53 protein-coding genes (2 of these 53 only partly in view) are annotated in these 57187 nt (G+C 60.4%); 22 read left to right on the top strand and 31 right to left on the bottom strand.

The genetic code is table 11. The features are described from left to right. The 3 genes from K5R88_RS28695 to aceK all read right to left on the bottom strand — a co-directional run. Positions 1-576, bottom strand: the 5' portion of a protein-coding gene (locus K5R88_RS28695) for a beta-ketoacyl-ACP synthase III (protein ID WP_008029037.1). It extends 546 nt beyond the left edge of the window; only the first 576 of its 1122 coding nucleotides appear in the window; it begins with the start codon at positions 574-576; its stop codon lies off the left edge, out of view. Positions 577-914: 338 nt separating this feature from the next. Next, a complete protein-coding gene (gene hrpA, locus K5R88_RS28690; protein ID WP_226298791.1) occupies positions 915-4826 on the bottom strand; it encodes an ATP-dependent RNA helicase HrpA in 3912 nt (1303 codons plus the stop codon). 187 nt (positions 4827-5013) lie between these two features. Next, positions 5014-6732 carry a bifunctional isocitrate dehydrogenase kinase/phosphatase gene (aceK, locus tag K5R88_RS28685; protein ID WP_207286663.1) on the bottom strand — a complete coding sequence of 573 codons (1719 nt, stop codon included), beginning with the start codon at positions 6730-6732 and terminating at the stop codon, positions 5014-5016. Positions 6733-7143: 411 nt separating this feature from the next. Here aceK and K5R88_RS28680 point away from each other — a divergent pair, with 411 nt between their 5' ends. Then, positions 7144-8769 (top strand): methyl-accepting chemotaxis protein, encoded by a 1626-nt coding sequence (locus K5R88_RS28680; RefSeq protein WP_226298790.1) that lies wholly within the window; start codon positions 7144-7146, stop codon positions 8767-8769. Between the two features lie 71 nt (positions 8770-8840). Beyond that, entirely contained in the window at positions 8841-9749 is a 909-nt protein-coding gene (locus K5R88_RS28675; protein ID WP_008043472.1) for a DMT family transporter, read from the top strand. 121 nt (positions 9750-9870) lie between these two features. On the opposite strand, the gene K5R88_RS28670 is transcribed toward K5R88_RS28675, so the two are convergent. The 7 genes from K5R88_RS28670 to K5R88_RS28640 all read right to left on the bottom strand — a co-directional run bounded on the left by K5R88_RS28670 (position 9871) and on the right by K5R88_RS28640 (position 18957). Next, positions 9871-11451, bottom strand: coding sequence for an aldehyde dehydrogenase (NADP(+)) (locus K5R88_RS28670; RefSeq protein WP_226298789.1), 1581 nt, complete (start codon positions 11449-11451; stop codon positions 9871-9873). 134 nt (positions 11452-11585) lie between these two features. Then, positions 11586-12581 (bottom strand): AraD1 family protein, encoded by a 996-nt coding sequence (gene araD1 / locus K5R88_RS28665; RefSeq protein ID WP_226298788.1) that lies wholly within the window; start codon positions 12579-12581, stop codon positions 11586-11588. 53 nt (positions 12582-12634) lie between these two features. Beyond that, the gene (locus K5R88_RS28660; protein WP_226298787.1) at positions 12635-13810 is read right to left on the bottom strand and encodes an L-rhamnonate dehydratase; all 1176 of its coding nucleotides are present in this window, start codon (positions 13808-13810) and stop codon (positions 12635-12637) included. 33 nt (positions 13811-13843) lie between these two features. Then, positions 13844-15169: an MFS transporter gene (locus tag K5R88_RS28655; protein ID WP_226298786.1), complete on the bottom strand. Its 1326-nt coding sequence runs from the start codon at positions 15167-15169 to the stop codon at positions 13844-13846. Between the two features lie 515 nt (positions 15170-15684). Beyond that, complete coding sequence (locus tag K5R88_RS28650; protein WP_008029054.1) at positions 15685-16689, bottom strand: 4-hydroxythreonine-4-phosphate dehydrogenase PdxA; 1005 nt, start codon at positions 16687-16689, stop codon at positions 15685-15687. After that, positions 16686-17642: an amidohydrolase family protein gene (locus tag K5R88_RS28645; RefSeq protein WP_223449577.1), complete on the bottom strand. Its 957-nt coding sequence runs from the start codon at positions 17640-17642 to the stop codon at positions 16686-16688. The genes K5R88_RS28650 and K5R88_RS28645 overlap by 4 nt, the downstream gene beginning before the upstream one ends. Continuing rightward, positions 17635-18957, bottom strand: a complete 1323-nt coding sequence (locus tag K5R88_RS28640; protein ID WP_226298785.1) for an MFS transporter — start codon at positions 18955-18957, stop codon at positions 17635-17637. The genes K5R88_RS28645 and K5R88_RS28640 overlap by 8 nt, the downstream gene beginning before the upstream one ends. A gap of 489 nt (positions 18958-19446) precedes the next feature. Between K5R88_RS28640 and K5R88_RS28635 the strand changes: the two genes are divergently transcribed. The 4 genes from K5R88_RS28635 (at position 19447) to K5R88_RS28620 (ending at position 23586) form a co-directional block, all read left to right on the top strand. Continuing rightward, positions 19447-20463: a Bug family tripartite tricarboxylate transporter substrate binding protein gene (locus K5R88_RS28635; RefSeq protein ID WP_207286669.1), complete on the top strand. Its 1017-nt coding sequence runs from the start codon at positions 19447-19449 to the stop codon at positions 20461-20463. 52 nt (positions 20464-20515) lie between these two features. Continuing rightward, positions 20516-21049: a tripartite tricarboxylate transporter TctB family protein gene (locus K5R88_RS28630; RefSeq protein ID WP_008029063.1), complete on the top strand. Its 534-nt coding sequence runs from the start codon at positions 20516-20518 to the stop codon at positions 21047-21049. Next, positions 21046-22575, top strand: coding sequence for a tripartite tricarboxylate transporter permease (locus K5R88_RS28625; RefSeq protein WP_223449578.1), 1530 nt, complete (start codon positions 21046-21048; stop codon positions 22573-22575). The genes K5R88_RS28630 and K5R88_RS28625 overlap by 4 nt, the downstream gene beginning before the upstream one ends. A gap of 69 nt (positions 22576-22644) precedes the next feature. Continuing rightward, positions 22645-23586 (top strand): LysR family transcriptional regulator, encoded by a 942-nt coding sequence (locus K5R88_RS28620; RefSeq protein ID WP_008029067.1) that lies wholly within the window; start codon positions 22645-22647, stop codon positions 23584-23586. 907 nt (positions 23587-24493) lie between these two features. Here K5R88_RS28620 and K5R88_RS28615 read toward each other — a convergent pair. Both K5R88_RS28615 and K5R88_RS28610 read right to left on the bottom strand, forming a co-directional pair. After that, positions 24494-25357: a DMT family transporter gene (locus K5R88_RS28615; RefSeq protein WP_226298784.1), complete on the bottom strand. Its 864-nt coding sequence runs from the start codon at positions 25355-25357 to the stop codon at positions 24494-24496. 109 nt (positions 25358-25466) lie between these two features. Beyond that, positions 25467-25631 (bottom strand): hypothetical protein, encoded by a 165-nt coding sequence (locus K5R88_RS28610; protein ID WP_177318199.1) that lies wholly within the window; start codon positions 25629-25631, stop codon positions 25467-25469. Between the two features lie 183 nt (positions 25632-25814). Between K5R88_RS28610 and K5R88_RS28605 the strand changes: the two genes are divergently transcribed. Further along, positions 25815-26354 carry a hypothetical protein gene (locus K5R88_RS28605; protein WP_226298783.1) on the top strand — a complete coding sequence of 180 codons (540 nt, stop codon included), beginning with the start codon at positions 25815-25817 and terminating at the stop codon, positions 26352-26354. A 43-nt stretch (positions 26355-26397) separates the two neighbouring features. Continuing rightward, positions 26398-26577 carry a hypothetical protein gene (locus tag K5R88_RS28600; RefSeq protein WP_226298782.1) on the top strand — a complete coding sequence of 60 codons (180 nt, stop codon included), beginning with the start codon at positions 26398-26400 and terminating at the stop codon, positions 26575-26577. Between the two features lie 43 nt (positions 26578-26620). Here the strand turns inward: K5R88_RS28600 and K5R88_RS28595 are convergent, their stop codons facing one another. After that, positions 26621-27559: an aspartyl/asparaginyl beta-hydroxylase domain-containing protein gene (locus K5R88_RS28595; RefSeq protein ID WP_192228714.1), complete on the bottom strand. Its 939-nt coding sequence runs from the start codon at positions 27557-27559 to the stop codon at positions 26621-26623. Between the two features lie 230 nt (positions 27560-27789). Next, positions 27790-28764, bottom strand: coding sequence for a cysteine synthase A (cysK, locus tag K5R88_RS28590; RefSeq protein ID WP_008044885.1), 975 nt, complete (start codon positions 28762-28764; stop codon positions 27790-27792). 126 nt (positions 28765-28890) lie between these two features. On the opposite strand from cysK, the gene K5R88_RS28585 reads away from it, so the two are divergent. After that, a complete protein-coding gene (locus tag K5R88_RS28585) occupies positions 28891-29967 on the top strand; it encodes a DUF748 domain-containing protein (RefSeq protein WP_226298781.1) in 1077 nt (358 codons plus the stop codon). On the opposite strand, the gene K5R88_RS28580 is transcribed toward K5R88_RS28585, so the two are convergent. Next, positions 29964-30464, bottom strand: a complete 501-nt coding sequence (locus tag K5R88_RS28580) for a DUF2442 domain-containing protein (RefSeq protein ID WP_226298780.1) — start codon at positions 30462-30464, stop codon at positions 29964-29966. The genes K5R88_RS28585 and K5R88_RS28580 overlap by 4 nt on opposite strands. Positions 30465-30684: 220 nt before the next feature. On the opposite strand from K5R88_RS28580, the gene K5R88_RS28575 reads away from it, so the two are divergent. Then, on the top strand, positions 30685-31530 hold the full coding sequence (locus K5R88_RS28575) for an AAA family ATPase (RefSeq protein WP_008035065.1): 846 nt from the start codon (positions 30685-30687) through the stop codon (positions 31528-31530). A 26-nt stretch (positions 31531-31556) separates the two neighbouring features. Then, positions 31557-32735 carry a vWA domain-containing protein gene (locus K5R88_RS28570; RefSeq protein ID WP_008035063.1) on the top strand — a complete coding sequence of 393 codons (1179 nt, stop codon included), beginning with the start codon at positions 31557-31559 and terminating at the stop codon, positions 32733-32735. Between the two features lie 110 nt (positions 32736-32845). Here the strand turns inward: K5R88_RS28570 and K5R88_RS28565 are convergent, their stop codons facing one another. Genes K5R88_RS28565 through K5R88_RS28550 form a run of 4 tightly spaced genes read right to left on the bottom strand, consistent with a single transcriptional unit; the run spans position 32846 to position 36553 of the window. Next, positions 32846-33772 (bottom strand): biotin-dependent carboxyltransferase family protein, encoded by a 927-nt coding sequence (locus tag K5R88_RS28565; RefSeq protein ID WP_226298779.1) that lies wholly within the window; start codon positions 33770-33772, stop codon positions 32846-32848. Next, positions 33769-34473, bottom strand: a complete 705-nt coding sequence (locus tag K5R88_RS28560) for a 5-oxoprolinase subunit B family protein (RefSeq protein ID WP_008035061.1) — start codon at positions 34471-34473, stop codon at positions 33769-33771. Before K5R88_RS28560 ends, K5R88_RS28565 begins: the two co-directional genes overlap by 4 nt. Beyond that, on the bottom strand, positions 34470-35222 hold the full coding sequence (locus K5R88_RS28555; protein ID WP_226298778.1) for a 5-oxoprolinase subunit PxpA: 753 nt from the start codon (positions 35220-35222) through the stop codon (positions 34470-34472). Before K5R88_RS28555 ends, K5R88_RS28560 begins: the two co-directional genes overlap by 4 nt. 44 nt (positions 35223-35266) lie before the next feature. Continuing rightward, positions 35267-36553, bottom strand: coding sequence for an MFS transporter (locus K5R88_RS28550; protein ID WP_008035057.1), 1287 nt, complete (start codon positions 36551-36553; stop codon positions 35267-35269). Between the two features lie 158 nt (positions 36554-36711). Here K5R88_RS28550 and K5R88_RS28545 point away from each other — a divergent pair, with 158 nt between their 5' ends. Further along, positions 36712-37626, top strand: coding sequence for a LysR family transcriptional regulator (locus K5R88_RS28545; protein WP_008035056.1), 915 nt, complete (start codon positions 36712-36714; stop codon positions 37624-37626). A 4-nt stretch (positions 37627-37630) separates the two neighbouring features. Here the strand turns inward: K5R88_RS28545 and K5R88_RS28540 are convergent, their stop codons facing one another. The 3 genes from K5R88_RS28540 to K5R88_RS28530 are packed head-to-tail and all read right to left on the bottom strand — an operon-like array spanning position 37631 to position 39490. Continuing rightward, a complete protein-coding gene (locus K5R88_RS28540) occupies positions 37631-38173 on the bottom strand; it encodes a DUF2937 family protein (RefSeq protein WP_008035055.1) in 543 nt (180 codons plus the stop codon). 12 nt (positions 38174-38185) lie between these two features. Beyond that, positions 38186-38962, bottom strand: a complete 777-nt coding sequence (locus K5R88_RS28535) for a class II glutamine amidotransferase (protein ID WP_008035054.1) — start codon at positions 38960-38962, stop codon at positions 38186-38188. A 30-nt stretch (positions 38963-38992) separates the two neighbouring features. Then, a complete protein-coding gene (locus tag K5R88_RS28530; protein ID WP_008044875.1) occupies positions 38993-39490 on the bottom strand; it encodes a hypothetical protein in 498 nt (165 codons plus the stop codon). A gap of 225 nt (positions 39491-39715) precedes the next feature. Between K5R88_RS28530 and K5R88_RS28525 the strand changes: the two genes are divergently transcribed. Together K5R88_RS28525 and K5R88_RS28520 are read left to right on the top strand one after the other, a co-directional pair. Continuing rightward, the gene (locus K5R88_RS28525; protein WP_223481877.1) at positions 39716-41770 is read left to right on the top strand and encodes a S9 family peptidase; all 2055 of its coding nucleotides are present in this window, start codon (positions 39716-39718) and stop codon (positions 41768-41770) included. Between the two features lie 212 nt (positions 41771-41982). Beyond that, positions 41983-42456, top strand: a complete 474-nt coding sequence (locus tag K5R88_RS28520; protein ID WP_008035048.1) for a cyclic nucleotide-binding domain-containing protein — start codon at positions 41983-41985, stop codon at positions 42454-42456. Here the strand turns inward: K5R88_RS28520 and K5R88_RS28515 are convergent. Next, a complete protein-coding gene (locus K5R88_RS28515; RefSeq protein WP_192228708.1) occupies positions 42453-42743 on the bottom strand; it encodes a hypothetical protein in 291 nt (96 codons plus the stop codon). The genes K5R88_RS28520 and K5R88_RS28515 overlap by 4 nt on opposite strands. A 92-nt stretch (positions 42744-42835) precedes the next feature. Here K5R88_RS28515 and K5R88_RS28510 point away from each other — a divergent pair, with 92 nt between their 5' ends. The 4 genes from K5R88_RS28510 to K5R88_RS28495 all read left to right on the top strand — a co-directional run bounded on the left by K5R88_RS28510 (position 42836) and on the right by K5R88_RS28495 (position 45094). Then, the gene (locus K5R88_RS28510) at positions 42836-43522 is read left to right on the top strand and encodes a spermidine synthase (RefSeq protein WP_008034788.1); all 687 of its coding nucleotides are present in this window, start codon (positions 42836-42838) and stop codon (positions 43520-43522) included. Between the two features lie 48 nt (positions 43523-43570). Further along, positions 43571-43942 carry a YajD family HNH nuclease gene (locus K5R88_RS28505; protein ID WP_008034789.1) on the top strand — a complete coding sequence of 124 codons (372 nt, stop codon included), beginning with the start codon at positions 43571-43573 and terminating at the stop codon, positions 43940-43942. Positions 43943-44154: 212 nt separating this feature from the next. Beyond that, complete coding sequence (locus K5R88_RS28500; RefSeq protein WP_008034973.1) at positions 44155-44625, top strand: RNA methyltransferase; 471 nt, start codon at positions 44155-44157, stop codon at positions 44623-44625. A 91-nt stretch (positions 44626-44716) separates the two neighbouring features. Further along, the gene (locus tag K5R88_RS28495; RefSeq protein ID WP_226298777.1) at positions 44717-45094 is read left to right on the top strand and encodes a YgaP family membrane protein; all 378 of its coding nucleotides are present in this window, start codon (positions 44717-44719) and stop codon (positions 45092-45094) included. A 113-nt stretch (positions 45095-45207) separates the two neighbouring features. Here the strand turns inward: K5R88_RS28495 and K5R88_RS28490 are convergent, their stop codons facing one another. Together K5R88_RS28490 and K5R88_RS28485 are read right to left on the bottom strand one after the other, a co-directional pair. Beyond that, positions 45208-46437 (bottom strand): hypothetical protein, encoded by a 1230-nt coding sequence (locus K5R88_RS28490; RefSeq protein ID WP_192228706.1) that lies wholly within the window; start codon positions 46435-46437, stop codon positions 45208-45210. Between the two features lie 18 nt (positions 46438-46455). Beyond that, entirely contained in the window at positions 46456-46905 is a 450-nt protein-coding gene (locus K5R88_RS28485; protein ID WP_008034970.1) for a YcgN family cysteine cluster protein, read from the bottom strand. Between the two features lie 165 nt (positions 46906-47070). Here K5R88_RS28485 and K5R88_RS28480 point away from each other — a divergent pair, with 165 nt between their 5' ends. Continuing rightward, on the top strand, positions 47071-47664 hold the full coding sequence (locus K5R88_RS28480) for a nitroreductase family protein (protein WP_226298776.1): 594 nt from the start codon (positions 47071-47073) through the stop codon (positions 47662-47664). A gap of 148 nt (positions 47665-47812) precedes the next feature. Here the strand turns inward: K5R88_RS28480 and K5R88_RS28475 are convergent, their stop codons facing one another. The 6 genes from K5R88_RS28475 to K5R88_RS28450 form a co-directional block, all read right to left on the bottom strand. Beyond that, a complete protein-coding gene (locus K5R88_RS28475; RefSeq protein WP_008034968.1) occupies positions 47813-48745 on the bottom strand; it encodes a D-2-hydroxyacid dehydrogenase in 933 nt (310 codons plus the stop codon). 120 nt (positions 48746-48865) lie between these two features. Further along, positions 48866-49159, bottom strand: a complete 294-nt coding sequence (locus tag K5R88_RS28470; protein WP_192419483.1) for a YcgL domain-containing protein — start codon at positions 49157-49159, stop codon at positions 48866-48868. Beyond that, positions 49156-50289, bottom strand: a complete 1134-nt coding sequence (gene rnd, locus K5R88_RS28465; RefSeq protein WP_008034962.1) for a ribonuclease D — start codon at positions 50287-50289, stop codon at positions 49156-49158. Before rnd ends, K5R88_RS28470 begins: the two co-directional genes overlap by 4 nt. 123 nt (positions 50290-50412) lie before the next feature. Further along, positions 50413-51075, bottom strand: a complete 663-nt coding sequence (locus K5R88_RS28460; RefSeq protein WP_226298775.1) for a class I SAM-dependent methyltransferase — start codon at positions 51073-51075, stop codon at positions 50413-50415. A gap of 73 nt (positions 51076-51148) precedes the next feature. Then, the gene (locus K5R88_RS28455) at positions 51149-52798 is read right to left on the bottom strand and encodes a phosphoethanolamine transferase (protein ID WP_207286120.1); all 1650 of its coding nucleotides are present in this window, start codon (positions 52796-52798) and stop codon (positions 51149-51151) included. 168 nt (positions 52799-52966) lie between these two features. Beyond that, positions 52967-54349 carry a glutamine synthetase family protein gene (locus tag K5R88_RS28450; RefSeq protein WP_207286119.1) on the bottom strand — a complete coding sequence of 461 codons (1383 nt, stop codon included), beginning with the start codon at positions 54347-54349 and terminating at the stop codon, positions 52967-52969. A gap of 539 nt (positions 54350-54888) precedes the next feature. Between K5R88_RS28450 and K5R88_RS28445 the strand changes: the two genes are divergently transcribed. The 3 genes from K5R88_RS28445 to K5R88_RS28435 form a co-directional block, all read left to right on the top strand. After that, positions 54889-56073 (top strand): cyanate transporter, encoded by a 1185-nt coding sequence (locus K5R88_RS28445; RefSeq protein WP_226298774.1) that lies wholly within the window; start codon positions 54889-54891, stop codon positions 56071-56073. A gap of 15 nt (positions 56074-56088) precedes the next feature. Next, positions 56089-57009, top strand: coding sequence for a DMT family transporter (locus K5R88_RS28440; protein ID WP_223449587.1), 921 nt, complete (start codon positions 56089-56091; stop codon positions 57007-57009). A gap of 105 nt (positions 57010-57114) precedes the next feature. Further along, a protein-coding gene (locus K5R88_RS28435; RefSeq protein WP_226300294.1) for a LysR family transcriptional regulator crosses the window boundary here: on the top strand, positions 57115-57187 show its 5' end (the start). Its footprint extends 863 nt past the window's final position; only the first 73 of its 936 coding nucleotides appear in the window; it begins with the start codon at positions 57115-57117; the stop codon falls past the right edge of the window.

The following is a 57187-nucleotide window of genomic DNA, read 5'->3' as shown; positions in this document are numbered from 1 at the left end:
GAAGTTCAGGTGACCGGTGCAGACTTCCGGGTTGACCATCAGCACTGCCCGGGCCTGGCCCAGTTGCACGCTGTTGGCCGCAGCTTGAATGCCGAAGGTTGCCGAGGAGCAGGCCACGTTCATGTCGAAACCGAAACCCTGGATGCCCAGCGCTTCCTGGACTTCGATGGCGATGGCCGGGTAAGCGCGTTGCAGGTTGGAGCAAGCGACGATCACGCCGTCGATGTCCGCTGCGGTTTTGCCGGCGCGCTGCAAGGCTTGTTCGGCTGCGCCGATGGCCATCTGGCAAAGCACCGACCACTCGTCGTTCGAGCGCTCCGGCAGACGTGGCGCCATGCGTTGCGGGTCGAGAATGCCGTCCTTGTCCATGACGAAGCGGCTTTTGATACCGGAGGCTTTTTCGATAAACGCGGCGCTGGATTCGGTCAATGCCTCGACTTCGCCACGGGCGATGGCGTCGGCGTTGTCGGCGTTGAACTGCGCGACGTAAGCGTTGAAAGACTGCACCAGCTCTTCGTTGGAAATGCTGTTGGCCGGGGTGTACAGGCCGGTGCCGCTGATGACGACGTTATGCATGGTCGTTTCTCTAATCTGTTCAGGCAGAAAGCATTGGCACCGACGTACCAATACATAAAGGGTCTGTTCCCGTCACAGGAAGCAAACCTGGCATCGCTTTATTCCGAACCGCCCGAACCTTGAGAGGCTCAAAACCGCGGGGCCGGCGTTTATAGGCGCGAAGTTTGCCATAAACGTTGGGGTTTGGCGCCTTTTGCGAGTGCAACGGCACTACGTTTCAAGTAATGACAAATGGCAGATATCCAACCTGTAGGAGCACGGCTTGCCGGCGAAGGCGGCCTTGAACCTTGCATCGCACTCAAAGACGCCTTCGCCGGCAAGCCGTGCTCCTACAGGTTTTAGGGTTCGACCTGGGTCCATTGCTTGTTCAGGCGTTTGTCAGAGATCGGTACCTTGGTCCCCAACTGCTGGGCGAACAGCGAAACCCGGTACTCCTCCAGCCACCAGCGATAGAGCTCAAGCTGCGGATCGCGTTTGCCTTCCTGGGCGTGTTTGTTGGCGCGGGTCTGGTATTGAGTCCAGAGGCCGGACAGCTCACCGCTCCAGACCCGATCCTTCTGCACCTGCGCAGCCAGTTTCTCGAAGCGCTGCTCGATGGCTTTCAGGTAACGCGGCAGTTCCTTGAGCCATTGCATCGGCGTTTCGCGGACGAAACCCGGATACACCAGATGACTGAGTTGCTGCTTGATGTCATTCAACGCCACGGCCTGCGCCAGATCGATCTTGCCCTTGAAGCGTTTTTGCAGGCCGTGCCAGAGCTTGAGAATTTCCAGGGTCAGCTTCGCCAGACGCTCGGCATGCTCGGTCCAGCCGCCGCGTTTGCGTTCGGCCAGCGCCGCCAATCCGGCGCCATCACGCGGCAACGGGTCTTCGCCGTCGAGGATGCAGCTGTCGAGACTGGCCAGCAGAATGTCTTCCACCAGACTGTCGACGCGGCCCATGTCGCGGTACATCAGGCCCAGCTCGGTCAGGCCCGGCAACTTGCCGCGCAGGAACTTCGCCGGTTCCGCCAGTTGTTGCATCAGCAGGCGCTGCAACGCGCGGCGATGCTGGAACTCGGCTTCGGCCGGCGTCGAGAACCGCCCTTCCTTGACCGTGCCGGCCTCTTCGACGAGCGCCGGATACACCGTCATCGACAACCCGGCGATCTTCTGTTGGGTCTTTTCCGCCACGGCGGCGAAGACTTTCGCCTCCACCGGTTGCTGACTTTTTGCCGTTTGCGGGACGGCCAATGCCGCTTGGCTGGCTTCAGCGAATCGCGCGGTGAGCTCCGCCAGATCTCGTCCTTCGCCGAGGAACTTGCCCTGGCCATCGACGATTTCCAGGTTCATCCGCAGGTGATTTTCGACCTGCTGCGCCGCTTCGGCCCACGCCTCATCGCTGACCCGCGCACCGGTCATGCGCAGCAACTCGCGACCCAATGCCTGAGGCAACGAACCCTCGGCAAAGGTCATGCGCTGCAACGCGGCTTTGACGAAGTCCGGCACCGGCACGAAATTCTTGCGCAACGCCTTGGGCAGGTTGCGCACCAAGGCAATGCACTTGGCCTCGATCACGCCGGGCACCAGCCACTCCAGACGTTCCGGCGGCAGCATCGGCAACAGCGGCGCCGGCACGCGCAGGGTCACGCCGTCACGCGGGTGGTTCGGTTCGAAATGGTAACTGAGCGCCAGTTCCAGATCGCCGATGTGCAAGGTGTCCGGGTAATGCAGCGCGGTGACTTCACTGGCCTCGCGGGCCAGCACGTCTTCTTCGCGCATGATCAGCAGTTGCGGGTCTTTCTGGCTGTTAATCCGGTACCAGCTGTCGAAGGTCGCGGTCTGGTGAATCTCCGCCGGCAGTCGCGCATCGTAGAAGGCGAACAGGGTTTCTTCGTCGGCCAGAATGTCGCGACGGCGAGCCTTGGCTTCCAGCTCGTCGAGTTGTTCCAGCAGTTGCTGGTTGGCGGTCAGGCACTTGGCTTTGGACTGAATCTCGCCGCGCACCAAGCCTTCGCGAATGAAAAACTCACGGGACACTACCGGATCGATCGGCCCGTAATGCACCGGCCGGCGACCGACCACGATCAGCCCGAACAAGGTGATCTGCTCGAACGCCACGACCTGCCCGCGCTTCTTCTCCCAATGGGGTTCGAAGTGGTTTTTCTTGATCAGGTGCCCCGCGAGCGGCTCGATCCAGTCGGCATCGATCTTCGCGACCATGCGCGCGTAGAGCTTGGTGGTTTCCACCAGTTCGGCGGTCATCAGCCATTGCGGGCGCTTTTTACCAAGGCCCGATGACGGGTGAATCCAGAAGCGCCGCTGCCGGGCACCGAGGTAATCGCCTTCATCGGTTTTCTGCCCGATCTGGCTGAGCAGGCCCGAGAGCACGGCTTTGTGAAGTTTTGGGTAATCCGCCGGCTCTTTATTGAGGCTCAACTGCATGTCGCGGCAGATCAGGCTCAACTGACGGTGCGAGTCGCGCCACTCGCGCAGCCGCAGGTAGTTGAGGAAATTCTTGCGGCACCAGTTACGCAGCGGACTGGCCGTCAGCGCCTGGCGTTGCTCTTCAAAACCACGCCACAGATTGACCAGCCCGGCGAAGTCCGAGTCCACGTCTTTCCATTGCGCATGCGCCTGATCTGCCGCTTGCTGACGCTCTGGCGGACGCTCGCGCGGGTCTTGAATCGACATCGCGCTGGCGACGATCAGCACTTCCTGCAAGCTGCCGAGTTTCGCCGCTTCGAGCAGCATGCGGCCCATGCGCGGGTCCACCGGCAGGCGCGCCAATTGGCGCCCCAGCGGGGTCAACTGGCTGTTGCGGTCCACCGCCGACAGCTCTTGCAGCAGGTTGAAACCGTCGCTGATGGCCTTGCCATCGGGTGGCTCGATAAACGGGAAATCGGTGATCTCGCCGAGGCGCAGATGCAGCATCTGCAAAATCACCGCCGCGAGGTTGGTCCGCAGGATTTCCGGGTCGGTAAATTCCGGGCGACCGATGAAGTCTTCTTCGCTGAACAACCGTACGCAAATGCCTGGCTCAACCCGACCGCATCGACCTTTACGCTGGTTGGCGCTGGCCTGGGAAATCGCTTCGATGGGCAGGCGCTGGACCTTGGCGCGGTAGCTGTAGCGGCTGATGCGCGCAGTGCCGCTGTCGATCACGTAACGAATGCCCGGCACGGTCAGCGACGTTTCGGCGACGTTGGTCGCCAGCACTACGCGACGCCCCGGGTGCGACTGGAAAATCCGCTGTTGTTCGGCCGGCGACAAGCGTGCGTACAACGGCAGGATTTCGGTGTGTTTGAGTTGCGCCTTGCGCAGCATGTCGGCGGCGTCGCGAATCTCGCGCTCGCCGGGCAGGAACACCAGCACATCGCCGGGGCTCTTGCGCTCGCTGCGTTCGAACGCGGCGATTTCGTCGAGGGTGGCGAGGATCGCCTGATCCACGGTCAGGTCATCCTCGACGCGGTTGCCCTCTTCGTCCTGTTCCAGGGTCAGCGGGCGATACCAGGTTTCCACCGGGAAGGTGCGGCCGGAGACCTCAACGATGGGCGCATCGTCGAAGTGCTTGGAGAAACGCTCCAGGTCGATGGTCGCCGAGGTGATGATGACTTTCAGGTCCGGACGACGGGGCAGCAGGGTTTTCAGGTAACCGAGCAGGAAGTCGATGTTGAGGCTGCGTTCGTGGGCTTCGTCGACGATGATCGTGTCGTAGCGTTCGAGGTAGCGATCGTTCTGGGTTTCCGCCAGCAGGATGCCGTCGGTCATCAGTTTGATCAGGGTGTTGGAGTCGCTCTGATCCTCGAACCGCACCTGATAGCCGACCAGCGCGCCCAATGGCGTCGCCAGTTCTTCGGCAACCCGGCTCGCCACGCTGCGCGCCGCAATTCGACGCGGCTGGGTGTGGCCTATCAGGCCATGCTGGCCGCGACCGATTTCCAGGCAGATCTTCGGCAACTGGGTGGTTTTACCCGAGCCGGTTTCGCCGGCGATGATCAGCACCTGATGCTTGAGCAGCGCTTCCTTGATTTCATCGCGCTTGGCGGCGATGGGCAGGCTGTCGTCGTAACGAATCACCGGCAGGCTGGCACGTCGCGCCAACACCTGATCACAGGACGCCTGCATGCGCGCCACCCACTGGGCCAGCTTGGCTTCGTCGGGTTTCTTGCGCAGCTCAAGCAACTGCCGACGCAGCCGGTGGCGGTCGGCGAGCATGGCGTGATCGAGGTTTTTCAGCAGTTTGTCGAGTGAAGGCGATTCGTCAGTCATCAGGTACGCAATAAGTCGTCTAGTGGCGCAGGGGGCGGATTGTCGCAGATTTTACGGCCGCTGCGCGGCCGAATCGCGAGCAGGCTCGCTCCCACACTGGATCTGATGCGACCACAAAATCGGGGCACCGCGGTCAAATGTGGGAGCGAGCCTGCTCGCGATTCGATTGCGCAGCAATCGCAGAGAACTACTCGGTATCGAGGCCCTTGCGCCGATACGGGAACACGTCGATCACCTTGCCGGCACGAATCGCCTCTTGCAGGCTTTTCCAGTAATCGGCGTTGTACAGCTCGCCGTGCAACTGATCGAACAAGCGCCGCTGCGCGGAATCGGCAAACAGAAACGGCGGGAACTCCTCGGGGAACACGTCCAGCGGCCCGATCGAATACCACGGCTCGGACGCCATTTCGTCTTCCGGCGTACGCGGTTGCGGGATGTGGCGGAAGTTGGCTTCGGTCAGGAAGCAGATCTCGTCGTAGTCATAAAACACCACGCGACCGTGACGGGTGACGCCGAAGTTTTTCAGCAGCATGTCGCCGGGAAAAATGTTCGCCGCCGCCAGTTGCTTGATCGCCAGGCCGTAATCTTCCAGCGCGTCGTGCACCTGCGCCTCGTTGGCGTTTTCCAGGTACAGGTTCAACGGGGTCATCCGCCGCTCGGTCCAGCAGTGACGGATCAATACCGTGTCGCCTTCCACCGATACGGTGGACGCCGCCACGTCCAGCAATTCTTCCAGACACGCCGGTTCGAACTTGCTCAACGGAAAACGGAAATCGGCGAATTCCTGGGTATCGGCCATGCGCCCGACACGATCGACGCTTTTCACCAGCCGGTACTTCTCGATCACCGTCGCCCGGTCGACGTTTTTCGACGGCGAGAAACGGTCCTTGATGATTTTGAACACGGTGTTGAAACCCGGCAGCGTGAACACGCTCATCACCATGCCGCGCACGCCGGGGGCCATGATGAACTGGTCGTCGGTGCTGGCCAGGTGGTTGATCAGCGCCCGGTAGAACTCCGACTTGCCGTGCTTGTAGAAACCGATCGAGGTGTACAGCTCGGCGATGTGCTTGCCCGGCAGGATCCGCCGCAGGAAACCGATGAACTCCGCTGGCACCGGCACATCGACCATGAAGTAGGAACGGGTGAACGAGAAGATGATCGACACGTCGGCTTCGTCGGTAATCAACGCATCGATCTGGATGCCGCGACCCTCAAGGTGCAGCAGCGGAATCGCCAGCGGCCATTGCTCGTCGGTGGTGTAGATGCGCCCCACCAGGTAAGCGCCCTTGTTGCGGTACAACACCGAGGAGAACAGCTCGACGCTCAGCTCGGGATCCTTGCACACCCAGTCCGGCAGGTTCTCGCGCAGCTGTGCTTCGAGGCGACGCAGATCGCCCGCGAGGTCGGCGTAATCCTCGCTGAAACGGTAGTCGGCAAAAATGCTCGCCAACATGCCTGACAACTGCCCCTGAGGTTTGTAGGTGCGGGTTTGTGCGGCGCGCGCCCGGCGCAGGCTTGGCCGGGTGGTGTGGATGAACATGCAGCCGTCGCTGATCAGGTCATGGCTGAACAGCCCGCAGAAGATCGAGTTGTACCAGGTCTCGGACAGTTCATCGTCGAAGCGCAGGTCGATCAGGCTGATGTAGGCGCTTTTGACCAGTGGCCAGCAGCTGACATCCAGCGTATCGGCGTCAAACGCGATGCGCAGCCGGTCCACCGTTTCGCTGACTTTATCTTCGTAGAGGTTGATCCGCGCCGCCGAGGCGATTTGCGTTTCCTGCCATTGGGCTTGCTCGAAACGCGCCCGGGCGCCGTCGGTGATCTGCCGGAAATGCTCGCGGTAATCGTCAAAGCCATCGAGGATCATTCGGGCGATGTCGGCGGCTGGCCATTGCTGCGGCATGGTGAGACCTCTACGGGAATTCGGAAGGCCTGAGCTTAGCCAGTGAACCGGGTGCAGGAGAAGCCTAATTTCGGTCCGAAAACGAATGAATCGCTCATGGGCGCAGTTTTTTCAGACTTTTTTTAATCGACCGTTCGGTCAGTAAACGACCTCAAAAGTCACTCTCCATCCACTTAATCGATTCATCTACAACCCTCTGATTATCAGGCGTACGGATCCAATCCACGGTCAGGCAAATGTCAGCCGCCAGATTTTCTGCTTTTTCCTGAAAGCCTGCCCGCCTGAAAAGTGCTCTCGAACTGGTCTTACCAAGATAATGGCACTTTGATATACACCCCGCGTTCACCCGCCTAAAAACAAGATCCTCGGTCCACGAGGACTACCTCTCAAAATGCCCAAGGAGCACATAAGATGCCTATAAGGAACATGCGCATAGGTTTGCGCGCGAGCTTGAGTTTTGCTGTGCTGGCCAGCCTGCTGGTGCTGGTCGGGCTGTTCGGCCTGGGTCAGATGGCGACCCTGCGCGAGAGTGCATCGGTCATCGAGGAATCGTGGATGCCGAGCATCGAGAGCATCCATGACAGCGCGTCCAACATCGCCACCATCCGCTTGGAATCGTTGCGGTTGATCGCCAACAGCCAGAGCGCTGTGCGGGAAAGGAGCAAAGGCATCCTCAACGTGCAACGCCAGGAATTGCAAAAACGCCTCAACGACCACAAGACGCTGCTGTCCAGCGACCAGGAACGGGTCATGCTCGACAGCCTGAATGCCGCCGTCGCGAAGTACCTGGCCATCCTCGACCAGATCCTCGCGCAGATCGATGCCGGCCAGGATGAGCAGGCCTACGCCCGCCTCAACAGTGAACTGGCCCCGCAGGGCATCGTGCTGGATAAATCCCTGGAATCGATGATCAGTTTCAATCAGCAAGGCGCCGATACCGCTGCGGACGCCGCCGCGTTGATGTACCAGCGCGCGCAATGGATCGTCGGCACGATCATCGTGATTGCGCTGCTTGCCACGCTGCTGTTGGCCTGGTTGCTGACGCGCAGCATCACCACGCCGATCAATCAGGCGCTGCAGGTCGCACGCCGGATTGCCGCGGGCGACCTCAGCGGACAGATTGCCAGCCACGGCAAGGACGAAGCCGCGCAATTGCTCAACGCCCTCGCCGACATGCAAGGCAACCTGCGCACGACCATTCGCGGCATCAGCGACTCGGCGCGCCAGCTGGCGTCGGCAGCCGAGGAAATGAGTTCGGTGATGGAGGAAAGCACTCGCGGCCTGCAGCAGCAGAACGACCAGATCGAGATGGCCGCCACCGCCGTCACCGAGATGAGCACTGCGGTGGACGAAGTCGCCGCGAATGCCGTGTCCAGCGCCGAGGCCTCCCAGGCGTCGAACGAGGACAGCAAGCACGGCCACGTGCAGGTCACTGAAACCATCACCGCGATTCAGGGGCTGGTCAGCGAAGTGCTCGGCGCCTCGGAAAGGGCCGAGGGCCTGGCGGTTCAGGCGCAGGACATCAGCAAAGTACTGGAAGTGATTCGCGGCATCGCCGGGCAGACCAACCTGCTGGCGCTCAATGCGGCCATCGAAGCCGCACGCGCCGGTGAGGCCGGACGCGGGTTTGCCGTGGTGGCCGATGAAGTGCGTTCGCTGGCGCAACGCACCCAGAACTCCACCGAAGAAATCGAGCTGATGATCAACAACATCCAGCACGGCACCGGGGCCACGGTGAGCGCGCTGCAAAGCAGTGCCGAACACGCCAGCCAGACCTTGCGCCGGGCCAACAGTGCCGGCAGCGCGCTGGAAAAAATCACCGCATCGATCTCGCAGATCAACGAACGCAACCTGGTCATCGCCAGCGCCGCCGAACAGCAAGCGCTGGTGGCCCGGGAAGTCGATCAGAACCTGGTGACCATTCGCGATCTCTCGACCCAGACCGCCGCCGGCGCCACCCAGACTTCAGCCGCCAGTCAGGAACTGTCGCGGCTGGCAATCGACCTCAACGGTCTGGTGACACGTTTCATAATTTGATGCCGGTTTTTCGGTTGCCATAGGCAAGGCTCTCGGCAACACTCTCGTCCCCATCAAGGAAGGAGTGCACCGTGAGCCCTGTCGATATCGTTCGTTTACTGTCGCTGGCGGCCATCTGGGGCGCGAGTTTCCTGTTCATGCGCATCATCGCCCCAGTGATTGGCAGCATCCCCACGGCATTTTTCCGCGTGTCGATTGCGGCGGTCGGGTTGCTGGTGATTGTCGGGCTGATGCGCATCAGCTGGGATTTCAAGGGCAAGCTCAAAACCGTGATGCTGCTCGGGGTGATCAACTCCGGGATACCAGCGACCCTCTATTCAGTGGCGGCCCAGGTGCTGCCCGCCGGTTACTCGGCAATCTTCAACGCCACCACGCCACTGATGGGCGTGTTGATCGGCGGCCTGTTCTTCAGTGAGCGGCTCACTGCCGCCAAGCTCGGTGGGGTGTTTCTCGGTTTGTTCGGTGTTGGCGTGCTGACCCGTGCCGGCCCGGTGGCCTTCGACCTGCAACTGCTGATGGGCGCCCTCGCCTGCCTGCTCGCCACCACCTGTTATGGTTTTGCCGGGTTCCTCGCCCGCCGCTGGCTCGATCAGGCCGGCGGGCTCGACAGTCGTCTTTCGGCACTGGGCAGCATGCTCGGGGCGACCTTGTTCCTGCTGCCGCTGTTCGGCTACAGCGTGATCAGCCAGCCACCGGCGAGCTGGGGCGGCTGGAGCGTGTGGCTGTCGTTGCTGGGGCTGGGCCTGGGGTGCACGGCGTTTGCGTACATCATTTACTTCCGTCTGCTCAGCTCGATCGGGCCTTTGAAATCGATGACAACGACGTTCCTGATTCCGCCGTTCGGGGTGTTGTGGGGGGCGTTGCTGCTGGATGAGCCGTTGTCGATGGCGCATGTGTATGGCGGGGTGTTGATTGCGGCGGCGTTGTGGTTGGTGTTGAAGCCTTCGGTGATGAAGGTCGCCGAGGTGACCGCCAAATAGAGTTGTGGTGCCGCTGATGACGCCTTCGCGGGCAAGTCGGATCGCCGCACCGCTCGCTCCTACGGGTTTTGTGCAGGACCTGTAGGAGCGAGGCTTGCCCGCGAAGGCGATCGCCAGTGCACTACAAGGCTAACTGACTCACTTCGCCATCCACCAACCGCCGAATCCCCAGCGGATTCGCGTTCTGCAACGCCTCGGGCAACAACGCATCCGGGTAATTCTGGAAGCACACCGGCCGCAGGAATCGATCAATCGCCAGCGTCCCCACCGACGTCCCGCGAGAATCCGACGTCGCCGGATACGGCCCGCCATGCACCATCGCCTCGCAGACTTCGACCCCGGTCGGATAGCCGTTGAGCAAGATCCGCCCGACTTTTTCCTGTAGCAATTGCGCCAGCCAGCGGTATTCCAGCAGCTCTTCGGCCTCGCCGATCAGCGTCGCCGTCAATTGCCCGCGCAGGCCGTGCAGCGCCGCCGCGAGCTGCGCCCGATCTTCGACTTCGATGACGATGGTGGTCGGCCCGAACACTTCCTCCTGAAGCAACTCATCGCCCTTGAGCAGCAGGCTGACATCGGCCTTGAACACCTGCGGTTGCGCCTGATTGCCCTGCTGCGGTTTGCCCGCCAGGTGCGTCAGCCCCGGATGTTCGTGCAATTCCCCAAGGCCTTGGCTGTAGCTGACCAGCGCGCCGGCATTGAGCATGGTTTGTGCCGGCTGCTCGTTCATGTTGGCGCAGAACTGTTGAAGGAAAGCGCTGAACTGTGGCGAACGCAAACCGATGACCAAACCCGGATTGGTGCAGAACTGCCCGCAGCCCAAGGTCACCGAACCGGCCAGTTGCGCCGCGATCTGCTCGCCCCGCACGGCGAGGGCTTCGGGCAACAGGAACACCGGGTTGATGCTCGACATTTCGGCGAACACCGGGATCGGTTGCGGCCGGGTCGCGGCCATGTGGCTCAGGGCATTGCCGCCCTTGAGCGAACCGGTGAAGCCCACGGCCTGAATAGCCGGGTGCTTGACCAGCCACTCACCAACGCCACCGCCATAAATCATGTTGAACACACCGGCCGGCATCCCGGTGCGTTCGGCGGCGCGGATGATGGCATCCGCGACCCGTTCGGCGGTCGCCATGTGTCCACTGTGCGCCTTGAACACCACCGGGCAACCGGCGGCCAGTGCCGAAGCGGTATCGCCGCCCGCCGTGGAAAAAGCGAGCGGAAAGTTGCTGGCGCCAAACACCGCCACCGGACCGATGGCGATGCGGTACTGGCGCAGATCCGGGCGTGGCAACGGCTGGCGATCCGGCAAGGCCCGATCGATCCGCGCACCGTAGAAATCACCGCGCCGCAGGACCTTGGCGAACAGACGCATCTGGCCGCTGGTGCGCCCGCGCTCGCCCTGGATACGCCCGGCCGGCAGTGCCGTTTCCCGGCAGACCGTGGCGACGAAGTCATCGCCCAGCGCATCGATTTCATCGGCGATGGCATCGAGGAACGCCGCGCGTTTTTCCGCGCTCAGGTTGCGGTAGATCGGGTAAGCCGCAGCGGCGGCTTTGGCGGCGGCATCCACCTCGGCTTCAGTCGCCTGGAAGAAGGTGCCGGGCAGCGGCTCGCCGGTGGAGGCGTCGAGGCTTTGCAGTTGCAACGTGCCGTTGGCGCTGCGCTGTCCGCCGATGTAGTTGTGTCCAGAGAGCGTGGTCATAATTTATTCCTGATCGATTGGCACAGACCTGTAGGAGCCGGCTTGCCGGCGATTGGCCTTCAAGCCTTGCATCGATCTCTCGGACGCAATCGCCGGCAAGCCGGCTCCTACAAGGGCGGATGTTCCGCCGGCTTTTAGAGCGAACGCACGTGGCCGATGGCCAACGGCTGGGCGCTTTCGCCGATGCCGTTTTCCAACGGTGCGCCAAACGCGTCGAGGCTGATCTGAAAGCGATCACCCGGCCGGGTTTTCACGCCGTCGGCAAACGACAGCGTCGCAGTGCCGAAGTAATGCACGTGGACATCGCCCGGACGCAAAAACTGCGCGTATTTGAAGTGATGGAATTCGAGGTTGGCGAGGCTGTGGCACATGTTGTCTTCGCCGCTGAGAAACTCTTTTTCCCAGAGGGTTTCGCCGTTGCGGATGATGCGGCTGGTGCCCGCCAGGTGTTTAGGCAATTCACCGACACGCAGCTCCGGACCATAGGCGCAGAAACGCAGTTTCGAGTGCGCGAGGTACAGGTAATTGCGGCGCTCCATGACATGGTCGGAGAACTCGTTACCCAAGGCATAACCGACACGATACGGCTGACCATCGTCGCCAATCACATAGAGGCCGGTCAGCTCCGGTTCTTCACCGGCATCTTCGGCAAACGGCGGCACCGGGAAATCCGCGCCGGGGCGCACGACGATGCTGCCGTCGCCTTTGTAGAACCATTCCGGCTGCGCGCCAACCTGTCCGGCTGCGGGTTTGCCACCTTCCAGGCCCCACTTGAAAATGCGCATGGTGTCGGTCATGCCGGCTTCAACGGCGCCATCCTGCTGGTGCATTTTGTCCCGCGCCGAGGCGCTGCCCAGATGGGTCAGGCCGGTGCCGCTGATCAGGCAGTGCGCCGGGTCTTCGTGATCCAGCGGCGGCAGGACTTTGCCCTGCTGCAACAGTTGCGCGTAATCCGGGCCAGGTTCAGTGCCGCGTTGGGCCACTTCTTCTTGCAGGCTGCGTTGGGCGCGGATCGCCGCGAGAGCCAGTTCACGGGTGCTGCGGGTGCCTTTGAGCACCTGGACCTGCGAGCCCTCGACGACGCCGACCTGGCGCTCGCCGGCAGTGTTTTCAAATTGAATCAGGCGCATGACGGCCCTCCATAAAGTCGGGGATGGCGCCGCCCAAAAGCGGCGCCTCAAGGTCACTCGATGATGTTGAAGTCGCTCAGGTACTCATCGGAGATTTCCAGGCCCAGGCCCGGCTTGTTGTCGTCGAGCTGGATGTAGCCGTTGACCGGTTGTGGCTCGCCCTTGAACACGTAGTAGAAGAGTTCGTTGCCGACCTCGACATCGAAGACTGGGAAGAACTCGGCCATCGGTGAGGCGGTGGTGGACATGGTCAGGTGGTAGTTATGCATCTGCCCGGCATGGGGGATCACCGGCACCGACCAGGCTTCGGCCATCGCGTTGATCTTGCGCGCAGCGGTGATGCCGCCCACACGGTTGGTGTCGTACTGGATCACGTCGACGGCGCGGCGTTCCAGCAGGTCTTTGAAGCCGTAGGAAGTGAACTCGTGCTCGCCGCCGGAGATCGGCATGATCCCCATTTTTTTCAGCTCGATGTAGCCCTCGATGTCGTCGGCGATCACCGGTTCTTCGAGCCAGCGCGGTTCGAATTCGGCGAGTTTCGGCAACATGCGCCGTGCGTATTCCAGGGTCCAGCCCATGTAGCATTCGAGCATGATGTCGATGTCCGGGCCGGCCAGCTCACGCAGTGCGCGCACTTGTTCGATGTTTTTGCGCATGCCCGCCGGGCCATCTTTCGGGCCGTAGCCGAAACGCATTTTCAGCGCGGTGAAACCCTGGTTCAGATAACCCTGGGCCTCTTCGAGGAACAGCTCGAGGTTGTCGTTGGCGTAGAGTTTGGAGGCGTAGGTCCAGATCTTTTCCTTGGTGCGACCGCCCAGCAGTTTGAACACCGGTTTGTTGACCGCTTTGCCCATGATGTCCCAGATCGCGATGTCGATCGCCGAGATCGCCGCCATGCCGATGCCTTTACGGCCCCAGGCGTGGCTCTGGCGGTACATCTTCTGCCAGATGTATTCGTTGTCGAACGGGTCTTCGCCAATCGCAATCGGCGCCAGGTAGGTGTCGATGATCTCCTTGGCCACACGCGGCGCCAGGGCGCAGTTACCGATGCCGACAAGACCGGTGTCGGTCTCGACTTCCACCACCAGCCAGCCGTGGAAACGGAACGAACCCATGGCGTCGCCGCGCTCGAACAGGATGTCGCTGGCGTTGGTGCAGAAGTGCGCTTGTGGTGGGACGACTTTGCCTTTCCACTCGAAAACGCGGGTACGGATTGCTTTGATTTTCATGAATTCAATTCCTTGCTAACGCTTGGGTAGTGATCAGCCAACCTGAGCCGGTGTGAGCTGCGAGGGGGATTTAGGGGTGTGGGTGCTGCGAAGTCGGGACAACAGGACGGCGCCGACAATGCCGACCAGGGCCAGGGCGAACATGCCGGCGCGGGGGTCGGCGAAGCTGGTTTCCATCACGGTTTTCAGGTTCGGCGCGACGAAGCCGCCGAGGTTGCCGATGGAGTTGATCAGGGCGATCCCGCCGGCTGCGGCGGCACCGCTGAGGTAGCTGGTGGGAATGGTCCAGAACAATGGCTGCACCGAGACGAAACCGGCGGCGGCGAAACAGAAGGCGATGACCACCGGAACCATGCTGGTGCCCAGCGCCGAGGCGGCGATCCCGAGCGCGGCCATGGTCAGCATGCACACGGCGAGGCGACGATGTTGCCCGGTGCGGTCGGCGTAGCGAGTGACGAGGCGAGTCACGACCAGGGCGCAGACCCACGGAATCGCGGTGATCAGGCCGACGTTGAGTCCGACGTGGCCGTCAAGCAGCCCGGCGATGCGCGTCGGCAGGTAAAACACCACGCCGTACACGCTCATCTGAATGGTGAAATACGCCAGGCAGAATTGCAGCACCCGAGGGTTGCGCAGCGCACTGAGAAAACCATGGGGGCTGCTGTCTTTTTTCTTCGCGTCTTCTTCGCTGAGTGCGGTTTGCAGCGCCTGCTTTTCATCGACGCTCAACCACGTGGCATCGGCCGGGCGGTTGACCAGATAGAAGTACGCAGCGATGCCGACCACCGATGCCATCAAGCCTTCGACGACGAACAACCATTGCCAGTTGGTCAGGCCGAACACGCCGTGGAAGTCCAGCAACCAGCCCGACAGCGGGCTGCCCAGCACCAGCGCCAGGGGCAAGCCGAAGTAGAACAGACCGAGCGCCTGGCCACGGCTTTGTGCCGGGAACCAGTAGGTGAGGTAAAGGATGATCCCCGGGAAGAAGCCGGCTTCGGCGACACCCAGCAGGAAGCGCAGTACGTAAAAGGTTTCGGCGTTGTGGGCAAACATCATCGCCGCCGACACCAGGCCCCAGGTGACCATGATCCGGCACAGCCAGACCTTCGCGCCGAGGCGGTGCAGCATGTAGTTGCTCGGCACTTCGAAGAACGCGTAGCCGATGAAGAAGATGCTCGCGCCGAACGCAAACGCGGCATCGCCCAAACCGGTGTCGGCCTGCAGCGCGGCTTTGGCGAAGCCGACGTTGGAGCGATCGATGAAGGCGAGGATGTACATCAGGATCAGAAACGGCAGCAGACGCAGCCGGCTTTTGGAGATGGCACTGGACAGAGCCAGGGCGAAATCTGGACGAGTCATGTGAAGGTTCCTTTGCTGCCGGTATGTGCCTTGCGGAAGTGACAAGACGGGCTTTTTGTAGTTGTTGAATCGTGCGATCGAGGCAGCTCGGGTGGCCGGCTCTGGTCATTCGATGGAGCGACTTTAGCCAGCGCACAGGGCGGCGGATAATCACTTATGCACATCCATCGATAACCTGGGGTGATAGGTAAGCGCGGTTATTGCCTAGATCGAGTTATCAGGCGTCCCCTAAAACAACTGTGGGAGCGAGCCTGCTCGCGAAGGCGATCTGACAGGCACATTGCAGTGACTGATAGAGCGCTATCGCGAGCAGGCTCGCTCCCACATGGGGTTTTGCGTTGATTGAACAACCTGGCAGCACCACGCATTACTGTAGGAGCCGGCTTGCTGGCGATTGAGGTCTGACAGGCACTTCATCTGTGTCTGTCAGGACCTCATCGCCAGCAAGCCGGCTCCTACAGGGAGTTGCGGTGTGTCAGTTAGCTTTGCGGTGTGTTGGTGAGTTTTGTGGGGGGTCAGTAGTGGTTGGTGCCCATGCGGCAGGCGATTTCGAACGCCTGGCGGATCGCGCCGGGGTTGGCTTTGCCCTGGCCGGCGATATCAAACGCGGTGCCATGGGCCGGTGTGGTGATGGGGATCGGCAAGCCGCCCTGCACCGTCACCCCACGGGAGAAGCCCATCAACTTGATCGCGATCTGTCCCTGGTCGTGGTACATCGTCACCACCGCGTCAAAGGCGCTCGCATCGCCCTGCACCTTGAGGAAAATCGTGTCGCCCGGGTACGGACCTTCGGCCGCAATCCCCAACGCCTGCGCCGAACGTACGGCCGGGCCGATGATGTCCAGTTCTTCGCGACCGAACGAGCCGTTGTCGCCGTTGTGCGGATTCAGGCCGCACACGCCGATGCGCGGTTTCGCCAGGCCGTTGCGTTTGAGCGCGGTGTCGATCAGCTGGATCGCTTCCACCACCCGCGCTTGCGTCAGCATGCCCGGCACCTCCGCCAAAGCCACATGCGAGGTCACCCGCGATGTCCAGAGGTTGTCGAGCACATTGAATTCGCAGAATGGCCCGTGGAAATCCAGCAGCTCGGCGAACCAGTGCAACTCGTCGTTGTGGGCCATGCCGGCCATGTGCAGCGAGGTCTTGTTCAGCGGCCCGAACAGCACCGCGCCAGTGGTGCCGGCCTCGGTGAGACGCAGGGCTTTTTCCAGAGTGTCGAGGCTGTAGCGGCCACCAATGACGCTGGCTTCACTGCGCGGGAATTCGCCAATGGTGTCGCCGCGAAAGTCATAGAACAACGGCGTGTCATCGACAAATGACAGCTGATCCAGCGACTCGACGCGACGGTATGGAAATTCCACCCCGGCGATGCGCATGCCGCGGCGCATTTCCGCTTCGTCGGCGATCAGGATCACGTTGGCCTGGCTGCGAACCTGAGGCTCGGCGAGCAGGCGTGCGATCAGTTCCGGGCCGATGCCCGCCGGGTCGCCCAGGACCATGGCGATGGTTGTCTTGCTCATGCTTCACTCCTCAAGGGTTCGGGCCATGTACGGTCAATGGCGCTAGGCTCGCAGCGATAAACCCGCTGCGCGTTGCTGTAGAACAGGCGCTCCTGATCCGCCCATGGCAGGTCAGCAACGATGGATTTGAAACCGCTGTAGATGTCGTCGAACGAGCCGCACAGGCTGTCCACCGGAAAGTTGCTGGCGAACATCACGCGGTCGGTGCCGAACATGGCGATCACTTCGCGCACGATCCAGGCATTGTCTTTGGCGCGCCACGCCTGCCCTTTCAGGCCCAGGCCGGAAACCTTCACCTGCACGTTCGGCCATTCGGCCAGTCGTGCCATCGCCAGACGCCACCCCGCCAGGCCTTCGGCGCTGCGGTCATTGGGCAACCCGGCGTGGTTGAGAATCAGCGTGGTGCCGGGAAAGTCCCGGGCCAGCCGTTCGGCTTCGTAGAGGTTCCACCAGGGTGTCTGCAAATCGAAATGCAGCCCCAGCCCTTGCAGCGCGGCGTAACTGCGGCGCCAGTGTTCATCGCTCATCAGGCTGCGCAGATGGCCCACCTGCGCCGTCGAAGTCGGGCCACCGGGTTTGTGGCGCACGCTGCGTACGCACTTGAAACTCGCCTGCTCGGTGAGCACCGCGATGGCGTCCGGATGATCGAGCCAGGCCTGCGCGACGATTGCATTCGGTACGCCGTAACGCGCCGCCAAACCTTCAATGAATCGGGTTTCGCCAATCGGGTCTTGCGGGTCCCATTCGGTCTCGATGTACACCGTTTGCACGACGTTATGCGGCCCGGCATCGGCGAAGTAATCGTCTGGAAAATAGCGCCGTTTGATCGCGCTGTAGTCGCCGTAGCGAAACGGGATCCTGGCTTCAGGCGCGAGCCACGGATGGTGATTGATCGTCGGGTCCCAGAAGTGGTGATGGGCGTCGATGATCGGCCCCGTATACAACTCAGTCATGGCACACCTCGTCGAGGCTGATGAACAGCGTGGCGAAAACAAAGACCGCCGAACACGCCGCAAAGAAACCCAGCACCGGCGCGAATCCACCGGCCATTTGCAGGATCACGCCGACCAGGATCGGCACCGCAATCCCGCCCGTGCTGCCGGCCATGTTCATCACGCCGCCGATCAGGCCGACCCGCGCCGGCGCCGCCAGCAATGCCGGGAAGCTCCAGTAGAGGCTGCCCCACATCAGGAAAAACGCAGTCATGGCCAACAACGCCACGGCGGCAAAAGGGTTAGTCAGGGTCGGCAACAACAGAAACGCGCCGAGAGCCACCAGACCGGAAAACGCCAGCAGGCTCTTGACCGCCACACCGCGACTGACGCCTTTGCGGATCAGCCCGTCGCAGAGGAAACCACCGGTCAACGAGCCGAGCGCACCGCAGACAAAAATCACGAACGTCGCCGCACCAATGCCCTTGATATCGAAGCCGCGAGCCTGCGCCAGATAACTCGGGCCCCAGGTCAGCAAGCCGAAATACACCATCGCCCAACTGGCGCGGCCGACCAGCAAACCGCTCAGGGAACGGGCCGCAATGCCCAGGCCTTTGACCGGCACTCGCGCCGCTTCGGCTGCCGGCGTGGCGCGCCCGGCGTTGATCTTCTCGAGCTCTTCGGCATTCACTTGCGGGTGGCTGGCCGGGTCATCGCGCAGATACCGCCGCGCCAGCCAGGCCAGTACCAGCGTCGCGATACCGGCAATCACGAACGCCAGGCGCCATGAGTCCAGCGACGCGATCAGATAAGCAATGATTAGCCCGCCCAACGCCACGCCCAACGGGCTGCCGCTGTCCATCAGCACCGCGCCGCGACTGCGCTCGCTTGGCGCCAGCCACAACGAAATCAATTTGCCGCCCGACGGGAACAAGGGAGCCTCGGCAGCACCGAGTGCAACGCGGGCGAACAACAATGACAAGCCGCCCGTGGCAAATGCCGCCAACACTTGAAACGTCCCCCACAACCCGGTGGACCAACTGATGACCCGGTGCGGGCCGAAGCGGTCGATCATCCAGCCGCCGGGAATCTGCAACAGCGCATAGGCCCAGAAGAAGCTGCTGAGGATCAGGCCTTGCATGCTCGGCGACAGGGAAAACTCATGGGCGATGGTCGGCATCGCAATGGACAGCGACACCCGGTCGATGAGGTTGACCATGGTCAGCGCGAAGATGATCGCGAAGATCCGCCAGCGCACATTGCTGGCCTTGGTCGTGCCGGTCAGCGGTGTGGCCGCTGCGGCGGGTAATTGCAGGGAAGCACTGGAACGAGCCATGGTGCGCACCTCGAATTTATTATTTTTGTGAAGTTGCAAACACCGACCTGTAGGAGCCGGCTTGCTGGCGATTGCGGTGGGTCAGGCGCTATCAATGTTGACTGATACACCGCTATCGCCAGCAAGCCGGCTCCTACAGGGTTCGCGTTTTGCCGCGTTTTCACGGCATTGGTGAGCACTATCGAAGGCTCACTGATAACCGTCTAATCAAAACTTGAAATAAGGCGATAGCCTCGGGTTATGTCATGCCCTGCTTTCAGGGGGCTTTCAATGAATAAGGCCTGCACACACTTTCCACTCAAACTGCTCTGGCGCAAGGCCTGCGGCGATCTTCACGATTTTCCCCCTCCCGAGCTATAACCCCAGGCTATCGGTGTATGTATTGTTTTGACTAGACGCGACGCCTGCGGCTTCCCACACTCGGGCCAGGCTTGCAGCTTTACCGCTCAGACAAGTCACTCATAACAACTACAAAAACGAGGCCCTTCCATGCGAAATGCATTCGTCCGTCGCACATCCCGTCTGTTTCTTGGCTGCACGCTGGTCGCCGCCGGCGCCCTTCCCGCTCTCGCTCATGCAGCCTGGCAACCAGACAAGAACGTCGAAATTGTCGTCGCTGGCGGTCCCGGTGGCGGCACCGACCAGCTCGGCCGTTTGATCCAGTCGATCATCACCACCCACAAGCTGCTCGACGTGAATACCATCGTCCTCAACAAGGGTGGCGGCAATGGCGCCGAAGCTTTCCTCGACCTGAAAATGAACAAGGGCGATCCGGAAAAACTGGTGATCGGCACCAACAACATCTACCTCTTGCCGCTGGTGTCCAAGCTCGGCTACCAATGGCAGGAACTGACCCCCATCGCCGCCGTGGCCGAGGACGATTTCATTCTCTGGAGCTACAAAGACGCACCGTGGAAGGACGCCAAGGGCTTCTACGAAGCGGTCAAGGCTGACCCGTCGAACCTGCGCATGGGCGGCAGCCAGTCCAAGGACGTGGACCAGACCCTCACCCTGCTGTTGAACCAGACAACTAACAGCAAACTGGTGTACATCCCGTTCAAGAGCGGCAGCGAAGCCGCGACCCAACTGGCCGGCAAACACATCGCCGCCAACGTCAACAACCCCAGCGAAAGCATCAGCCAATGGCGCGGTGATCAGGTCGAGCCGCTGTGCGTGTTCAGTAAAGAGCGCATGAGCTACACCGAGAAAGTCGCCGGCGACAAATCCTGGGCCGACGTGCCGACTTGCCACGAACAGGGCCTGGGCATCGATCAGTACCGCTTCCCGCGCACCGTGTTCATGCCCGGCGAAGTCACCGCCGAGCAACGGGCGTTCTATGTCGAGCTGATGCGCAAAGTCACCGAAACCCCGGAGTTCAAGGCCTACGTCAAACAGAACGCACTGGTGCCCACCTTCCTCGAAGGCGAGCCGCTGACCGCCTACATTGAGAAAGACACCGCCCGCGTCACCCCGGTGTTCAAAGAAGCCGGCTGGCTGAAAAACTGAGTTGCCGACGGCCGTCCGCCTGCGCACGGCCGTCACCTCTGGAGGTGTCTTCATGTCCCATTCTTCGGATTCACCGGCGCTGGTCGGTACCCGCTGGGTCGAACTCGGCCTGACTGTCTTCACTGCGCTGATCGGCGTGGTGGTGATGTTCGGCAGTGTCGAACAAGGTATCGGCTGGGGCGATTCCGGCCCCGAGCCGGGTTACTTCCCCTTCTACATCGGCCTGATGCTCAGCGCCGCAAGCGTGGCCAACGGCGTGTTGACCCTGGTGCGCTGGCACGCCCTGAGCATTGCATTCGTCAGCCGCAGTGCGTTCAAGCAAGTGTTGTCGGTGTTCATCCCGATTGCGCTGTTCGTGGGCGCCATGCCGTTCACCGGCATCTACGTGGCGTCGGCCTGCTTCATCGCCTGGTTCATGTGGCGTGACAAGGTCCGCGCCAAGCCTTACGGCAAACTGATGATCGGCAGCGTATCCCTCGGCGCGGTGCTGGCCAGCTACCTGATTTTCGCGCTGTGGTTCAAGGTCCCGCTGGATGCCGGCCCGATGGGCGACTGGATTGCCCTGGCCGGGAGAAATTTCAAATGAGCGAGTTCGATTCCCTGCTGCAAGGCATGAACCTGATCCTGACCCCGGGCCACATCGGCCTGATGGTGATCGGCGTGCTGCTGGGCATTCTGGTCGGCGTACTGCCCGGCCTCGGTGCCCCCAACGGCGTGGCGTTGCTGCTGCCGCTGACGTTCACCATGTCGCCGGTGTCGGCGATCATTCTGCTGTCGTGCATGTATTGGGGCGCGCTGTTCGGCGGCTCGATCACCTCGATCCTGTTCAACATCCCCGGTGAGCCCTCATCGGTGGCGACGACCTTCGACGGCTACCCGATGGCCCGCGAAGGTCGCGCCGCCGAAGCCCTCACCGCCGCTTTCAGTTCGGCACTGATCGGTGCGCTGGCCGGGGTGTTGTTGCTGACCTTTCTATCGACCAAGATCGCCGCATTCGCCATGTCGTTCAGTTCACCGGAGTTCTTCGCGGTGTACCTGTTGGCGTTCTGCACCTTCATCGGCATGAGCAAGAACCCGCCGCTGAAAACCGTGGTGGCGATGATGATCGGTTTCGCCATGGCGGCGGTCGGCATGGACACCGTGTCCGGCAACCTGCGCCTGACCTTCGACCAGCCGATCCTGATGACGGGCATCAGCTTCGAAGTGGCGGTGATCGGCCTGTTCGGCATCGGTGAAATCCTTTGCACGGTCGAGGAAGGCCTGGTGTTTCGCGGCGAGCACGCGCGCATTACGCCAATGGTGATTCTGCGTACCTGGGCCAAGTTGCCGCGTTACTGGTGGACCATTCTGCGCAGCACGCTGGTCGGTTGCTGGATGGGCATCACGCCCGGCGGCCCGACGGCGGCCTCGTTCATGAGCTACAGCCTGGCGCGGCGCTTCTCGAAGAATCGCGAGAACTTCGGCAAGGGTGAACTCGAAGGCGTGATCGCTCCCGAAACCGCCGACCATGCGGCCGGCACCAGCGCCCTGCTACCGATGCTGACCTTGGGCATTCCCGGTTCCGCCACGGCAGCGGTGATGCTCGGTGGCTTGATGATCTGGGGCTTGCACCCTGGCCCGACGTTGTTCGTCGAGCAGCACGATTTTGTCTGGGGCCTGATTGCGAGCATGTACCTGGGCAACGTGGTGAGCCTGATCGTGGTGCTGGCCACCGTGCCGCTGTTCGCTTCGATCCTGCGCATTCCGTTCTCGATCATTGCGCCGATCATCATCATGGTTTGCGCCATCGGTGCCTACTCAGTGCACAACTCGTTCTTCGACGTGGTGCTGATGCTGGGCTTCGGCGCGCTGGGTTACTTGTTCAAGAAACTCGGTTACCCGATTGCACCGCTGGTGTTGGCGGCAGTGCTGGGCGACAAGGCTGAGGATGCGTTCCGTCAATCGATGCTGTTTTCTGACGGCCACTTGGGGATTTTCTGGTCCAACCCGCTGGTGGGCAGCCTGACCACGGCGGCGCTGCTGATGCTGTTCTGGCCGCTGATTTCCAAAGGGTTGAGCAGCCTGATGGGCCTGCGCAAACCTCACGTCGCCAAGACCAAATCGGTGCTGTGACACAGCAATGCTGGCAACGCCTGACATTTGTTGTCAGGCTTGCCGCAGTCTTTTTCGCGAGCGCGGCCCATGACCCGAATTCCTGATGCCAATGTGATCCACAGTCGACTGCGTCTGCGCCAATTGCGGTTGATGCTGGCGTTGCAGGAACTCGGCTCACTGCGCCGCGCCGCCGACCACATCGGCATGACCCAACCGGCAGCGACCAAGATGTTGCACGAGGCCGAGGACTTGCTCGGCGTCGAACTCTTCGAACGTCTGCCTCGGGGCATGCGCTCTACCCCGTTCGGGGAGACCGTCATCTACTACGCGCGCATGGTGTTTGCCGAACTCAGCGGCATGCGTGAAGAACTGGTCGCCCTGGAATCCGGCAACCTCGGGCGAGTCGCCGTCGGGGCGATTCCGGCGCTGGCCTCGGGGTTGCTGACCCGCACCATCGCCACCTTGAAGAAAAGCCATCCTCGGTTGTCGATGAGCATTCAGGTCGACACCAGTGATGTACTGGTGCAGGCACTGTTGCAGGATCAGCTCGACATTGTGCTGGGGCGGATTCCGGCGGGTGCGCGGGCCGAAGAATTGCTGTTCGATAGTTTGGGTGAAGAGGAGCTGTGCGTGATTGCCGGTGCGCAGAATCCATTGGCGCGGGAGAAAAACCTGAGCTGGGCGGAATTGCAGAACATGACGTGGGTGTTGCAACAGCAACCGAGCCCGATGCGCGCGATCATCAATCAGGTGTTTCACAATGCGCGGGTCGACATTCCCAGCAGCATCGTCGAGACCACGTCGATCATGACCTTGCTGTCATTGATCCAGCAGACCGACATGCTCGGCGTCACGCCGGTGTCGGTGGTCGAGGATTATCCGGGGCGTGATTTGCTGGCGGTGTTGCCGATCAAGTTTGAAGCGCGGTTGCCGCCGTATGGGTTGATTACCCGGCGTCATCGTATTCAGTCTTCGGCGATGCAGGCGTTTATGAACTCGGTGCGGGCTGAGCATGCTTTGAGTAAGTAGGCCTTTGGGTATGCGTATATATCCGTTGCTTCGGTAACGGCGGCTATTGGTTTCGCCCTTACGGCGAGTCACTTTCGAAAAGCCTGCGCGGCCCGGCGGAAAGTAACCAAAGCGCTTTTGCCCCTTTCGTTCGGTGGCTCGCTAATGCTCGCCATGCCCTCGCTCCGGTCCTGCTCCGTGGGCCCGCCGCCATCCATGCCGGGTTGCCCACTGCGCAGAACCTCCACTCGGCCTCTCGAGGAGGCGACTACCGCCACAGCCGCCGAGGCGGCCTGAAAGCCGGCCTGGCTCTTTTGATGTCCGCGTTGTCCTTCTCTGATGCGTTCACCCATTCCGGACATTGGCACCGCTCCCCTGTAGGAGCCGGCTTGCTGGCGATAGCGTCTGTCCAGCCAATACATACGTTGACTGACCCACCGCTATCGCCGGCAAGCCAGCTCCTACAGTTGATCGTATTTATCCAAACACATCTGCATTTCCCTTGTAGGAGCCAGCTTGCTGGCGATAGCGTCCGTCCAGCCAATAAATAGGTTGACCGACTCACCGCCATCGCCAGCAAGCCGGCTCCTACAGGGGTCTGTGTTTGCTTTTGATTTCCACCACTCATCAGGCCGAGCGTTAGCTCGCCTTCCGCTTTTGATCTGAGCGCCCCCTCGAGAGGCCGAGTGGAGGTTCTGCGCAGTGGGCAACCCGGCATGGATGCCGGGTTAGCCGCCCCCGGCCATGGATGGCCGATGGCGGCGGGCCCACGGAGCAGGACCGGAGCGAGGGCATGCCGAGCCTAGGCGAGGCACCGAACGAAAGGGGCAAGAGCCCTTGGTTACTTGGCGCTTTTCCAAGTAACTCGCCGTAAGGGCGAAACCAATAGCCGCCATCACAAAAAAAACGGATATGCCCGCCAACCGCTCTACCGCGCCTGACGAAACACAACCCCCAGACCAACAATAATCAGCACCATCCCCACCATGCTCAACACCGCAAGTTGGTTGCCGAAAAACAGATAATCCATCACCGCCGTCACCGCCGGCACCAGATAAAACAGACTGGTGACATTCACCAGATTGCCCCGGGCGATCAGCCGATACAGCAACAACGTCGCCAACACCGACACCACCAGCCCCATCCACAACACCGGCACGATAAAACCGCTGCTGCGTTCAAAGTGAAGCGGCTGGAACGGCACGAAAATCCCGCACAACAACAGCCCCGCCAGATACTGCACCGGCAGCGTACCGAGGGGATTATCGGTGATGCGTTTCTGCATGATCGAACCGAACGTCATGCTCGCCAACGCCAGCAAACCGAAAAACATCCCGGCCAGCGACATGCCGGCCATCCCAATGCCCTGATACACCACCATGATCAATCCGGCCAAACCCAGCATCAGACCGAACACCCGGTTCGCTGAGCGCTGGCGCTCCATGATCACCACCGTGAGGATGGGCTGCACACCCATGATCGTGGCCATCACGCCTGGCGTGACCTTCAGGTCCAGGGCCAGCAGATAGAAAATCTGATAAGCGCCCAGCAACACCACCCCAGTGGCCATCGCATACAGCATCGGCTTGCCACCCTTGGGCAATTTCAGCTTGAGCAATGGCACCAGCAGCACCAATCCACAAAGCGCGATGGCGAAACGAATCAGCAGAAAAGCGAAGGGCGACGCGTGGGCCAGGCCCCATTTGGAGAAGATCGCCCCGCTGCTCCACAGCAAAACGAACAGGCTCGTGGACGCCGCCGCGAGCGCGGATTTTTTCGAAAGGACAAACATGAATACCACCTGTAGTCAGGCATAAAAAGCCAACTCAGCCGAAGCTGAAATCCAGTAGTTTTTCAGGCGAACGCTTTTAGAAGGGCAAGGGAACAGCAGGGAAAGCTGATCAGCCCGAAACGCCAACGCCCGGCGGTGATACGACTGCGTACACCGGCGTGCTACGGACAGGTGGGGGGTAATGACTGATCTGCGCAGGCTGCTGATCCCCGCACGGCACGACGCCAGCGTGGACCGCTGAATCGACTACCGCGTTGATGAGGGAAGCAGGCATGGGCTGATCTTTTTTGATGGGATGGACGGTGAACGGAAATCACCGAGCGCCGACTATAACCAGCGCTCGACATGGATTGCAATGACTTGGACAAAGGGCCAGTAGATACAGCTTTAGGCCTGCTGCTTACTCTGAGGGAAAGGAAATCGCCCACTGAGGGGGAAAGGGAATGCAAGAGATCAAATGCCAAGGGAACGGACGCATCTTCGGTATCAGCTGTACAGATCAAATGCTCGAAAGCTGGCAATTGCCACCCTATCCCGACTTCATCAAGAACTGGAGCATGGAGGGCAAGTCGGCTTCGATTTTTCCAGGATTCGTTTCGAACCAATCAACGCACAGGCATTGAATGCATTCCAGCACTGGAATGATCCGCACTATTCATGGAATGAAGTCGTTGGATGGAAGGCAAAAGAGCCGATGTGTTTTGATCTGGCGATCTGGTTTGATCTGGAGTTATGCGGGCTGTGTTTTGCGAATCCAAACCAGAGTCGTCAACGAGTAAAGAACGTGCGATTGGAGGGTAATCCAGAAAGAGGTCATCCCCTGAAAAGCCTGATTGCTTCGCTCGCACTGACCGCTGTTACTCACTTTGCACAAATCATTGGCTGCAGACAGATCGAAATACAGGAGCCTGTAAAGGGTGCCATCGCCATCTATCAGCAGCTTGGTTTTGAATTCGACACAGAGGGTCGGCTTGTGATGCTTATGGAGTGCGACTAATATCGGGCCAACTGCTCATTTAATGATCAACGCTGGAGATTCAATGAAAGCTCTCGCTGAAACAAATATTGCAGATAGACAACCCATCAAGGCAACTCCGAAGCGACCACCCACTGAGTTGCCAGAAAGTGTTTTGCGTCGCATCAGAGATACACTGGCAAACCCGGTAACAGAAGAGCCGATGGGCGTTCTCGCTGGAGCTTCGTTCACCTTTTCCTCATAAAAAAACCGCTCACAAGGAGCGGTTCTTTATTCAAAGTCCGGTTTCACCCAAACAACCAATACCCCAACAACGTCAACACCACCACCGCGAGCACCGGCCGCAGCACACGGTAGGCTTTAGGATTGCGCCGCTTCCACTGCTTGACCACACCGCTGACTTTGTCGCTGGAGTTCTTGCTCCAGGCGTAGGCCCGGTTAATCCCGCCGACACGCTCGTCATCGAGGTTCTGCGGCGCAGTGGCACGACCGAGCAGGCTGCTGATCGAGCGGTTGATGCGGGTCATGATACGGTTGCTCAACGGACGTTCGATGTCGCAGAACAGAATGACCCGGGTCTTCTCGGTTTCGTTCTTGACCCAGTGCACATAGGTTTCGTCGAACATCACGTCTTCGCCATCACGCCAGGCGTAAACCTGACCGTCGACGAAGATGCGGCAATCATCGGAATTCGGCGTCGACAACCCCAGGTGATAACGCAGGGAACCGGCAAACGGATCGCGGTGCGGGTTGAGATGGCTGCCACCCGGCAGCAAGGCGAACATGGCGCCTTTGACGTTGGGAATGCTGCTGACCAGGGCCACTGTTTTCGGGCACAGTGTTTCGGCCGATGGCAGGGGTTTGTCGTACCACTTGAGGTAGAAACGCTTCCAGCCTTTCTTGAAAAACGAGCCAAAACCGGCGTCGTTGTTTTTCTCGGCGGCGCGAATGTAACCCTCATCAAACAGGTGCATCGCTTCGTCGCGGATGACTTCCCAATTGTCCTTGAGCACATCAAGTTCCGGGAACTTGCTGCGATCCAGATAGGGTTTGGAGGGCACGCTGGAGAACAGGTACATCAAGGCGTTGTAAGGTGCGAACAAAGCGGAGTGGTTGACGAACTGACGCAAGACCGGCAATCGCGCCTTGCCGCGCAAGTGCACATAGAGGGTGCTGCCGAGGAACAGCAGCAACAGCGATGCCTTCGCGGCAATGGTAAAGGTCATCTACAACTCCTTGAGAATTAGCAACTCTGCACTACGCCATTTACCCGACGTGGCAGTCGGCCATGATAAACACTACCGGCCTCGGGAAAAACCCGCTTTCCTCAACATTCACTGTTAAAGATTGTGCAACAACGCACTTCTTAACATATGTCTCCTGAACGGGGGCTGACCTGGATCAGCCCACTTGTCGGGATCAAAATCGAAACATCACTGCTTTGATTTGTTCACGATTACTGCTGATTCTCCTGCTCGGTAAACAGATCGCTGAACAGCATGCTCGACAGGTAACGCTCACCGGAGTCCGGCAGAATCACCACGATGGTCTTGCCCTGCATTTCCGGCGTTTCAGCCAGGCGCACGGCCACAGCCATGGCCGCACCGCAAGAGATGCCGCACAAAATCCCTTCCTCCTGCATCAAGCGCAAAGCCATTGCCTTGGATTCGTCATCGGTGACCAACTCGACCCGGTCCACCATCGACAGATCGAGGTTCTTCGGCACAAAGCCGGCACCGATGCCCTGGATCTTGTGAGGGCTAGGCTTGATCTCTTCACCGGCCAGCGCTTGCGTGATCACCGGAGACACCACGGGCTCCACCGCCACCGAGAGAATCGGTTTGCCCTGGGTATTCTTGATATACCGCGAAACCCCCGTAATGGTTCCGCCTGTTCCGACGCCGGCCACCAGCACATCGACGGCACCGTCGGTGTCGTTCCAGATTTCCGGACCAGTGGTTTTCTCGTGAATGGCCGGGTTGGCCGGGTTTTCGAATTGCGCCGGCATGAAGTAGAGGGACGGGTCGCTGGCAACCATTTCAGTGGCCTTTTCGATCGCACCTTTCATGCCTTTGGCCGGCTCGGTCAGCACCAGTTCGGCGCCCAACGCCTTGAGCACTTTGCGCCGCTCGATGCTCATGGACGCCGGCATGGTCAGCACCAACTTGTAGCCCCGTGCGGCGGCGACAAACGCCAGGCCAATGCCGGTGTTGCCGGAGGTCGGTTCGACGATGGTCATGCCAGGCTTGAGTTTGCCGGTGCTTTCGGCGTCCCAGATCATGTTCGCGCCAATCCGGCACTTCACCGAGTAACCAGGGTTGCGCCCCTCGATCTTGGCCAGGATGGTCACGCCACGCGGCGCAATGCGGTTGATCTGCACCAGCGGCGTATTGCCGATGGAATGGGCGTTGTCAGCAAAGATACGGCTCATGGCTGGGTCCTTATGCAGCGTTGAATTAGCCCTCCACGGTATGCCTGTTGCCCGTGGTCGTCCAGTCAGTCGAACGTCCGGCCCGCACAGCAGTCAATCGCATTACACCGCCAGAGATTTGCCGCCATGAAGCGTCGATACAGTTGGCCTCTGTGGACCCTCGCCGGCCTCCTCATGTTGCTGTTTGCCCTGCACATCGCCCTGCCCTATCTGGTGCGTGACTACCTGAACGAACGATTGGCGAATATGGGTGACTATCGCGGGCAGATCACCGACGTAGACCTGGCTCTGTGGCGCGGCGCCTACAAAATCAACGGCCTGAAAGTCGTCAAGGTCGAAGGCAAGGTCCCGGTGCCTTTCGTCAATGCGCCGCTGATCGATCTTTCCGTCAGTTGGCACTCGCTCTGGTACGACCACGCGGTCGTGGCCAAGGCGCAGTTCGTCAAACCCGAAGTGAACTTCGTCGACGGCGGCGCCAACAAGAAAAACTCCCAGACCGGTGAAGGCACCGATTGGCGGGCACAATTGGAGAAATTGCTACCGATCACCCTGAACGAAGTGCGGATCAGCGACGGCAAGATCAGCTTCCGGAACTTCAATTCCAAGCCCCCCGTGAACATGAACGCCACCCAGGTCAACGCCAGCATTTACAACCTGACCAACGTCGTCGACAAGGAAGGCAAGCGCGACGCACGGTTCGATGGCAAAGCGCTGCTGCTGGGGCACGCGCCACTGGAAACCAGCGCGACCTTCGATCCGCTGAGCGACTTCGAAGATTTCCAGTTCCGACTACGCGCCACGGGCATCGAACTCAAACGCATGAACGACTTCGCCTCGGCCTACGGCAAGTTCGATTTCAATGCCGGGCATGGTGATGTAGTGATTGAAGCGCAAGCGAAAAAAGCCCAATTGACTGGCTACATCAAGCCACTGCTCAAAGACGTCGATGTGTTCAACTGGCAACAGGACGTCGAGAACAAGGACAAAGGGCTGTTCCGCTCCATTTGGGAGGCCATTGTCGGTGGCTCCGAAACCGTGCTGAAAAACCAGGGCAAGAACCAGTTTGCAACGCGCGTTGAATTGAGTGGCAGCGTTCACCGGCAAGATATCAGCGCGTTCCACGCGTTTTTGCAGATTTTACGTAACGGTTTTGTCGAGGCCTTCAATGCCCGGTATGAACGGCCGAAGCCGGAGGCCGGTTAGGGTTTGCGTGTAACGGTGTAACGGCCGGTTTCTTCAGCCGCCCGCGCCGGATCTCGCAGCTGCAGAAAATCCCACCCCAGACAGGCCAGCGCCAATGACCGGGGCACGGCTTCACGGCCACTGCTGTAGCGCGTGATGCTGCGGGCACTCACCCCCAAAGCCTCGGCGGCCTGATTGAGCGGCAACCCGGTACGCGCACGCCAGTCGATGAAGATCCGGGTGTTTTCATCCGCTGCGTTTTGCGCGAGGGCATCCAGATAAACAGTGTCTGCGCCGATCTGGATATCCTGCTCGGGCCATTCGACGCACCAGCCATCATCGCCCAGGGTTGCACTGGCGAAAGCTCCCGCCTCCAGCAACGGCTGCAATCCAGGATAGGTACACAGGTCACGGCTCAAATCGAGCGTCAATTGCTGACCATCGATAAATGTCAGCGCCAAACGGTAATCCGGCAACGCCTGCACAGCAGACAACCGTGGTCGTTTCATGGGTAACATCGTTTCAACTCTTGAAAAACCTCAGCAAACTATCGCCAAAATGGCGATAGCTCAATACTGGCCAGCCGCCGAGACTGAGTCAAGATGTGACGCCCCATTCAGAGACTGAATAAGCCGTCTGCGTTCACAGTCGACCGGGCAGCGCGTTATAGTCGGGTACTACAATTATTGCGCCCCGCCCTGCCCTGTCAGGTCGGCGTTACCGTTCGAGGATTAGCAGATGAAGTTCGAAGGCACCCAGGCCTACGTCGCCACCGATGACTTGAAGCTGGCGGTCAACGCCGCCATCACCCTGGAGCGTCCGCTGCTGGTCAAGGGCGAGCCGGGCACCGGCAAGACCATGCTGGCCGAGCAACTGGCCGAGTCTTTCGGCGCCAAGCTGATCACCTGGCACATCAAATCCACGACCAAGGCGCATCAGGGCCTGTACGAGTACGACGCGGTCAGCCGCCTGCGCGATTCGCAGTTGGGCACGGAAAAGGTCCACGACGTTCGCAACTACCTGAAAAAGGGCAAGCTCTGGGAGGCTTTCGAGTCTGAAGAGCGGGTGATTCTGCTGATCGACGAAATCGACAAGGCCGACATCGAGTTCCCGAACGACCTGCTGCAAGAACTCGACAAGATGGAGTTCTACGTTTACGAGATCGACGAGACCATCAAGGCCAAGAAGCGCCCGATCATCATCATTACCTCCAACAACGAGAAAGAGCTGCCGGACGCTTTCCTGCGCCGCTGCTTCTTCCACTACATCGCGTTCCCGGATCGCGTCACGCTGCAGAAGATCGTCGACGTGCACTACCCGGACATCAAGAAGGATCTGGTCAGCGAAGCGCTGGACGTGTTCTTCGACGTGCGCAAGGTGCCGGGACTGAAGAAGAAGCCATCGACCTCCGAACTGGTGGACTGGCTGAAGCTGCTGATGGCCGACAACATCGGCGAAGCAGTGCTGCGCGAGCGCGATCCGACCAAGGCCATTCCGCCGCTGGCCGGTGCCTTGGTGAAGAACGAACAGGACGTGCAATTGCTTGAGCGCCTGGCGTTCATGAGTCGTCGCGGTACTCGCTAAGCTCTGATTAAGTAGGGGCTAACGCCATGTTGCTCAACCTGTTCAATGAAATGCGCGCAGCCAAGGTGCCCGTCTCGGTGCGCGAGCTGCTGGACCTGATCAACGCGCTGAAACAGCGCGTGACCTTCGCCGACATGGACGAGTTCTACTACTTGTCCCGGGCAATTCTGGTGAAGGACGAAAAGCATTTCGACAAGTTCGACCGAGCGTTCGGTGCTTACTTCAATGGCCTGGAAAAACTCGACGATCACCTTCAGGCCCTGATTCCTGAAGACTGGTTGCGCAAGGAATTCGAGCGTTCGCTGACCGACGAAGAGCGGGCGGCGATCCAGTCCCTTGGCGGCCTGGACAAGCTGATCGAAGAATTCAAGAAACGCCTGGAAGAACAGAAAGAACGCCACGCCGGTGGCAACAAGTGGATCGGCACCGGTGGCACCAGCCCGTTCGGTTCCGGCGGTTTCAACCCGGAAGGCATTCGGGTCGGCGATGCCGGCAAGCGCCAGGGCAAGGCGGTCAAGGTCTGGGATCAGCGCGAGTACAAGAACCTCGACGATTCGGTGGAACTGGGCACGCGCAACATCAAGGTCGCCCTGCGCCGGCTGCGTAAATTCGCCCGTCAGGGTGCGGCCGAAGAACTGGACATCGATGGCACCATCGACCACACCGCCAAAGATGCCGGGTTGCTGAGTATCCAGATGCGGCCGGAGCGGCGTAACACCGTCAAGTTGTTGCTGCTGTTCGACATCGGCGGTTCGATGGATGCGCACGTGAAGATCTGCGAGGAGTTGTTCTCGGCCTGCAAGACCGAGTTCAAACACCTGGAGTACTTCTACTTCCACAACTTCATTTATGAATCGGTGTGGAAGAACAACATGCGCCGTACCTCCGAGCGCACGTCGACCCAGGACCTGCTGCACAAGTACGGCGCCGACTACAAAGTGATCTTCATCGGTGACGCGGCGATGGCGCCTTATGAGATCACCCAGGCCGGCGGCAGCGTCGAGCACTGGAACGAAGAAGCCGGTTACGTGTGGATGCAGCGGTTCAAGGAGAAGTACAAGAAGCTCATCTGGATCAACCCGTATCCGAAAGATACGTGGGGCTATACGTCGTCGACCAATATTGTTCGGGATTTGATTGATGACCAGATGTACCCGCTGACGTTGCGGGGGCTTGAGGAAGGGATGCGGTTTCTTTCCAAGTAGAAATTCATCGCTTGTAAGGGCCTCTTCGCGGGCAAGCCTCGCTCCTACAGGGGTAACTCCGAAATCTGTAGGAGCGAGCGGTGCGGCGATCCGACTTGCCCGCGAAGCTTTTAACTGCCTTGAAACCGCCGCAAATACTCAACCTGCTCCCGATGCGCGACATCCTGCACTACCGGCCGCAACCGCACCGTCGCCCCCGGCAGACACTGCGCCAGGCGCGCCAGTGCCAACGGCGTCAACGCCCCCAGTCGCGGATAACCACCAATGGTCTGCCGATCATTGAGCAGCACAATCGGCTGCCCGTCCGGCGGTACCTGTACCGCGCCGAGCGGAATACCTTCGGAAATCATCGGTTTACCCTGGTACTGCAACGCCGTTCCCAGCAAGCGAATACCCATGCGGTCGGCACGACTGTCGAGGGTCCAGGCGCTGTTGAATGCATCGAACAAGCTCTGGCCGCTGAACTCGCCGATCTGCGCGCCGAGTACCACGTCCAGTGGCAAATCGGATTTGAAGTCCGGTGCTTGTTCGCGAGGCAACTCGCGCATCAGTAATGGCGCTTCAGCCGAATAGCTCAGCGACGCACCTTTGGCCAACGCCCGCCCCATGCCGTCCAGCCCACCCAGCTCCTCACGCACCACCGTCGCGCTGCTGCCCAACACCTTCGGCGCATCAAAGCCGCCAGGCGCCGCGAGATAAGCCCGCGCCCCCAGGAGTGGCTGAGTGAACTGCAAACGCTGACCTTTGCGCAGCTTGAAACTGCGCCACGGCGCCAGCGCCTGACCGTCCAGTTGCGCGCCAAGGTCTGCCCCGGCCAGCGCGAGCAAGCAATCCTCTTCGGCAACAACGCTGAACCCGCCGAGGGTGACTTCGATCACCGGTGCATCCAGCGCATTTCCCAGCAGCCAGTTGGCCCAGAACATCGAGCGCCAATCCAGCCCGCCGCCCTGGGTCACGCCCAGATGCCGCACGCCAAAACGGCCGGCGTCCTGCAACAGGCACAACGGTGTGCTCGCTTCAATCGATAGCCGGCTCATGCCTGCGCCTCCAGTGGCGTATCGTCACCGCCCAGGTTGATGAACTCGGCGTGGCTGACCGCTTGAAAACGCACGGTGTCGCCCGGTTGCATCAGGCTGTAGCCATCGCGTTCGCGGTCGAACAGTTTGGCCGGGGTGCGGCCGATCAGGTTCCAGCCGCCGGGGGACACCACCGGGTAGGCAGCGGTTTGCCGTTCGGCGATCCCCACGCTGCCGGCCGCGACTTTTTTGCGCGGCGTATTCAGGCGCGGTGCGGCGAGGACCTCTTCCACCAACCCCATAAAGGCAAAACCCGGCGCGAAGCCCAAGGCGAACACCTGATATTCACGGTCACTGTGGCGGCGGATCACCTCCTCCACGGCCAGCCCGCTGCGCTGAGACAACAGGCGCAATTCCGGACCGACGCTCACGTCATACCAGACCGGCAGCACGTGACATTTGCCACCGGTGCGGGTGTTGGGCGACAAATCGATCAGTGCTTCGGCGATCAATTCCCGCGCCTGCGCCGGGCTCAATGCGGTCAGATCGTAATGCACCATCAACGTCGTATACGACGGCACCAGATCGATCAGATGCGCACCAAACGCCGCACGCAGGTTTTCGCTGGCAGCGAGCATCCACGGCATGTTGGCTTCGGCGATCTCATCGAACAGCCGCACCATCAGGCAATCCAGCGCCACCACTTCCACCCGAAGTTTCATGGCGCACTCTGCTGATCGAGGGCTTCGCGAATGCGCCGCACGGCCGCCACGGAACTGGCGTTGTCACCGTGTACGCACAGAGTGTTGGCCTGCAAATGCAAGGCGCTGCCGTCGCTGGCGGTCAGGTTGTCACCACGGGCGATGGTCAGTGCCTGGTCGATGATTTTTTCCGGGTCGTGATGCACTGCACCCGGCAGTTGCCGCGAAACCAGCATGCCGGCGCTGTCGTAGGCACGATCGGCGAACGCTTCGAACCACAACGTCACGCCGTACTCATCACCCAATCGCTGTGCGGCGCTGTTGTCGCGGGTGGCCATCAGCATCAGCGGCAACGTCTTGTCATAAGACGCCACGGCCTGCAGCACGGCGCGTAATTGCGCCGGGTTGGCCATCATGTCGTTGTACATCGCGCCGTGGGGTTTGACGTAGCTGACGCGCCCGCCCTGTGCCCGGCAGAGGCCGTCGAGGGCGCCGATCTGGTAGTGCAGAATGTCCTGAAGTTCCTGGGCGGTATACGCCATGGAGCGACGGCCGAACCCGACCAGATCCTGATAGGCCGGATGGGCGCCGATCTGCACGCCGTTGCTCAGGGCCAGGCTGACAGTCTTGCGCATGATGCTCGGATCGCCGGCATGGAAACCGCAGGCGATGTTGGCGCAATCAATGAAGGGCATGACCTCGGCGTCCAGACCCATGGTCCAGTTGCCGTAGCTCTCGCCGATGTCGCAGTTCAATAGCAGGCGGCTCACGGTGAACACTCCTGTAGGTTTTGTTCTTTTCAGATGTGGGCAGATTACTGCGCATCCAGTTGTTTGCCACGGGTTTCCGGCAGGCTCAACGCCGCAAGGATCACCACCCCGTAGGAAACCGCCGCGAACGCCCCGATGCCTACGCTCAATGGCACCTTCTGGCTGAGCAAGCCGATCAACAGCGGAAACAACGCCGCCAGCGCCCGGCCTATGTTGTAGCAAAAGCCCTGGCCCGAACCGCGAATCCGCGTCGGAAACAACTCGGTCAGGAAAGCACCCATGCCGCTGAAAATCCCCGAGGCAAAGAAGCCCAACGGAAAGCCCAGCCACAGCATCACGCCGTTACTGACCGGCAATTGGGTGTAAAGCAACACGATGGTGAACGAGCCCACCGCGAACAGAATGAAGTTTTTCTTACGGCCAAGGATGTCAGTCAAATACGCGCTGATGACGTAACCGACGTAGGAACCGACGATCACCATCGCCAGATAACCGCCCGTGCCGAGTACGCTCAAACCGCGTTCGTTCTTCAGGAACGTCGGCAGCCAGGAAGTGATTGCGTAGTAACCGCCCAGTGCGCCGGTGGTCAGTATCGAAGCGCGAAGCGTGGTGAAGAGGATGCCGGGGGCGAAAATCTCGTAGAACTTCGCCGGGTTGCTCGGTTCCTGTTTGGCCTTGGCTTCGCGGTAGATTTCCGGGTCCTTGACCAGGCGGCGGACGAAGATCACGAAAACCGCCGGGACGATGCCGAGGATAAACAGTGCGCGCCACGCGTCTTCCGGTGGCAACACCGAGAACAGCAGCGCATACAGGATCGCCGTCAGCCCCCAACCCAGCGCCCAGCCCGATTGCACCATGCCCACTGCTTTACCGCGATCCTTGGCGCGAATCACTTCGCCCATCAGCACCGCGCCGGCGGTCCACTCGCCGCCAAAACCGAAGCCCATCAAGGTGCGGCTGATCAGCAGTTGTTCGTAGTTTTGCGCGAAGCCGCAGAGGAAGGTGAAGAAGGCGAACCACAGCACCGTCAGTTGCAAGGTACGCACGCGGCCGATGCGGTCGGAGAGAATCCCCGCCACCCAGCCGCCGATGGCCGAGGCAATCAGCGTACTGGTGTGAATCAGCCCGGCCTCGCCGGTGGTGATGCCCCACATCGCGATGAGGGTCGGCACCACGAAGCTGAGCATCTGGGTGTCCATGCCGTCCAGGCCGTAGCCGATCTTGCAGCTCCAGAATGTGCGGCGTTCCTGCTGATTGATGTTGCGGTACCAGTCGAAAGGTCCCGGGCGAGCCGTGGCTTTCGGGATGACGGTGGTGTCGGGCGCACTCATGGCAACTCTCCGTGCAAATTTTATTGGTATTGTTCTGAGCCCCGACGACGCCTATCGTGGGAACCGGATGGCCTGATTTTTGGGCGCACGCCCCTATTGCGTCCAACTAATAAAAACCCGCCTTAGACATAAGAAAACTTTATCCACGAGCTGACCCCATGAACCTGAAGTTTCTCGAGACCTTCGTCTGGGTCGCCCGACTCAAAAGTTTTCGCCTGACCGCCGACAAGCTCTTCACCACCCAGGCGTCGATTTCCAGCCGCATCGCCGTGCTCGAAGGCGAACTCGGGGTGAAGCTGTTCCTGCGCGATTCACGCGGCGTGAGCCTGACGCCCGAAGGCTTGAAAGTGCTCGAACATGCCGAGCAGATGATGGACACCATGCAAGCGCTCAAGCAGTCGATAGAGACCCGCTCCAGCAAGGTCGGCCGGGTGCGCATCGGCGTGATGGACACGGTGATTCATACCTGGCTGAGCCCGTTGGTGGCGCAGATGACGGATCACTATCCACTGGTGGAAATCGAGCTGGTGGCCGATACCTCGCTCAACCTCTGCGATCAGCTGCAAAAAGGCTTCCTCGACCTGATCCTGCAAACCGACCTGCTGCGTCAGGAGAGCGTGCGCAGCCTGGAGCTGGCCAGTCACCCGATGGGCTGGATCGCTGCCAGCAATTCGATCTACAACCGCGAGTATTCCAGCGTGGCCGATCTGGCGCGGGAGCGGATCATTACCTACTCGAAAAACTCACACCCGCATCAAGAGGTGCTCGCGTTGATGCAGGCCAATGGCGTCATGACGCCACGGCTGAACTGCGTGAATTCGGTGTCGGCGATTACCCGGCTGCTGCGGGACGGTTTCGGCATTGGCGCGTTGCCACCGGTGCTGGTGGCCGAGGAGCTGGCGCGCGGCGAATTGACCTTGCTGGCCATCGATCAACGGCCACCGGATTTACAAGTGGTGGTGTCCTGGCGGACCGGGGCGGAATGGGTCGAGGAGATTGTCGCGCTGTGTCAGCAGGTGTTGGCGGGGTATGCGCGCAAGGTCGGCGAAAACTACATCGTCCTTGCGCGCTGATCACTTACAACCCGCGTAAATCCCGCTCTTCAATCGGCCGGCTCTGGCGCAGGCGCTTGCCGCCCAGTACCACCCAGTCGATCAGCCGGAACAGGCATTCAATCCCGAACGACAGCAGCAACGCGCCGCTCATGCCCCAGATCATCGCTTCCGGTGTCAGCAGGATCTGGTAGCTGTAGCCGTTCCAGGTTTCCTTGCGGATATCCGGGTCGGCGGCCAGTACAACCTGCAGGAAGCGGATGTACCACGGGCCTTGCATGGCCTGGAATTGTTTATCGAGGGCCAGTTGACGGGTGAGCAGGTTGCTCAGGCTGTCGGCATCGCTGCGGAAAACCGGGTCTTCGCTGGCGCGGTAGTGGGCGACCAGGGCCTGCATGTCACCCTTGAAGAATTGAATGGCGGTGCCCTGAAAACCGCTCAAGCCGGTCTGCGCCTCAATCAGGTGCGCTTCGACCCGCTTGGCGTAGTCGTTGATGAACCCCGGCACCTGGACGCCGATCAACAGGCCCGCCGCGAACAACACCAGCCGTAGATAACTGAGCAACATGGGGGAGAATCCTTATTCGGTCTTGCCCTGGCTGACGCATTCACCGCGTCGCCAGAGGCTCCATTGGCCCGGTTCGTAGCGGGTCCAGGTTTCGTTTTCGGTCAGGGGTTCGGTGGCGATCACCGTGACCACGTCGTTGGGCGTGGTTTCGGCCTGGAAATCGACGATCACGTCGACATCCTTCAAGCGCGCCGGGCCGAACGGTGCGCGACGGGTAATCTGCGCCAGCTTGGTCGAGCAATAACAGAACAGCCAGTCACCGTCGCTGAGCAGGCAGTTGAACACGCCTTTGCTACGGTATTCGGCGCACGCGGCTACCAAATCCGGCAGCAGTGTTTCGATCTCTACCGGTTCCGGGAACGCCGCGCGTACGCGGTTGAGCAGATCGCAGAACGCCGCTTCACTGTCGGTATCGCCGACCGGGCGATAAAAGCTGGTGATCGGCTGAAAGTCCGCCAGTTGGCCGTTGTGGGCGAAACACCAGTTGCGCCCCCACAGTTCGCGCACGAACGGATGGGTGTTGGACAGGCAGACCTTGCCGACGTTGGCCTGGCGGATATGGCCGATGACCACTTCGCTCTTGATCGGATAGCGTTGCACCAGGTTGGCGACTTCAGACTCGCTGCTCGCCGCCGGGTCCTGGAACAGGCGCAGGCCGCGGCCTTCATAAAAGGCGATGCCCCAACCGTCACGGTGCGGGCCGGTGCGGCCGCCGCGCTGCATCAGCCCGGTAAAGCTGAACACGATATCGGTCGGCACATTGGCGCTCATGCCCAATAACTCACACATGCTCGGACTCTCTGTAAGGCAGGGGCAAGGTTACAAACGCGGTTCGACGCGCATACGCTGAGGGTTGCTCGGGACCGGCGGACGACCGTAACGGTCATCACCGGCACCGCCGAAAGGATGATCGTCGTCAGGGTCGTCGGCCCGGGCCGCAGCCTTGGCGGCCGCCGTGCGTTCCTTGCGAGCGTTGGAAGCGCGTTCGATCGGGAAACGGATCGCCACGAACACCAGGTAAATACCGAAGGCGATCATGCCGTACATGAACAGGTCGGAGACCGCCCGCCAGGCATTGTTGCCAACCTTGAACGCGAGATCGAGGGTGGTAATGGCGATGGCCGGTGCGACTTTTTCCTTCACCGGATCGATGATCGTCGGGCTGAACAGCAATACAGCGACCAGCAGCCGCAGGGGCTCGCGCAACCAGCGCCACATCCAGCGGGTCATGCGCATCCACACCAACAGGCAGCCTAAAGCGGCGAAGGCGTAAAGGCCCCAAGCGATCAGATAGTCGTTCTCGGTCATGGTGTCCATGGCAAGGCAGGCAAAGAGGCGCTTATAGTAACGACTTTTCGCACATCAGGCTTGCCCCAATGCCGGCCGGCTATGCACAAACCCTGTGGGAGCGGGCTTGCTCGCGAAGGCGTCCTGTCAGCAACATTGATGGCGACTGACACACCGCTTTCGCGAGCAGGGATTTGCGTCATTTGCCTATAGCCTGCGAACCCCTCTATTCCGTACATCGCCCGAGAGCCCTTCATGCCCCAATCCGCCAACATCACCAGCGCCCCGATTGCCCACAAGGCTGAAGGTTCTGACCCGTATGCCTGGCTGCAGGAACGTGACACCGACGTGGTGCTCGATTACCTCAAGGCTGAAAACCGCTATCTAGAGGCGCAAACCGCCGATCAGGCCGGCCTGCGCGAAACCCTGTTCGAAGAGATCAAGGGCCGGATTCTCGAAACCGACCTGTCGCTGCCCTCCCCGTGGGGCCCATACCTGTATTACACGCGCACCACCGCCGGCGACGAATACGCCCGTCACTACCGCTGCCCGCGCCCGGCGGATGACAGCCTGCAACTCGACGAAAGCCAGGAACAGCTGCTGTTGGACCCGAACGAACTGGCCAACGGCGGTTTCTTTTCCCTCGGCGCGTTCAGCATCAGCCCGGACCACCAGCGCCTGGCCTACAGCCTCGACACCACGGGCGATGAGATTTACACGCTGTTCGTGAAGGAATTATCCAGCGGCCGCGTCAGCGAACTGGAATTCGCCGACTGCGACGGCAGCATGACCTGGGCCAACGACAGCCTGACGCTGTTTTTCGGCGAACTGGACGACACCCATCGCCCGCACAAGCTGTTCCGCTATCGACTGGACGGCACGGCGGCCGAAGAAGTGTTCCATGAGCCGGATGGCCGTTTCTTCATGCATTGCTACCGCTCAAGCTCGGAGCAGCAATTGCTGCTGGCGCTGGGCAGCAAGACCACCAGCGAAGTCTGGGTGCTCGACGCGTTCCAGCCGCAACAGGCGTTTACCTGCGTGGCGCCACGGGTCGAAGACCACGAGTACGACGTCGACCACGGCGCCCTCGACGGCGAGTGGACCTGGTTCATTCGCACCAACCGCGACGGCATCAACTTTGCCCTGTACACGGCCGTCGATACCGGCGTCGCGCCGACCGAAGCCGACTGGCAGAACCTGATCCCCCACAGCGACACCACGATGATCGACGGCATGAGCCTCAACGCCGGCGCCCTGACGCTGAGCCTGCGGGTCGGCGGCTTGCCGATCATCGAGGTTCACCCGCAAGACCTGCCGAGCTACCGCGTGCAATTGCCGGATGCGGCCTACAGCCTGCACGTGCAAAACAGCCTGGAGTTCGTCAGCGAGCGGATCCGCTTGCGCTATGAAGCATTGAACCGTCCGGCACAAATCCGCCAACTGGACCTGGTCAGCGGCGAACAGAAAGTGCTCAAGGAAACCCCGGTGCTCGGCCCGTTCGACGCCGACGCCTATGTCAGCCAGCGTCTTTGGGCGACCGCACCGGACGGTACGCAAGTGCCAATCAGCCTGGTGGTCAAGCGCGAAGCCCTCGGCAAGCCGACCCCCCTTTATCTATACGGCTACGGCGCCTACGGCGAAAGCCTCGACCCGTGGTTCTCCCACGCGCGCCTGAGCCTGCTGGACCGAGGCGTGGCGTTTGCCATTGCGCACGTGCGCGGCGGCGGCGAATTGGGTGAAGCCTGGTATCGCGCTGGCAAACAGGAACACAAGCACAACACCTTCAGCGACTTCATCGCCTGCGCCGAGCACCTGATCGCCAACGGTTTCACCACCTCACAGCAATTGGCGATCAGCGGTGGCAGTGCCGGCGGGTTGTTGATCGGTGCGGTGCTTAACATGCGGCCGGAGTTGTTCGGCGCGGCGATTGCCGAAGTGCCGTTCGTCGATGTGTTGAACACGATGCTCGACCCGGACCTGCCGCTGACCGTCACGGAATACGACGAGTGGGGCAATCCTGAAGAGCCGGACGTTTATGATCGGATCAAGGCCTACGCCCCGTACGAAAACGTCACCGCGCAGGCGTATCCGGCGACGCTGGTAATCGCCGGCTACAACGACAGTCGCGTGCAGTACTGGGAAGCGGCGAAGTGGGTAGCGAAATTGCGCGCGACCAAAACCGATACCCATCAACTGCTGCTCAAGACCGAATTGGGCGCCGGGCATGGCGGAATGAGTGGCCGTTATCAGGGATTGCGTGACGTAGCACTCGAATACGCATTTGTTTTCGGGGTTTTGGGCATTGCCTGAGGAACTTGGCTCGGTGATTCGGTCTTAACACCAGAACGCCGAGCCTGCCCTTGTAGGAGCGAGCGGGCGGCGTTCCGACTTGCCCGCGAAGAGGCCGTAACATTCAACATCTATGTTGGCTGTGATAATGCCTTCGCGGGCAAGCCTCGCTCCTACTGGGGAACTCGTATGATCCGGAACCGCTACAGACACAAGAAAAAGACCGTGACGACATGTCAGAACCGACCTTACTGAACAACGAAATCCGCGACTGGCTGATGGACTGTGGCCTGTTCGATCAACTGCTGCCCGCCGACTTCGCAGCCGCCTCGGGCTACTTCAGCATCAGCACGGTGGCCGAGGGCGAAGAGATCTTCCGCGAAGGCGATGCCGGCAGTTTCATGTGCATCATCCATACCGGCCAGGTCGCGGTACAAAAAACCAACAGCGACGGACAACGGGTGACCATGGCCACGCTGCGCAGCGGTCGGGCGTTCGGCGAAATGGCCGTGCTCGATGGCGAACGGCGCTCCGCCAGTTGCGTAGCCGCGAGCAATTGCCAGCTGCTGAACCTGGGCAAGGATTCCCTGGAAAAGATGCTCAACGACGCGCCGAAAATCGCCGCCAAGATCATCCGCGCCCTCGCCGTCTCCCTGTCCAAACGCCTGCGCATGGCCGACGGCCAGCTACTCTCGCAGCAGGTTTAACCGCCCGGCGACTTGATCTTCGTGCGGTTCTGCTCAAGCCCCGGCAAGGGCTGATCCTTGGGCGGGCTGGGCACGATGATCGGCGGCAACAGCGGCGGCCCGCCACTGCCAGGCCCGACTTTGGGCACACTGTTGGGGGTGATCTGCGGGTACGGCGTCGGCGTTGCCGTACCGGGCGAACCGGGCAGCGGCGACGGGCTGGTCGGAATGGTTTGCAGCTCTTGGGCCTGCACTGCAGTTATCGAGAGCGCGGCCAAGGCAATGACCGTTAGAATGGTGCGCTTCATCAATGGCTCCGTTAGCCTTGTTGTCTGTTTGCAGGCTACTCCCAACTGCGTTCGTTTGCCTCCCCCATGCCCTTCCTCCTCAAGAGATCCCCATGAAACGTTTCGTTCTGCTCGACACCGCGCCTATCCCTGAAAACGGCGGTGCCCTGTGCCTGTTCGAATACGGAGAGGATTTCGTCATCAAGATCCAGGGCGGCGACGGCGGACAATTGATGAATACGCGCATGCACGGTTCCGAAGATGCGCTGGCCGAGATCCCCTGCCGCAAGGTCGCCGGACGGCCGAATTCACGGGTATTGATCGGTGGCCTGGGCATGGGCTTTACCCTCGCCTCGGCCCTCAAGCATCTGGGCAAGAGCGCTGAAGTGGTGGTCGCCGAACTGGTACCGGGCGTGGTCGAGTGGAATCGCGGGCCGCTGGGCGAGAAAGCCGGGAACCCGCTGCTGGATAAACGCACGGTGATTCGCATGGAAGACGTGGCGAACGTGCTGCAGGCCGAACCGCAAGGTTTCGATGCGATCATGCTCGACGTCGACAACGGTCCCGAAGGCCTGACCCAGCGAGCCAACAGCTGGCTCTATTCCGCGGGCGGCCTGAGCGCCTGCGCCAAAGCCCTGCGCCCAAAAGGCGTGCTGGCCGTCTGGTCGGCCAGCGCCGACAAGCAGTTTTCCGACAAACTGAAGAAGGCGGGCTTCAAGGCCGAGGAAGTCCAGGTCTTCGCCCACGGCAACAAGGGCACCCGCCACACCATCTGGATTGCCGAGAAGCTCAAGGGCTAGGCTAAACTTACGTCATAACCGTCATTAGTCTTTTACAAAGGTGAACCCATGAGTTCGTCAACACCGACCAACACCTCGAAGCTGGACCGCATCCTCGCCGACAACCAGCGCGACAAGGAAATGGGTTACCGCGACAAAGCCTTGAAGATGTACCCGCACGTGTGCGGCCGCTGCGCCCGTGAGTTTTCCGGCAAGCGCCTGAGCGAACTGACCGTGCACCACCGCGACCACAACCACGACAACAACCCGCAGGATGGTTCGAACTGGGAATTGTTGTGCCTGTATTGCCACGACAACGAACACTCGCGGTATACCGACCAGCAATATTTCGGTGAGGGCTCGTTGAGCACGCCGAAGATTGCCAAGGCGACGCATAACCCGTTTGCGGCGTTGGCCGGGTTGATGAAGAAAGACGACTGAATATCTTCATTGCCTGACCCGGCCCCATCGCTAGCAGGCTAGCTCCCACAGGGGATCTTCTGTGCACATAAGTGTTTGTGAACACCCAAGATCCAATGTGGGAGCTAGCCTGCTAGCGATAGCAATTGTTCAGGCACCACCAATCTCAAACCAGACACCCCCTCCCCCAATCCCCGTATAATCGCCGTTTTTTCCCCGAAGGCACCCCGCTCGTGGCAGACAAACGGTACAGCTGCATTGGTTTGTTCAACCCAAAATCACCGGAAAACGTCGGCTCGGTCATGCGCGCCGCCGGCTGCTACAACGTGGCGTCCGTGTTCTACACCGGCAAGCGCTATGACCGCGCCGCCGACTTCGTCACCGACACCAAGCGCGTTCACTACGACATTCCGCTGATCGGCATCGACGACCTGAAAAAAATCCTGCCGCTGGGCTGCGTGCCGGTGGCCGTGGAACTGGTCGACGGCGCCCGTTCGCTGCCGGAATACACCCACCCGGATCGCGCGCTGTACATCTTTGGCCCGGAAGACGGCTCGCTGGATAAAGAGATTCGCGACTGGTGCGAAGACGTGGTCTACATCCCGACCACCGGTTGCATGAACCTTGCGGCCACCGTCAACGTCGTGCTGTACGACCGCATGGCCAAGGGCCTGAACACCCGCTCCGGGCCGAAATTCCGCTGAACCGACGCACATCCGATGGAACAAGCCGCCCGCCTCGGCAGTCAGCTTAATTATCTATTCTTGAAGCAGTCCTTCCAGCAGGAGACAGATCATGAGCGAACTCAAACGCGTGGAGCGCATCGAGTCCACCCCGTTCCAGAGTCCTTCCGAGCATAACGTCCACGGCTGGGAACGCGCAGGCTCCGTCGCCGGCGGTCTGGTGATGGTGGGCAAAGGCCTGCGTCGCGGCGGTATTTTCGGATTGATCCAGGTGGCGATCGGTGGCGTGGCGCTGGCCCGTGGCATCACTGGCCACAGTTCGGCCAAGAGCCTGTTGGAGAAGAGCCGTCAGGACATGAACAACGTGCGGGCGAAAATCGAGCGCGCCGGGGAAGACCTGGCTCGGTTGAAGGCGAATGCCGAGGCGGCGACCAAAACTGCCAGCGTGACCGGGAATGAGTCGTTGAAGTCGCCGAAAGCCGGGGTTTGATCCGAAATATCCGTTGAGGCTTGTGGCCTCTTCGCTAGCAGGCTAGCTCCCACATTGGTCCCGTGTAACGACGAAGCCCCAGTGTGGGAGCTAGCCTGCTAGCGATAGCGGTGTCACTGAATCAAATCGTTATCGAGGACTTTCGAGGACTCGCCAATAACGCTCTCGGCCAGTTGGACGAATTCCTTGGTATCCACACTCTCCAAGTGCATCGCCCCGCGCAACACATCATCGAGCGAGCGCTTGTTGCGGGTCTTGATACGGATCTCCTGATCCAGTTCACTCAGCAATAGAACCGCTTTGCCAATCTGCGCCGGGCTGATCTGCTCGCCCCGCAACGTCGTGACCTTCTGGCTATCCTTGGCCAACTTCTTGTGCAAACTTTCATACCGCTCATCACTCATGCCACCGGCGCGGCGCACCAGTTCGATGGCGTAATACTCGGCAAAGCCTTCGCTGATCCAGTCGCTGCGCTGCTTGTCGTTGATCCGCCCGAACACTTGGGCCAGTTCACGCACCAGTGCGCTGCTGCCACTTTCGCTGACCAGTGGCAGACGCGAATTCAGATAGATCGACTCTCGCGCCGCCAGACTGCCGCGCCACATCGGGTCGTTGGCGCCGACGATCAGCAATTTGGCGGGATGACGCGGAAACACAGCCTGCACTTGCGGCCAGACGAACGTCAGCAGGGTCAGCACGTCCATGCGGCGCATGCCCTGGCCCTGAGGCGAGGCGACGGTGACTTCGGTTTCCCCAAGCCGGGTGCGACGGCTGCCGAGGTGACCGGCGAGCATCCAGCCAGTTGGCCGGTCGAACAGGCGCGAGACGTTGTCGATGCGGAATTTGTTCTTGCCGATCCGCGGCCAGGCGGTTTCGACGCTTTTCCATCCGCTGGGCAATTCGAATTCAAGGCGTGACACCAATTCGATGCCGTCCTGCTGATCGAGTCTGGCGGCCGGTACCAGGTCGTCGCCGCGCATCAGCGCCCAGGTTGGGGTCATGCGTGTGTCGAAACTGCCGCTCTTGCGGCCGTGGCTGATGCGCACGCGGTAGGTCAGGCTGGCCTTGTCGGCCGCCGGTCGCCAGACACCCCGGGCCTCTTTGCCCGGCGTGAGTTGCCATTGGCCGTCGGCCTTGAAGTCGCTGTAATGGCTGCCGTCGCCGAGGTCGAAATCCAGACTGCGCACCGCCGAACCCTGGGCCAGCGTCAGGCGCACTTCAGCCTGATCGCTTTGCGGCAACAGGCGCACGTGGTAATCCAGATCGACTTTCTTCGCCGCCCACACCGACGAACTCAGGGCCAGCAGCCCAACGGCCAACGCCAGCCGCAATCCCACAGCCATACACACTCCCTTGTAAAACTAACCTGCGCGGAAAATCAGATGGTCTTCCCAATCGTCCTCGGGCACGCTGCCTTCGGCGAGCATGCGCCCGGACTGGGAAATACGTTCGTGATGCACGGCATCGCGATCACCGCACACCAGATGGTGCCAGAGTGGCAAATCCTTGCCCTCGCTGACCAGGCGATAACCGCAGGTCGGCGGCAGCCATTTGAACTCATCGGCCTTGCCCGGTGTGAGCTGAATGCAGTCCGGCACGAATTCACGACGGTTGGGGTAATCGCTGCACTGGCAGGTTTTCAGGTCCAGCAGTTTGCAGGCGATGCGCGTGTAATAAACGCTGTTGTCGTCTTCATCCTCAAGCTTTTGCAGGCAGCACAGGCCACAACCGTCGCACAGCGATTCCCATTCCTCTTGATCGAGTTGATCGAGGGTTTTGCGTATCCAGAACGGTTCGACTTTGGCGGCCATGGCTCAAGCATCAACATCAGGTGGTGAAAAGGCCGCCAGTCTAGTGCCAAGGCCGTTGCGGGCCAAGCATTGGCGACTGCCGGTAGAACGCGCTTGTCAGTTTTTGCGCTGCCCAGTAGGGTTTCGCGTCGCCCCTCACTTTCAAACGTAGCAAGGAATTTATTGATGAGTGCCAATCCACGCGTTGCCGATTATGCCATCCACCCTCAATTCACTGATCGCTGGTCGCCCCGCGCCTTCACCGGCGAGGCCATCTCCGAGGAAACCCTGCTGAGCTTCTTTGAAGCCGCACGCTGGGCACCATCGGCCTACAACTCGCAGCCTTGGCGGTTTCTCTACGCGCGCCGCGATACGCCGAACTGGGAGCGTTACCTGGGCCTGCTGAACGAGTTCAACCGCAGCTGGGCGCAACACGCCTCGGCGCTGGTAATCGTGATCTCGAAAACCACCTTCACAGCACCCGGCGCCACTGAAGAAACCCCGGCGCTGTGGCACACCTTCGACACCGGTTCTGCCTGGGGCCATCTGGCGCTGCAAGCGAGCCTCAGCGGCTGGCACACTCACGGCATGGCCGGTTTCGATCAGGAACTGACCCGCAAGGAGCTGAACATTCCTGAAGGTTACGCACTGCACGCGGCAGTGGCGGTGGGCAAGCTGGGGGACAAGGCGACGCTGGCGGATTACCTGCAAGCCCGCGAAGAGCCAAGCCCGCGTCGTCCGTTGAGCGAGTTGGCGGCTGAAGGCGACTTCACCCTCTAAGCCACAACATAGAACCAAATGTGGGAGCGAGCCTGCTCGCGATAGCGGTGTGTCAGTCAATATTTACGGAGACTGTCACACCGCTATCGCCGGCAAGCCGGTCTCGCTCCCACAGTTATTTGCACACCATTCAAGTCCAGCGATGGGCTCAATACCCGCGATTGAAATCCACTTCGCCGCGCAACGCTTCGCCCGCCTGATACGCCCGCAAATTCTCGACAAACAACTTCACCATCATCGTCGGCGACGTTGGTGCGGAGCTATGGCCGGTCAACAGCAGGCCCCAGGCCGTCCAGAACGGATGACGTTGCGGCAGCGGCTCCTGACGGCAGACGTCGATCACCGCGCCCGCCAGATGCCCTTCCTTCAAGGCTTCCACCAGATCCGCATCGACCACCGCCACGCCGCGCCCGACGTTGATGAACAACCCGGTCGGCTTGAATTGCTTGAACAGCGCCGCGTTGTACAGGTCGTGGGTGCTCGGGGTGTTCGGCAGCAGATTGATCACGTAATCCACTTCACCGACCAGGCGCGGCAAGTCCGCCAGCGCTCCCACTTCGACAAACGGTGCCTGCTCGCGGGCTTCGCTGGCGATGCCATACAACTCGACGCCAAACGGCAGCAGGAACTGCGCGACGGTCTGGCCGATATCACCGGTGCCGACGATCAAGACCTTGCGCCCCGCCAGGCTTTGGCCCTGACGGCTGTCCCATTTGCGCTCGACCTGACTGACCAGCCGCGGCAGCACTTCGCGTTCGTGGCCGAGCATGTAGGTCAGCACGTATTCAGCCATGACCTGACCGAAAATCCCTACAGCGCGAGTCAGGCGATAGTGGCGCGGCAAACCGTCGGCCAGCAGCGGCGTGATCCCGGCCCACGTCGACTGCAACCATTGTGGCTGGTGGCCCTGACGCAACAGAGTGGCCAGGAGGTCCGGCTGACCCAGCCAGATCGGGCAATCGGCAGCCTGACTGGCCAGTTCGGCGGAGTCACCGCTGGTCAGCACTTCCAGATCAGGTGCTGCCTGACGCAACAGTTGGGCATACACAGGGTGGTCGTGTTCAGCAATCAGAACGCGCATGGTTCAAACCTTTCAAAAGCAGTGCAGACGGCCGCCGAGGGAGTGTCGCTCCCTCGTTGCGGCCATCGCCAAAATCATTCCAGTTTTTCATAAAGGCTCTGAACAGAGCCTGTCTGCCGACTACATCGGGTCGTTGCGTCGCAACAACTCTTCCGGCAAGTGTTCGATGTATTCGTCTTCGGCCGGTGGCATTTGCAGGTGATAGCCCTGCTTGTCGAGGTTTTCCAGGACCACGGCGATGTCCTCGCGCGACAGCTTGCGCTCGGGGGTCAGCACCAGATCGAAGGCGTGGATGGCTTTGCCGAAGGCCGCCATCAGTGTTTCGGGCACGCGCTCCAGTGCATCGCTCTTGAGCACATAGAGGTACATTTCGTTTCTTTTCGAGCTGCGGTAGATGGAGCAAATACGTTTCAAGGCTGTTCTCCGGCGGTGGCCAGGCTGTCGAGCAGCGCCTGGCCCATCAATTCGCGGCGCCAGCCACGCAGCGAATCAGGCAATTGGTAAGGACCATTGGGGAAGCCGCTCTTGAGCAGCGCTTCCAGGGTTTTCTTGCGCAGCATCAGTTCCGGCGCGACGTTCAGTCGCTCGGCTTCGGCCTGGCCGAGCGCACGCAACTGTTTGATCAGTGCGGCAGCATCCACCGGCAACGGTTCCGGCACGGCAGGCGGCCATTGATCTGGCGACACACTGCCAGAGCGCTTGATCAGATCAAGCAGAAATTCGCCGTCCTGACGCACGGTACGCGGGTGCATGTCTTCGATTTTCGCCAACGCCCCGAGGTTGTCCGGTTGCGTGCGCGCCAGCGGCCACAGGGAATGTTCACGGATGATGCGATTGCGCGGTAGATCACGGGCGCGAGCCTCGCGCTCACGCCAGGCGCAGAGTTCACGCAAAACGGCGAGCTGAGCGCGAGACAACTTCCAGGCCAGTTTCGCTTCGCGGTAAACCTCATACGGGTCGACTTCACGACGCAGGTTGGCCACCAGCTCGGCGCCATCTTCCAGGACCCAGGCGTACTTGTCGTCAGACAGCTTCGGACGAAGCTGTACGAAAACTTCCGCCAGGTGCAAGGCGTCTTCGGCGGCGTAGCTGATCTGGGTGTCAGACAGCGGGCGTTGCAGCCAATCGGAACGGGTCTCGCCCTTGGGCAGGTCGATGCCGAGCACTTCCTGCACCAACCGCGAATACCCCATGGAGAAACCGAGGTTCAGGTAGGCGGCGGCCAATTGCGTGTCGAACAGCGGCGCCGGCAGACTGCCGGTCAGGCGCAGCAACACTTCGAGGTCTTCGCTGCACGCGTGGACGACTTTGACCACGGCCGGGTTTTCCAGCAACGCGGCCAGGGGTTGCCAGTTGTCGATGGTCAACGGGTCAATCAGGTAAGCGCGTACGCCATCGCCGATCTGCAGCAAACCCGCGATCGGATAAAAGGTGTCGACCCGCATGAATTCGGTGTCGAGGGCAACGTAGGGCAGCTGCTGCCACTCGGCGCAAAACCGGCCGAGGCTATCGTTGTCGCGAATCCAGTGAATATCGATGGCCACACGGCTCTCCCTTGAAGAATGGCGCGCAGTATATATCGCCCCCGGCGATTTCCGCGCCTCCACTGAACAAGAGCTTTAGCGAAAACACCTGCTTGTTAGCAAGAATAGTCTGACGGAGGGAGGTTATCTGGCCTTACGCAGCACGTAGACGCGCATCCGCGTGCAACCGGGCAGGAAATCCTGATGGCTGAGTAAACGGAACCCGGCCTGTTTGAACTCGGCTTCCACCTCGGCCTTACTGGCCAGATGCCGGGCATGAGTGCCTTGTACATCGGGTTGTCGGCCTTTGAAATGAGCTTCGACCCGCACCGCGACAATCACGGTGTCGCGGCTGACCCGGTGGAACTCACCGAGCATGGCCGAGCGATGCTCGGCGCAGGCGATGTGTTGAAACAGTTGCATGCAAAAAATGCAGTCCACCGCATTCGCCGACAAGCCGATGGCGAACGCCGAACTCTGAAAGGTCTTGACCCGCTTCAGCAGCTCTTGCGGATGATGGATCGGGGCGTGATCGAGCATGTCCTGCGACGGATCGGACGCCAGGATCACCCGGTTAGCATGTTCGGCCAGCACCGGCCAGAAACGTCCGGCCCCGCAAGCGACGTCAAGAATCAACCCCGGCTCGCCGGCCACTTTGAGCGCGTTGCGCACCAACTGCTCGTCCCGCCAGAACGCCAGGCGCCCGGCCAGGCCACGCGGACGCGGCTGCATGCAGACGCGGGCGTGTTCCTGGTCATAGCGCCGGGCGAACTCAAGCTCGAAGGCAGATGGGGGTTGAGGGGACATGTGTGATTGCTCTTGTAGGAAAATCTACCGGCCGCAGGTTAGCGGCCGATACGTGAAAAAAAGGTCGTGCCCCTCACTCTTTGGCCAAAACGCCGTCGATCACCGCACCACGGCAGCCGGCAAACAGGTCCAGATCCTGGTTGTAGACCTTACTGTTGACCTCCAGCAGACCGAGCATCGAATGGAACAGATTGTCCTGGCTCAGCGGCTTCTCACGGCTCAATTGCAGGCAGTGGGTGTCCACCGAGAACGACTTTTGATAGCTGTCGGAGAACCAGGCCAGCATCGCAACATGCTTCTGTTGCTCCGGTGCCAGCATGTAAGGCGTACCGTGGAGGAACAGGTTGTATTCGCCCAGGGATTCGCCGTGGTCCGACAGGTAGAGCATCGCGGTATCAACTTTGTCCTGGTTGCTGCGCAACAGATCGATCAGGGTCGACAGCACGTGGTCGGTGTAAACGAGGGTGTTGTCGTAACCATTGACGATACTTTCGCGACTGCAATTATTCAGGGCATTACTTTCACACACCGGCGTAAAGCGTTCGTACTCTTTCGGGTAGCGCTTGAAATACTCCGGGCCATGACTGCCCATCTGGTGCAACACCAATACCGTGTCTTTATCCAGGGTGTCGATGAAGTGCTGCAAACCTTGCAGGAGAATTTCATCGCGGCATTCACTATTGGCGCAGAGCACCGGGTCTTTCAGGTTACTGACATCGTCGAGGGTGACGCGGTCGCACGTGCCTTTGCAGCCTGACTGGTTATCGCGCCATATCACCTCCAGGCCTGCACGCTTGAGCACATCCAGCAGGCCTTCTTCATTCTTGGCCTTGCTCGCGTTGTAGTCCTTGCGGCCCATGTTGGAAAACATGCAGGGCACCGACACGGCCGTTTCAGTACCACAGGAATGCACATCGGTGAACGCAATCAGGCCGGCTTCTTTATCCAGTTTCGGCGTGGTGTCACGGTTGTAACCCAGCACACCGAAGTTTTCGGCCCGGGCACTTTCACCGACCACCAGCACGGTCAGGGATTTGCGGCTGTGCGCTTGCCAGGTCGGATTTCTCTCGGCGTCCTCACCGATTTTAACGAAAGGCTGATGGGCCGAAGCGACTTGCTCACGCAGGTAGCTGAACGAGGCGCCGATGTAGTTACTCGGAACCACCATCAAACGCAATTCATGGTGATTGCGAAACAGTGAGGACAGGCCCTGATAGTTGACCAGTGCGACGCCACCGATCACCGCCACCGACGCAACACTTACCAGTACTTTACTGAGCAACTCACGGTGCCAGCGACGGTAATTAATTGGCGTCTTCCACAACAACCACGAAGGTAAAACCCCGAGCAGAACAATATAAACAAGTAACTTTATCGAGAGTAAGTCACGCACTTCCGTGGCATTGGTTTGCGCAAAGTTACGCAACATGCCGGTGTCGATAAGTGCACCGTATTGCCCCATGAAATACGCCACCCCGGCGCTGATCATGAAGAGTAGGGTCAAGACCGGTTTTAACAGCGGGCGGAACGCCAGCAGGGTCAATACGATGTTGAAAGCAGCCAGAATCATCAAGCCAAAAGCCACACGCATGACGATGCCTTGACCGTCGAACGCGGTGATTTCAAACAAATGTTGCCAGAGCACCAAATTAAAGCCTGTCAATAAAAAGGCACTGGCAATCAACGTCACCCACTCGGGGCGAACGGCTTTGAGTTTCCACATGATAATCGGCTGTTCCTGAAAAGAAGTGCCGTCGGCCAATGTGAAAATTTCATTGACCGCGACAGCACTAATTTTAAGTAGCCAACCATCAATTTTTTGTGAAAAAGAAGCCAACGATTAGTTGGCTTAAGGCGTTTAACTACATCTTGAGATGTATTTGAGAATGGTTCAGGCCTGGTTCAGGTACCAACGCCAATCCTGCTCACCGACTTCGCCCATGAATTGACGATACTCGGCACGCTTCACCGCGAGGTAAACACCCAGAAATTCTCTGCCGAAGGCCTCTCGCGCCCAGCCCGAACCTTCCAGTGCGCGCAAGGTGGTCAGCCAGTCGGTGGGCAACAGTTCCGTGGCCTGGGCGTAACCATTGCCTTCCACGGGCGCCCCCGGGTCCAGTTGTTCGCGAATGCCGCGATGGATACCCGCCAGAATCGCCGCAGCCGCCAGGTACGGGTTGGCGTCGGCGCCGCAAATGCGATGTTCGATGTGCCGCGAGAATGCCGGCCCGCCTGGCACGCGTAGACTTACGGTGCGATTGTCCACGCCCCAGGTGGCCGCCAGCGGCGCGTAACTGTTGGTCTGGAAGCGACGGTAGGAGTTGGCGTTCGGGCAGAACAGCAACAACGAATCGAGCAAAGTGCTGAGCATCCCGCCAACCGCCTGTTTAAGCAGCGGCGTACCGTCTGCGGCTTCGCTGGCGAACAGGTTGTTGCCGTCCTTGTCCGCGAGGCTGACGTGCATATGCATGCCCGTGCCGGCCAGGTCATCGAACGGTTTGGCCATGAAGCACGCGGTCATCCCGTGCTTGTGCGCCACGCCCTTGACCAGGCGCTTGTAGCGCACGGCTTCGTCCATCGCCTGCAAGGCGTCGGTGCGATGCTCAAGGGTGATTTCCACTTGCCCCGGCGCGTACTCGGAAATCGCCGTGCGTGCCGGAATGCCCTGGAGTTTGCAGGCGCTGTAGAGATCCGCCAGAAACGGCTCGATCTGCTCCAGTTCACGCAAGCCGTAGACTTGAGTTGCGCGCGGGCGCCCGCCATCGACATCCCGCGCCGGTTGCGGCCGGCCGTTGCTGTCGCGCTGCTGATCCAGCAGATAGAACTCCAGCTCCGCGGCCATCACCGGGTAATAGCCGTCCGCCTGCAAGCCTTCGATCACCTTCGCCAACAGGTGCCGCGGGTCGGCGATGGTCGCCGGCATGCCCTCCTTCGGGTGCATGCTGACCTGCACCGCCGCCGTCGGAATCAATCGCCATGGCATGCGCGTCAGGCTGCCGCTGATCGGGTAGGCCCGGCAATCGATATCCCCCACGTCCCAGACCAGACCCGAGTTTTCCACGTCATCGCCGTTGATGGTCAGGCCCAGGATAGTGCTTGGCAGGGGGCGACCGCTTTCGTAGACCGCCAGCAGTTCATCGCGATGCAACAACTTGCCCCGTGGCACACCGTTGTTGTCGAGGATGAACAACTCGAACATCTCGATATCCGGATTCTGTTCCAGAAAAGTCAGGGCTTCTTGTTTCGTGGCGAAGGAGGTCGTGGCACAACTCATAGGAATTCTCTTGTTTCCGCGTCAGGCAAACGCGCAGGCGCTGCCGGTTTGATCCCGGCGCACAGCGCAGGACCTGTAGGAACTATCAACGGGAAAGGCAGGAATCCGGTGGGCGCGCGTGACGGCAATGCCACAACGCCCAGAAGGCGAGTTCGGAAGGAAGTGCGACTGGACAATCGTCCATAAAGAAGACCGCAGTAGACAGATGAGCAGCAGCGTCACATGGCTGGTTAAGTCGTTAAATCGGGATTTGAAGAACTTTGGTTGTGGGTTGGCTAAACAATCAACCAGCCACCCTATACCCAATGTGGCTGCCGCCACACAAACCATTGTAGGAGCGAGCCTGCTCGCGATGACGGAGAGTCAGGCAACATAAATATTGAATGAAAAATTGCTATCGCCGGCAAGCCGGTCTCGCTCCTACAGGGTTCTGTGTTGCGGCAGAGGTATTTGATTTTTAAATACCGCGACGGACTTTCTGATTTGCGGCTTCCAGGCCGCTCGCGCCTAATCGGGCCCTGTCATTCAAGGTCCAATCGATGGAAAACGTCCGCGCCACTTCTCGCCCTGCCTTCTGGTTGATGGTCAGCATCATGCTCGTCGCCCTGAACCTGCGCCCGTCCATGGCCGCGGTCGGCCCTTTGCTCTCGGCGATTCGCGGCGACATCCCGCTGAGTTTCAGCCTGGCGTCGCTGCTGACCATGCTGCCGGTGATGGCCATGGGACTGGCGATGTTCTTCGGCCTCAGCGTCAGCCAATGGCTTGGCGAACAGCGCACGGTGGTGGTGTCGTTGCTGGTCATCGGCCTGGCGACGGTGTCGCGCCTGTTCCTCGACTCCGCGGCCGAACTGATCCTCAGCGCCGTTCTGGCAGGTGTCGGTATCGCGCTGATTCAGGCGTTGATGCCGACGCTGATCAAGTCGCGTTTCAGCGACAACGTTTCCGTGTGCATGGGCCTCTACGTCACATCGATCATGGGTGGCGCCGCCCTCGCCGCGTCCTTCGCGCCGCTGGTGATGATGCGCACCGGCAGTTGGCGGGGAGGCCTGGCGATCTGGTCGATCCTGGCGTTGGTGGCGCTACTCTTCTGGCTCGGCCAACGTGCGGCGATGCCGGCACTGCCCGCTCATGAGCAACGAAACAGGTCGTTCTTCGCCAATTCCCGCGCCTGGTTACTCGCCATCTTCTTTGGTCTGGGCACAGCGTCCTACACCTGTGTGCTGGCCTGGCTGGCGCCGTACTACATGGAAAAAGGCTGGAGCGAACAAAACGCCGGTTTGTTGTCAGGTTTCCTCACGGCCATGGAAGTACTGTCCGGCCTGGTGACGCCTGCGATCGCCAACAGCAGCCGTGACCGTCGCCTGGTGCTGGTGGTGTTGCTGGCGCTGATCATGGCCGGTTTCTGTGGGCTGATAGTGAGCCCGCAACACCTGAGTCTGTTGTGGCCGTGCCTGCTGGGGCTGGGCATCGGCGGACTGTTCCCGATGAGCCTGATCGTGTCGCTGGATCATCTGGACAACCCGCAACGTGCAGGCGGGCTGACGGCTTTCGTCCAAGGCATCGGCTACCTGATCGCCGGCCTCTCGCCGCTGATTGCCGGGATCATCCGCGATCAACTCGGCAGTTTCGAATGGGCCTGGTGGTCACTCACCGGCGTCATGGCGCTGATGATGTTGATGGTCCTGCGCTTCAACCCGCGGCACTACGCCCGCCACATTTACTGACCCGGAAACGCCCTCATGAAACACACCGGTTTCGCCGCCGCCCACGTCGGCATGCTGCTCTGGGCACTGTTGATCGCTGCTTCGTTTTCCGCAGCGGCGCAGGTCAGTCAGGCCATTGATCCGGTCCTGCTGACCGGCTTGCGCCTGCTGTTTTGCGCCCTGGTGTTTTTGCCGCTGCTGCTGATCAAGGGCGACACCGCCATGAATCGACGCGGGTTATTCGGCCATGCCGTCCTCGGCCTGCTGCTGGCGGTTTATTTTGGCTCGCTGTTCGAAGCGTTGCGCTACACCAGCGCGGTAAACACCGGCACGATGTTCACGCTGGTGCCGTTGCTGACCCTGCTTTTCGAAGCCGTGTTGATGCCGGACAGCAGCCTGAAACAACGGGTATTGCCGATGTTGATTGCGGCCGCCGGGGCCGTGATGCTGGTGCTGAAAGGCACTGGGCCCGGCGAGTTGCCGTCGTTCTATGCGGTGTCGGTGTATGGGCTCGGTTGCCTAGCGATGGCGCTCTATTCGCCTCTGAGTCAGCGGCTGAAAACCAGCAGCCTCAAGGGTCGTGGCCCGGTGGGCATGACTTTCTGGAACATGCTGTTCGGTGCGTTGTTCCTGCTGGTGTTCTGTGGGGTCAGTGGAGGCTGGCGATCGGCATCGTTGCTGACCCTGAACGATTTTTACTGGCTGATTTACCTGGCGTTGTTCGCCACCCTGGCGACCTTCTGGTTGCTGCACCGGGCCATCGGTGTCATCGCCCCCTCATCGGTCATTTCGTACATTTACCTGAGCACGTTGTTCATCACGCTGTTTCATTGGTTCTGGTGGCGTCAATCGCCGATGCCGCTGGAAATCGTCGGTGCGGTACTCGTAGGCATCGGCATGCTGACGTTATTGATGTCCAGTCGTCGCACTGTGCATTTGGCACTGCCTCACAACTAAAAGGGAAACTTCCCACAAGGCATTCTCCTGGGACCATCGTTCCGCTAGGATCATTCGCACGAGTTTGCGCTCAGTCAGCGCAAGGATCACAGCGAGATGGAATGGATGCTGAACAGTAACTTGCTTAGAAAACTCGACATGCAGGACCTCATGGTGTTTATCGCCGTGTATGAACAAA

The sequence above is a fragment of the Pseudomonas sp. MM213 genome (genome assembly GCF_020423045.1).
GTDB classification, from domain to species: domain Bacteria; phylum Pseudomonadota; class Gammaproteobacteria; order Pseudomonadales; family Pseudomonadaceae; genus Aquipseudomonas; species Aquipseudomonas migulae.
The sequence above is the reverse complement of the archived record's forward strand: the minus strand, read 5'-3'. Positions and strand labels throughout refer to the sequence as shown.

Coding starts and splice junctions, on each gene's coding strand:
- K5R88_RS28545 (WP_008035056.1), top strand. CDS start 36,712: ATGAACCTGAAGTTTCTCGAGACCTTCGTCTGGGTCGCCCGACTCAAA.
- K5R88_RS28455 (WP_207286120.1), bottom strand. CDS start 52,798: ATGTGGAAACTCAAAGCCGTTCGCCCCGAGTGGGTGACGTTGATTGCC.
- K5R88_RS28670 (WP_226298789.1), bottom strand. CDS start 11,451: ATGACCACGCTCTCTGGACACAACTACATCGGCGGACAGCGCAGCGCC.
- K5R88_RS28655 (WP_226298786.1), bottom strand. CDS start 15,169: ATGACTCGTCCAGATTTCGCCCTGGCTCTGTCCAGTGCCATCTCCAAA.
- K5R88_RS28635 (WP_207286669.1), top strand. CDS start 19,447: ATGCGAAATGCATTCGTCCGTCGCACATCCCGTCTGTTTCTTGGCTGC.
- K5R88_RS28530 (WP_008044875.1), bottom strand. CDS start 39,490: ATGGACACCATGACCGAGAACGACTATCTGATCGCTTGGGGCCTTTAC.
- K5R88_RS28605 (WP_226298783.1), top strand. CDS start 25,815: ATGCCAAGGGAACGGACGCATCTTCGGTATCAGCTGTACAGATCAAAT.
- K5R88_RS28585 (WP_226298781.1), top strand. CDS start 28,891: ATGAAGCGTCGATACAGTTGGCCTCTGTGGACCCTCGCCGGCCTCCTC.
- K5R88_RS28460 (WP_226298775.1), bottom strand. CDS start 51,075: ATGTCCCCTCAACCCCCATCTGCCTTCGAGCTTGAGTTCGCCCGGCGC.
- K5R88_RS28615 (WP_226298784.1), bottom strand. CDS start 25,357: ATGTTTGTCCTTTCGAAAAAATCCGCGCTCGCGGCGGCGTCCACGAGC.
- K5R88_RS28565 (WP_226298779.1), bottom strand. CDS start 33,772: ATGAGCCGGCTATCGATTGAAGCGAGCACACCGTTGTGCCTGTTGCAG.
- K5R88_RS28550 (WP_008035057.1), bottom strand. CDS start 36,553: ATGAGTGCGCCCGACACCACCGTCATCCCGAAAGCCACGGCTCGCCCG.
- K5R88_RS28610 (WP_177318199.1), bottom strand. CDS start 25,631: ATGCCTGCTTCCCTCATCAACGCGGTAGTCGATTCAGCGGTCCACGCT.
- K5R88_RS28440 (WP_223449587.1), top strand. CDS start 56,089: ATGAAACACACCGGTTTCGCCGCCGCCCACGTCGGCATGCTGCTCTGG.
- K5R88_RS28575 (WP_008035065.1), top strand. CDS start 30,685: ATGAAGTTCGAAGGCACCCAGGCCTACGTCGCCACCGATGACTTGAAG.
- K5R88_RS28520 (WP_008035048.1), top strand. CDS start 41,983: ATGTCAGAACCGACCTTACTGAACAACGAAATCCGCGACTGGCTGATG.
- araD1 (WP_226298788.1), bottom strand. CDS start 12,581: ATGCGCCTGATTCAATTTGAAAACACTGCCGGCGAGCGCCAGGTCGGC.
- K5R88_RS28505 (WP_008034789.1), top strand. CDS start 43,571: ATGAGTTCGTCAACACCGACCAACACCTCGAAGCTGGACCGCATCCTC.
- K5R88_RS28640 (WP_226298785.1), bottom strand. CDS start 18,957: ATGGCTCGTTCCAGTGCTTCCCTGCAATTACCCGCCGCAGCGGCCACA.
- K5R88_RS28485 (WP_008034970.1), bottom strand. CDS start 46,905: ATGGCCGCCAAAGTCGAACCGTTCTGGATACGCAAAACCCTCGATCAA.
- K5R88_RS28495 (WP_226298777.1), top strand. CDS start 44,717: ATGAGCGAACTCAAACGCGTGGAGCGCATCGAGTCCACCCCGTTCCAG.
- K5R88_RS28620 (WP_008029067.1), top strand. CDS start 22,645: ATGACCCGAATTCCTGATGCCAATGTGATCCACAGTCGACTGCGTCTG.
- aceK (WP_207286663.1), bottom strand. CDS start 6,732: ATGCCGCAGCAATGGCCAGCCGCCGACATCGCCCGAATGATCCTCGAT.
- K5R88_RS28540 (WP_008035055.1), bottom strand. CDS start 38,173: ATGTTGCTCAGTTATCTACGGCTGGTGTTGTTCGCGGCGGGCCTGTTG.
- K5R88_RS28600 (WP_226298782.1), top strand. CDS start 26,398: ATGAAAGCTCTCGCTGAAACAAATATTGCAGATAGACAACCCATCAAG.
- K5R88_RS28490 (WP_192228706.1), bottom strand. CDS start 46,437: ATGGCTGTGGGATTGCGGCTGGCGTTGGCCGTTGGGCTGCTGGCCCTG.
- K5R88_RS28475 (WP_008034968.1), bottom strand. CDS start 48,745: ATGCGCGTTCTGATTGCTGAACACGACCACCCTGTGTATGCCCAACTG.
- K5R88_RS28630 (WP_008029063.1), top strand. CDS start 20,516: ATGTCCCATTCTTCGGATTCACCGGCGCTGGTCGGTACCCGCTGGGTC.
- K5R88_RS28580 (WP_226298780.1), bottom strand. CDS start 30,464: ATGTTACCCATGAAACGACCACGGTTGTCTGCTGTGCAGGCGTTGCCG.
- K5R88_RS28560 (WP_008035061.1), bottom strand. CDS start 34,473: ATGAAACTTCGGGTGGAAGTGGTGGCGCTGGATTGCCTGATGGTGCGG.
- K5R88_RS28535 (WP_008035054.1), bottom strand. CDS start 38,962: ATGTGTGAGTTATTGGGCATGAGCGCCAATGTGCCGACCGATATCGTG.
- K5R88_RS28660 (WP_226298787.1), bottom strand. CDS start 13,810: ATGAAAATCAAAGCAATCCGTACCCGCGTTTTCGAGTGGAAAGGCAAA.
- K5R88_RS28570 (WP_008035063.1), top strand. CDS start 31,557: ATGTTGCTCAACCTGTTCAATGAAATGCGCGCAGCCAAGGTGCCCGTC.
- K5R88_RS28450 (WP_207286119.1), bottom strand. CDS start 54,349: ATGAGTTGTGCCACGACCTCCTTCGCCACGAAACAAGAAGCCCTGACT.
- K5R88_RS28445 (WP_226298774.1), top strand. CDS start 54,889: ATGGAAAACGTCCGCGCCACTTCTCGCCCTGCCTTCTGGTTGATGGTC.
- hrpA (WP_226298791.1), bottom strand. CDS start 4,826: ATGACTGACGAATCGCCTTCACTCGACAAACTGCTGAAAAACCTCGAT.
- K5R88_RS28595 (WP_192228714.1), bottom strand. CDS start 27,559: ATGACCTTTACCATTGCCGCGAAGGCATCGCTGTTGCTGCTGTTCCTC.
- K5R88_RS28510 (WP_008034788.1), top strand. CDS start 42,836: ATGAAACGTTTCGTTCTGCTCGACACCGCGCCTATCCCTGAAAACGGC.
- K5R88_RS28480 (WP_226298776.1), top strand. CDS start 47,071: ATGAGTGCCAATCCACGCGTTGCCGATTATGCCATCCACCCTCAATTC.
- cysK (WP_008044885.1), bottom strand. CDS start 28,764: ATGAGCCGTATCTTTGCTGACAACGCCCATTCCATCGGCAATACGCCG.
- K5R88_RS28645 (WP_223449577.1), bottom strand. CDS start 17,642: ATGACTGAGTTGTATACGGGGCCGATCATCGACGCCCATCACCACTTC.
- K5R88_RS28525 (WP_223481877.1), top strand. CDS start 39,716: ATGCCCCAATCCGCCAACATCACCAGCGCCCCGATTGCCCACAAGGCT.
- K5R88_RS28650 (WP_008029054.1), bottom strand. CDS start 16,689: ATGAGCAAGACAACCATCGCCATGGTCCTGGGCGACCCGGCGGGCATC.
- K5R88_RS28625 (WP_223449578.1), top strand. CDS start 21,046: ATGAGCGAGTTCGATTCCCTGCTGCAAGGCATGAACCTGATCCTGACC.
- K5R88_RS28680 (WP_226298790.1), top strand. CDS start 7,144: ATGCCTATAAGGAACATGCGCATAGGTTTGCGCGCGAGCTTGAGTTTT.
- K5R88_RS28515 (WP_192228708.1), bottom strand. CDS start 42,743: ATGAAGCGCACCATTCTAACGGTCATTGCCTTGGCCGCGCTCTCGATA.